Annotated in this window: 52 protein-coding genes and 2 pseudogenes; 35 read left to right on the forward strand and 19 right to left on the reverse strand. The window is 34.1% G+C overall.

Annotated elements, in window-relative coordinates:
- The first annotated feature begins 91 nt into the window (after positions 1–91).
- The 4 genes from ACW8TM_RS10895 (at position 92) to ACW8TM_RS10910 (ending at position 2,348) form a co-directional block, all read left to right on the forward strand.
- Positions 92–319 carry a hypothetical protein gene (locus ACW8TM_RS10895; RefSeq protein WP_491533323.1) on the forward strand — a complete coding sequence of 76 codons (228 nt, stop codon included), beginning with the start codon at positions 92–94 and terminating at the stop codon, positions 317–319.
- A gap of 158 nt (positions 320–477) precedes the next feature.
- Complete coding sequence (locus tag ACW8TM_RS10900; protein ID WP_491533324.1) at positions 478–708, forward strand: cupin domain-containing protein; 231 nt, start codon at positions 478–480, stop codon at positions 706–708.
- A 169-nt stretch (positions 709–877) separates the two neighbouring features.
- A complete protein-coding gene (locus ACW8TM_RS10905; protein ID WP_491533325.1) occupies positions 878–1,930 on the forward strand; it encodes an FtsZ/tubulin family protein in 1,053 nt (350 codons plus the stop codon).
- A gap of 94 nt (positions 1,931–2,024) precedes the next feature.
- A complete protein-coding gene (locus ACW8TM_RS10910; protein WP_491533326.1) occupies positions 2,025–2,348 on the forward strand; it encodes a hypothetical protein in 324 nt (107 codons plus the stop codon).
- A 9-nt stretch (positions 2,349–2,357) separates the two neighbouring features.
- Here ACW8TM_RS10910 and ACW8TM_RS10915 read toward each other — a convergent pair whose 3' ends face one another.
- Positions 2,358–3,023 (reverse strand): PolB1-binding protein PBP2 family protein, encoded by a 666-nt coding sequence (locus ACW8TM_RS10915; protein ID WP_491533328.1) that lies wholly within the window; start codon positions 3,021–3,023, stop codon positions 2,358–2,360.
- A 100-nt stretch (positions 3,024–3,123) separates the two neighbouring features.
- On the opposite strand from ACW8TM_RS10915, the gene ACW8TM_RS10920 reads away from it, so the two are divergent.
- The 3 genes from ACW8TM_RS10920 to ACW8TM_RS10930 are packed head-to-tail and all read left to right on the forward strand — an operon-like array spanning position 3,124 to position 4,768.
- Positions 3,124–3,528, forward strand: coding sequence for a hypothetical protein (locus tag ACW8TM_RS10920; protein ID WP_491533329.1), 405 nt, complete (start codon positions 3,124–3,126; stop codon positions 3,526–3,528).
- Complete coding sequence (locus ACW8TM_RS10925) at positions 3,525–4,595, forward strand: carbohydrate kinase family protein (RefSeq protein WP_491533330.1); 1,071 nt, start codon at positions 3,525–3,527, stop codon at positions 4,593–4,595. The genes ACW8TM_RS10920 and ACW8TM_RS10925 overlap by 4 nt, the downstream gene beginning before the upstream one ends.
- An 11-nt stretch (positions 4,596–4,606) precedes the next feature.
- Entirely contained in the window at positions 4,607–4,768 is a 162-nt protein-coding gene (locus tag ACW8TM_RS10930; RefSeq protein WP_491533331.1) for an antitoxin VapB family protein, read from the forward strand.
- 405 nt (positions 4,769–5,173) lie between these two features.
- Here ACW8TM_RS10930 and map read toward each other — a convergent pair whose 3' ends face one another.
- The 3 genes from map to ACW8TM_RS10945 form a co-directional block, all read right to left on the reverse strand.
- Positions 5,174–6,076 (reverse strand): type II methionyl aminopeptidase, encoded by a 903-nt coding sequence (gene map, locus ACW8TM_RS10935; protein WP_491533332.1) that lies wholly within the window; start codon positions 6,074–6,076, stop codon positions 5,174–5,176.
- A 93-nt stretch (positions 6,077–6,169) separates the two neighbouring features.
- Positions 6,170–7,072: a DUF4438 domain-containing protein gene (locus ACW8TM_RS10940; RefSeq protein ID WP_491533333.1), complete on the reverse strand. Its 903-nt coding sequence runs from the start codon at positions 7,070–7,072 to the stop codon at positions 6,170–6,172.
- Positions 7,073–7,126: 54 nt separating this feature from the next.
- Positions 7,127–8,200 (reverse strand): DUF711 family protein, encoded by a 1,074-nt coding sequence (locus tag ACW8TM_RS10945; RefSeq protein ID WP_491533334.1) that lies wholly within the window; start codon positions 8,198–8,200, stop codon positions 7,127–7,129.
- 65 nt (positions 8,201–8,265) lie between these two features.
- Here ACW8TM_RS10945 and ACW8TM_RS10950 point away from each other — a divergent pair, with 65 nt between their 5' ends.
- Positions 8,266–9,471 carry a dipeptidase gene (locus tag ACW8TM_RS10950; protein ID WP_491533335.1) on the forward strand — a complete coding sequence of 402 codons (1,206 nt, stop codon included), beginning with the start codon at positions 8,266–8,268 and terminating at the stop codon, positions 9,469–9,471.
- 4 nt (positions 9,472–9,475) lie between these two features.
- On the opposite strand, the gene ACW8TM_RS10955 is transcribed toward ACW8TM_RS10950, so the two are convergent.
- Positions 9,476–10,624, reverse strand: a complete 1,149-nt coding sequence (locus ACW8TM_RS10955; protein WP_491533336.1) for an NAD(P)/FAD-dependent oxidoreductase — start codon at positions 10,622–10,624, stop codon at positions 9,476–9,478.
- A 107-nt stretch (positions 10,625–10,731) separates the two neighbouring features.
- On the opposite strand from ACW8TM_RS10955, the gene ACW8TM_RS10960 reads away from it, so the two are divergent.
- A complete protein-coding gene (locus tag ACW8TM_RS10960; protein ID WP_491533337.1) occupies positions 10,732–11,496 on the forward strand; it encodes an HpcH/HpaI aldolase family protein in 765 nt (254 codons plus the stop codon).
- Here ACW8TM_RS10960 and ACW8TM_RS10965 read toward each other — a convergent pair.
- From ACW8TM_RS10965 to ACW8TM_RS10975, 3 genes are all read right to left on the reverse strand, one after another.
- Positions 11,493–11,939 (reverse strand): type II toxin-antitoxin system VapC family toxin, encoded by a 447-nt coding sequence (locus tag ACW8TM_RS10965; protein WP_491533338.1) that lies wholly within the window; start codon positions 11,937–11,939, stop codon positions 11,493–11,495. The two genes, ACW8TM_RS10960 and ACW8TM_RS10965, sit on opposite strands and share 4 nt — an antisense overlap.
- Positions 11,920–12,138, reverse strand: coding sequence for an AbrB/MazE/SpoVT family DNA-binding domain-containing protein (locus tag ACW8TM_RS10970; RefSeq protein WP_491533339.1), 219 nt, complete (start codon positions 12,136–12,138; stop codon positions 11,920–11,922). The genes ACW8TM_RS10965 and ACW8TM_RS10970 overlap by 20 nt, the downstream gene beginning before the upstream one ends.
- A gap of 172 nt (positions 12,139–12,310) precedes the next feature.
- Complete coding sequence (locus ACW8TM_RS10975; RefSeq protein ID WP_491533340.1) at positions 12,311–12,751, reverse strand: hypothetical protein; 441 nt, start codon at positions 12,749–12,751, stop codon at positions 12,311–12,313.
- 77 nt (positions 12,752–12,828) lie between these two features.
- Between ACW8TM_RS10975 and ACW8TM_RS10980 the strand changes: the two genes are divergently transcribed.
- The 3 genes from ACW8TM_RS10980 (at position 12,829) to ACW8TM_RS10990 (ending at position 13,997) form a co-directional block, all read left to right on the forward strand.
- Positions 12,829–13,443 carry a hypothetical protein gene (locus tag ACW8TM_RS10980; protein ID WP_491533341.1) on the forward strand — a complete coding sequence of 205 codons (615 nt, stop codon included), beginning with the start codon at positions 12,829–12,831 and terminating at the stop codon, positions 13,441–13,443.
- 138 nt (positions 13,444–13,581) lie between these two features.
- A complete protein-coding gene (locus tag ACW8TM_RS10985) occupies positions 13,582–13,815 on the forward strand; it encodes a hypothetical protein (protein ID WP_491533342.1) in 234 nt (77 codons plus the stop codon).
- A 47-nt stretch (positions 13,816–13,862) separates the two neighbouring features.
- The gene (locus ACW8TM_RS10990) at positions 13,863–13,997 is read left to right on the forward strand and encodes a hypothetical protein (RefSeq protein ID WP_491533343.1); all 135 of its coding nucleotides are present in this window, start codon (positions 13,863–13,865) and stop codon (positions 13,995–13,997) included.
- A 5-nt stretch (positions 13,998–14,002) separates the two neighbouring features.
- On the opposite strand, the gene ACW8TM_RS10995 is transcribed toward ACW8TM_RS10990, so the two are convergent.
- The 3 genes from ACW8TM_RS10995 to ACW8TM_RS11005 are packed head-to-tail and all read right to left on the reverse strand — an operon-like array spanning position 14,003 to position 16,552.
- Positions 14,003–15,460 carry a tRNA uridine(34) 5-carboxymethylaminomethyl modification radical SAM/GNAT enzyme Elp3 gene (locus ACW8TM_RS10995; protein WP_491533344.1) on the reverse strand — a complete coding sequence of 486 codons (1,458 nt, stop codon included), beginning with the start codon at positions 15,458–15,460 and terminating at the stop codon, positions 14,003–14,005.
- Between the two features lie 52 nt (positions 15,461–15,512).
- Positions 15,513–15,791 carry a PIN domain-containing protein gene (locus ACW8TM_RS11000; RefSeq protein WP_491533345.1) on the reverse strand — a complete coding sequence of 93 codons (279 nt, stop codon included), beginning with the start codon at positions 15,789–15,791 and terminating at the stop codon, positions 15,513–15,515.
- Between the two features lie 50 nt (positions 15,792–15,841).
- Positions 15,842–16,552 carry a class I SAM-dependent methyltransferase gene (locus tag ACW8TM_RS11005; protein WP_491533346.1) on the reverse strand — a complete coding sequence of 237 codons (711 nt, stop codon included), beginning with the start codon at positions 16,550–16,552 and terminating at the stop codon, positions 15,842–15,844.
- A gap of 136 nt (positions 16,553–16,688) precedes the next feature.
- On the opposite strand from ACW8TM_RS11005, the gene ACW8TM_RS11010 reads away from it, so the two are divergent.
- Positions 16,689–17,210 carry a PrsW family glutamic-type intramembrane protease gene (locus ACW8TM_RS11010; protein WP_491533347.1) on the forward strand — a complete coding sequence of 174 codons (522 nt, stop codon included), beginning with the start codon at positions 16,689–16,691 and terminating at the stop codon, positions 17,208–17,210.
- Here the strand turns inward: ACW8TM_RS11010 and ACW8TM_RS11015 are convergent.
- Positions 17,163–17,396, reverse strand: coding sequence for a DUF5817 domain-containing protein (locus ACW8TM_RS11015; RefSeq protein WP_491533348.1), 234 nt, complete (start codon positions 17,394–17,396; stop codon positions 17,163–17,165). The genes ACW8TM_RS11010 and ACW8TM_RS11015 overlap by 48 nt on opposite strands.
- A gap of 253 nt (positions 17,397–17,649) precedes the next feature.
- On the opposite strand from ACW8TM_RS11015, the gene ACW8TM_RS11020 reads away from it, so the two are divergent.
- The 8 genes and pseudogenes from ACW8TM_RS11020 to ACW8TM_RS11055 all read left to right on the forward strand — a co-directional run bounded on the left by ACW8TM_RS11020 (position 17,650) and on the right by ACW8TM_RS11055 (position 24,049).
- Positions 17,650–18,444, forward strand: coding sequence for a V4R domain-containing protein (locus ACW8TM_RS11020; RefSeq protein ID WP_491533349.1), 795 nt, complete (start codon positions 17,650–17,652; stop codon positions 18,442–18,444).
- Positions 18,445–18,469: 25 nt separating this feature from the next.
- The gene (locus ACW8TM_RS11025) at positions 18,470–19,339 is read left to right on the forward strand and encodes a class I SAM-dependent methyltransferase (protein ID WP_491533350.1); all 870 of its coding nucleotides are present in this window, start codon (positions 18,470–18,472) and stop codon (positions 19,337–19,339) included.
- Between the two features lie 107 nt (positions 19,340–19,446).
- Complete coding sequence (locus ACW8TM_RS11030; protein ID WP_491533351.1) at positions 19,447–20,628, forward strand: glycosyltransferase; 1,182 nt, start codon at positions 19,447–19,449, stop codon at positions 20,626–20,628.
- The gene (locus ACW8TM_RS11035) at positions 20,561–21,724 is read left to right on the forward strand and encodes a glycosyltransferase family 4 protein (RefSeq protein ID WP_491533352.1); all 1,164 of its coding nucleotides are present in this window, start codon (positions 20,561–20,563) and stop codon (positions 21,722–21,724) included. Before ACW8TM_RS11030 ends, ACW8TM_RS11035 begins: the two co-directional genes overlap by 68 nt.
- Positions 21,725–21,826: 102 nt before the next feature.
- Entirely contained in the window at positions 21,827–22,444 is a 618-nt protein-coding gene (locus tag ACW8TM_RS11040) for a DUF429 domain-containing protein (RefSeq protein WP_491533353.1), read from the forward strand.
- A 30-nt stretch (positions 22,445–22,474) separates the two neighbouring features.
- A pseudogene (locus tag ACW8TM_RS11045) lies at positions 22,475–23,279 on the forward strand (MFS transporter).
- Between the two features lie 125 nt (positions 23,280–23,404).
- Entirely contained in the window at positions 23,405–23,602 is a 198-nt protein-coding gene (locus ACW8TM_RS11050; RefSeq protein ID WP_491533354.1) for a hypothetical protein, read from the forward strand.
- A gap of 111 nt (positions 23,603–23,713) precedes the next feature.
- Positions 23,714–24,049, forward strand: a complete 336-nt coding sequence (locus tag ACW8TM_RS11055; RefSeq protein WP_491533355.1) for a hypothetical protein — start codon at positions 23,714–23,716, stop codon at positions 24,047–24,049.
- An 18-nt stretch (positions 24,050–24,067) separates the two neighbouring features.
- Here the strand turns inward: ACW8TM_RS11055 and ACW8TM_RS11060 are convergent, their stop codons facing one another.
- On the reverse strand, positions 24,068–24,406 hold the full coding sequence (locus ACW8TM_RS11060; protein ID WP_491533356.1) for a hypothetical protein: 339 nt from the start codon (positions 24,404–24,406) through the stop codon (positions 24,068–24,070).
- A gap of 20 nt (positions 24,407–24,426) precedes the next feature.
- Here ACW8TM_RS11060 and ACW8TM_RS11065 point away from each other — a divergent pair.
- A pseudogene (locus ACW8TM_RS11065) lies at positions 24,427–24,774 on the forward strand (MFS transporter); the annotation flags it as partial.
- Positions 24,743–25,435, forward strand: coding sequence for an MFS transporter (locus tag ACW8TM_RS11070; protein ID WP_491533357.1), 693 nt, complete (start codon positions 24,743–24,745; stop codon positions 25,433–25,435). The pseudogene ACW8TM_RS11065 and the gene ACW8TM_RS11070, both read left to right, overlap by 32 nt.
- A gap of 19 nt (positions 25,436–25,454) precedes the next feature.
- Here the strand turns inward: ACW8TM_RS11070 and sfsA are convergent, their stop codons facing one another.
- Positions 25,455–26,168, reverse strand: a complete 714-nt coding sequence (gene sfsA / locus ACW8TM_RS11075; RefSeq protein WP_491533358.1) for a DNA/RNA nuclease SfsA — start codon at positions 26,166–26,168, stop codon at positions 25,455–25,457.
- A 262-nt stretch (positions 26,169–26,430) separates the two neighbouring features.
- Positions 26,431–27,828, reverse strand: a complete 1,398-nt coding sequence (locus ACW8TM_RS11080) for a threonine--tRNA ligase (protein WP_491533359.1) — start codon at positions 27,826–27,828, stop codon at positions 26,431–26,433.
- Between the two features lie 92 nt (positions 27,829–27,920).
- Between ACW8TM_RS11080 and ACW8TM_RS11085 the strand changes: the two genes are divergently transcribed.
- Positions 27,921–28,679: a class I SAM-dependent methyltransferase gene (locus ACW8TM_RS11085; RefSeq protein WP_491533360.1), complete on the forward strand. Its 759-nt coding sequence runs from the start codon at positions 27,921–27,923 to the stop codon at positions 28,677–28,679.
- 67 nt (positions 28,680–28,746) lie between these two features.
- Positions 28,747–29,472, forward strand: a complete 726-nt coding sequence (locus ACW8TM_RS11090) for a gamma-glutamyl-gamma-aminobutyrate hydrolase family protein (RefSeq protein WP_491533361.1) — start codon at positions 28,747–28,749, stop codon at positions 29,470–29,472.
- Positions 29,473–29,508: 36 nt separating this feature from the next.
- Here ACW8TM_RS11090 and ACW8TM_RS11095 read toward each other — a convergent pair whose 3' ends face one another.
- Entirely contained in the window at positions 29,509–29,700 is a 192-nt protein-coding gene (locus tag ACW8TM_RS11095; protein ID WP_491533362.1) for a hypothetical protein, read from the reverse strand.
- Between the two features lie 275 nt (positions 29,701–29,975).
- On the opposite strand from ACW8TM_RS11095, the gene ACW8TM_RS11100 reads away from it, so the two are divergent.
- Both ACW8TM_RS11100 and ACW8TM_RS11105 read left to right on the forward strand, forming a co-directional pair.
- A complete protein-coding gene (locus ACW8TM_RS11100; protein WP_491533363.1) occupies positions 29,976–30,605 on the forward strand; it encodes a DUF1028 domain-containing protein in 630 nt (209 codons plus the stop codon).
- A 93-nt stretch (positions 30,606–30,698) separates the two neighbouring features.
- Positions 30,699–31,544, forward strand: a complete 846-nt coding sequence (locus ACW8TM_RS11105; protein ID WP_491533364.1) for a M55 family metallopeptidase — start codon at positions 30,699–30,701, stop codon at positions 31,542–31,544.
- A gap of 122 nt (positions 31,545–31,666) precedes the next feature.
- Here ACW8TM_RS11105 and ACW8TM_RS11110 read toward each other — a convergent pair whose 3' ends face one another.
- Positions 31,667–32,650 (reverse strand): ornithine cyclodeaminase family protein, encoded by a 984-nt coding sequence (locus ACW8TM_RS11110; RefSeq protein WP_491533365.1) that lies wholly within the window; start codon positions 32,648–32,650, stop codon positions 31,667–31,669.
- A 519-nt stretch (positions 32,651–33,169) separates the two neighbouring features.
- Positions 33,170–33,871 (reverse strand): 4Fe-4S double cluster binding domain-containing protein, encoded by a 702-nt coding sequence (locus ACW8TM_RS11115; RefSeq protein ID WP_491533366.1) that lies wholly within the window; start codon positions 33,869–33,871, stop codon positions 33,170–33,172.
- Positions 33,872–34,276: 405 nt separating this feature from the next.
- Between ACW8TM_RS11115 and ACW8TM_RS11120 the strand changes: the two genes are divergently transcribed.
- Genes ACW8TM_RS11120 through ACW8TM_RS11135 form a run of 4 tightly spaced genes read left to right on the forward strand, consistent with a single transcriptional unit; the run spans position 34,277 to position 37,261 of the window.
- Positions 34,277–35,077, forward strand: a complete 801-nt coding sequence (locus ACW8TM_RS11120) for a DUF6754 domain-containing protein (protein WP_491533367.1) — start codon at positions 34,277–34,279, stop codon at positions 35,075–35,077.
- Between the two features lie 10 nt (positions 35,078–35,087).
- The gene (locus ACW8TM_RS11125) at positions 35,088–35,738 is read left to right on the forward strand and encodes a hypothetical protein (RefSeq protein ID WP_491533368.1); all 651 of its coding nucleotides are present in this window, start codon (positions 35,088–35,090) and stop codon (positions 35,736–35,738) included.
- A complete protein-coding gene (locus tag ACW8TM_RS11130; protein WP_491533369.1) occupies positions 35,728–36,579 on the forward strand; it encodes a hypothetical protein in 852 nt (283 codons plus the stop codon). The genes ACW8TM_RS11125 and ACW8TM_RS11130 overlap by 11 nt, the downstream gene beginning before the upstream one ends.
- A 1-nt stretch (position 36,580) precedes the next feature.
- Positions 36,581–37,261, forward strand: coding sequence for a hypothetical protein (locus tag ACW8TM_RS11135; protein ID WP_491533370.1), 681 nt, complete (start codon positions 36,581–36,583; stop codon positions 37,259–37,261).
- Positions 37,262–37,294: 33 nt separating this feature from the next.
- On the opposite strand, the gene ACW8TM_RS11140 is transcribed toward ACW8TM_RS11135, so the two are convergent.
- On the reverse strand, positions 37,295–38,242 hold the full coding sequence (locus tag ACW8TM_RS11140) for a fumarylacetoacetate hydrolase family protein (protein ID WP_491533371.1): 948 nt from the start codon (positions 38,240–38,242) through the stop codon (positions 37,295–37,297).
- A gap of 108 nt (positions 38,243–38,350) precedes the next feature.
- On the opposite strand from ACW8TM_RS11140, the gene ACW8TM_RS11145 reads away from it, so the two are divergent.
- From ACW8TM_RS11145 to ACW8TM_RS11160, 4 genes are all read left to right on the forward strand, one after another.
- Complete coding sequence (locus tag ACW8TM_RS11145; RefSeq protein ID WP_491533372.1) at positions 38,351–39,784, forward strand: amidohydrolase family protein; 1,434 nt, start codon at positions 38,351–38,353, stop codon at positions 39,782–39,784.
- 88 nt (positions 39,785–39,872) lie between these two features.
- Entirely contained in the window at positions 39,873–40,823 is a 951-nt protein-coding gene (locus tag ACW8TM_RS11150) for an ABC transporter ATP-binding protein (protein WP_491533373.1), read from the forward strand.
- A 10-nt stretch (positions 40,824–40,833) separates the two neighbouring features.
- The gene (locus ACW8TM_RS11155; protein WP_491533374.1) at positions 40,834–41,586 is read left to right on the forward strand and encodes an ABC transporter permease; all 753 of its coding nucleotides are present in this window, start codon (positions 40,834–40,836) and stop codon (positions 41,584–41,586) included.
- The coding region (locus tag ACW8TM_RS11160) for an ABC transporter permease (protein WP_491533375.1) at positions 41,583–42,293 on the forward strand (711 nt) is incomplete at its 3' end. The genes ACW8TM_RS11155 and ACW8TM_RS11160, both read left to right, overlap by 4 nt.

Genomic DNA, 42,293 nt, shown 5'->3' on the forward strand with positions numbered 1-42,293 from the left:
TCTATTTATCATCTATGATTTATCTATAAGCTATCTATTTCCCAGAATAAATAAATATTTGTTTAATATTATGTTTATATGGTGTTGCCTTATGAGTGAAATGATAGAGGTATTAGTTGAGGTCCCTAGAGCAATCGTTGATTTCCTAGAGGAATACCATAGATTTTTCAGGAAAGATTTCGATCTAAAAAACATAATACAAAAGGCTTTAGTGGACCTAGTTAATGCTCTAATAAATGAAATATCACGTGTCGAAGATAGAAGACGCTTCATTAAAGCCTATTATCTCGACGAATACGTTAAACCTAGATATGTATAATTTACGTTATATTGCATTTTTCATTACCGATAAAATTCTATTAAGGATTTATGTCGGTTGTTTCATTTGTTTTTGAGCTGTTTCTCTTTTTTAACCTCAACTTAAAAGACTAGATAAGATGGTTAATATCAAAGCAAGATGGTGCACCTAATTTTGCAATGAGACTTTTCAAAGTTGATATAAATGGCAACACACCATTACATTCACATCCTTGGGAGCATGAAGTATTTTTCCTTGAAGGTGAAGCGAAAGTTATAGTTGGTGACAAAGAGTATCACGCGAGTGAGGGGTATATTGCATATATACCACCAAATATTAAACATTCACTCATAAATATAGGTAAAAAACCGTTAAAGTTCATATGCATAATCCCAATAGCTCGAAGTTAAGTTAATCTAAAACAATTATTCATTTAATACTATAAATTTTTATTTAAACAAAAAATAAACGAAGCTTATAGATTTTGTTCAATATACATGATTTACTTAAAGCAATAGGCTTAATAATTTAAATTAGCAATATGTTTTAAGTAGAGATTTTTAGTGGAAAGTGGTTATTATGGGTGGAATATTATTTGTTGGTTGTGGAAGTGGTGGAGAAAGAATTCTATCAATAGCATATGCAACCTTCAAGAATCTTAGAAGCCCTGAAAACTTTTTCTTTGCAATGAACACGAGTAAGAAGGATCATGAAAGAGTGAAAACATACTTTGAAGAGAGAAAAATTACTTCATATAGTAACTTTATATTTTCAACTATTGGAGAAGAAGTTTTAAGTGGTTATGGAGCTGGAAAAGATCCGAAATTAGGATTGAAAGCTTATGAAACGGATAAAGGAAAAGTACTAAATAAGTTGAAGAGACTCCATAGAAAACATAAGTTCAAAATTGCTATGCCAATTGCCAGTCTGGGCGGTGGCTGTGGCACAATGACCATTGGAGAAATCGCCAATGATATAAGAGAGGAGTTAAATTTAAGGGTGATTCCACTTTGTACTATTCCCTTTAGACGTGAAGGTGAACTCTTAATTGGAAATGCAATTCTTGGATTAAAAAATCTACTTGCTAAGGGGTTAAGCCCATTAATATTTGATAATGAATTAATGATGAAATTTAGCCAAACAGTTGGAGAAGGAGTAGACAGAGCAAACATTATTATAACATCACTAATTTCAAGTCTAGTAGATTTAGTTGAATATGGTGGATTTGCAAATCCACCAATAGACATAGTAGACCTAACAAGACTAATACTTCCACAATGCGGCTTCTTTACAGTGGCATACCTAGATAATTACAAGGATTTCAAGAAGAAATGGAAAGACTTCTTTGAATTCAATAAATCGTTAGTTTCAAAACCTATACAGGGAACTAATGTATTCGTTATGTTTAAAGCTAGAAGTTTTCCACATGAAATGGCTGAAAAAGTTTTATCCTACCTAAGAGTAAAGTATAGGGCAAAGGAAATAATTCCATCAACACTGGAAGACAGGTCCTTCGGTGGATACATGGTTATGGCAATGGTTTGGGGTATGTCCATTAATGATATAAGGCCGCCCCTAAAGACAAAAAGACCATTAAGCGAGGAGATCTTAAAAGCCTTTAAGTTAACCTAATCAAATCATTAACAAAACTAGAAAAATTTAATTTGGTAATATTTCAATCATTTAATTAGCCCTACCTACAGCTCACCTTAAGAGGTGATTTGCTGTGGGTGGGAAACACAAGAAAAGTATAACTCAAATGGAAAAGCAACAGATGTTGGCAAAGCTAAAAACACTACGTGGAAAGAGGAAATATGAGGTAATGGAGAAAAACATTAGGAGTATTCTCGTCTCAGATGAATTAGTTAAACAAATTAAAAATGAAGTTCATAGTATGCGTTATATAACTCCTTCATCTATTGCATTGAAATATAATTTAAGATTAAGTGTTGCTAAGAATCTTCTTGAAAAGCTGGAAAACGAAGGAAAAATAATGAAAGTAACAAAGAATAGAAGGGTAATTATCTACAAACCAATTGCTGCCTCATGAAAAGTTGTCCTAAATAAATTCCGACAATTTTTTAGGCTTCTTTACCTTTGGAAGCTTAGAAGTAGCATTAATTACACCTATTGGCAAATATGTAACATACTCCATGTTAATTAGCTTCTTTAATATCAAGTCGGGGTTGGGAATACCCATAGCCTTTAAGTCTTGAAGAAATCTAATTACACCTACACTCCAATAATCATTTAAATATTCAATTGCATGTCGAAGATCTTCATCATCAATACTCTCTAATTCCTCTCGACTGGGAATTTCCTCTTCTTTAACTTCAACAGTGACTACAGCTTGACTTTGACCCCGCTTTTCTTCCTTTCTCTCTAAACTAGCTTTAAGCATCTCCTCTTCCCTTACTTTTTTAGGCTTCTCCCCTTCTTCAACCTTCCTTTCAACCTTTTCCTCTTCTCTATTTTCAATAATTTTTACTGAACGTGGTACTGGAAGGGCAACAACATAATTTTCAGGTTCAAAAAAGCCTTCAGGAGCTAGAATTTTACCCCAATTCACTAAGTCATTTAAAGCAATGCTTAAAGTTATGCTTCCAACATTATTTGTCTCAGCCCATTTAACTAGCTCATCAAAATTAACTTTACCCTTTTTTCTCGCAATAAAATTGTAGAGTTTATCTAGAATTTGCCGATAGTAAACATTTTCTTCAGTCAATAATTTTTACACCCCTAATCCAAATATTAATATGTATAGCTTCTATTTATCTTATTCAACAAGTATTTCAATGTCATGTAGACTACAATTATATGAGAACATGCCACGCAAACTAGAACAAAGGAGAAGAAGAACCGGATATATGTACTTTGTTGCTTCAGAAGTTAGAAGCAATATGATGTTGGATGACATACTTAACATTGTATTCACTAGAGCTGTTGAATATAAGAAGGCGGCAAAAATCATTCTAGAGGGAATAAAAGAAATAGCTAAAATTCATGGAAGAAAACCATTTTGGATCAATGACAGTGAAATGTCAGCATTAATTAATGAAAGGATAGGTAAAAATAAGAAAAGCTTAGCATATCGAGTCATATCTGAATTTTTAGTACCATTAGGATTCATAACTTATAGACCTGATGAAGGAAGATATTTCATAAGTAAGAGTTTTCACTTAGCACTCACAAGACTAGCAACGGCATACAATAAGTGGATGAGAACATGAATAAAAACCAAATAGCAAAACTAGTCAATAAATTGAAGGATTCTAAACCAAAATTCAAAGTAACAGCATTACCAGACTTCTTCATAGATCACTTCATAATATTCCCAAATTCTATCAATCAAATAATAGAAGACTTAAAATCAGTAGCTAGACGGAAAGGAGGAAACATCTTCAAAGGAAAACAATTTCTATTGAGAGGAGGATGTGCAGCAAATTTTGCTGCAGCACTTGGAAGATTAGGAGTAGATATAAACTTAATAACAGAAACAGATCAACTAGGATACTTAATTCTAAAATTTTTCTGTGAAGACGTGAATTTAAGTAGAGTTAAAGTTGGAGAGAACCAAGCCTTAACAACAGCACTTGAAGTAAAAGTCGAAGATGAAAGAGTTAATATAATGATTAGTTATCCAGGTCCAGGACAAAACTTCGGTCCAGAAAAATTGACAAATGAGGACTATGAAATCATTTTAAACTCTGATTTCATAGCAATTTTCAGCTGGAACATGAATAATAGGGGCACACAATTAATAGAAGAAGTATTTAGCAGAGTTAAAGAATCAGGAAAAGGGAAAACATATCTAGACATTGGAGATCCAACGTCAAAGAAACAAGAATTAAAAGTACTTCTAAAGAAAATATTGGAAAAAGACTTAATTGATGCATTTGGCGTTAATGAAAATGAGCTAAAACAAATACTTGAAGCATTAAACATAAAACAAAGTAATCAAAATTTACAACCACTTTTAAAGAAATTATCGTCAGAAGTCAATTTTAGAATAGATCTACACACCACCTCCTTTTCAGCAACTGCAGTCAATGGGAAAATAACAATTGCACCAGCATTCAAAGTTAAAGTGCTAAGAACTACAGGTGCAGGAGATTCATGGAATGCAGGCAACATTTATGGATGGGGAATAAAACTCAAGGATAAAGAACGATTAATAGTCGCAAATGCACTGGCAGCCTACTACATATCACACAAAGAACCAATTCACCCAAACATAAACCAACTAACTTCATTTCTAGAGTCGATAATTAGACCTAATGAGAACAATTCAAAATAACGTATTAATATATGAAAACAATAACAGTTAGAGAAGAAATCTATGAGAAACTCGTTAAATTAAAAGGAGAAGGCGAAAGCTTCTCAGATGTAATTGAAAGACTATTAAACAAACCTAAAATCAGCATAGGATTCTTCGCTGGAAAACTCAAAGATAGTGAAGCTTTAAAATAAGAATTCCATAGTTACTCCTTCTTTCAAGAATTAGGATAGTTAAGGCTTTTCTTGAAGTTCAAGGTAAAGTTATAGTGGTTGTTTCAAGTGTTCATGCATTATGCATGATGCTTCAAAGACTCTGCCTAGCAAGTTGGCATATAGGATTTACCATAAAATTAGCTTATTCCACGTATTCTTTTTCTATTGAAATATGTTAAGTTTTATCATAATTCATTGTTGATTGTGAGGAAGATTAGATGTAGTAATGGTAGAATATTTAGACATCATTAAATGACATCATTGAGAGTAGTAGTATTTGTATAGAAAGTCCTAGGTGGGCGAAGACAAAAATGTGCGATGTGAAATTAAAAGCATTATAAAAGCTGGACAATGTGCTTCTGAAATTTATTTACTATTAGTAGATTATGTGATAACTATTACTTCCCTCTCGGTAACTATCATCGTATGTTCTGCTTGTGCGACTGGTTCACCGCTGGCTTCGACCATTACCGGATATTCTTTTATGTATTTTTTGTCTTTTAAGTATTTGAAAGATCTTTCAAATTTCGGGTTACCAATTTTGTCTTTGAACCATCTTTTAGTGAAGGGTAGTGTTTGAAATTTCCTTTTAATTTCTAGGAATAGGTTTCTGGACATAGTTTCTTTTGGTGGTCTGTTTTGAGCTAAACGAAAGATGTGCCCTCCTCGCCTTCCAATAACTTCTCCTGCTCCATTTTTTGTTGTCGCGAAGGGTTCAATTGCATATGCATATCCTGGTTCAAGTTTATTGAACATGTCTCTGAAGGATTTAATGTTTGGTATTATTTTTCCTGTGTGAATTTTGTATCTTTCTAGCTGATGTCCTGCGAGATTTATTATTGGCTTGAAGCCATAATATTTAATTGTTTTCTCTATTGTTCCACTAATTTTTGAAATTCTAATGTTGGGTTCTAGTATTTTAATTACATTTTCTAAGGCTTCCTCAACTGCTATTATGAGTTCTTCATATTCAGAATTGATGTTAATGGTTATAGCTGAGTCTGCTATGAAACCATTATAATGTGCGCCAATATCTACTTTCACTAGTGATCCTACTGGAATTCTTTTAATACTTTTTGCTGGTGAGGTATAATGAGCTGCAATTTCATTTATGCATATGTTGCATGGGAATGCTGGTTTGCATCCTAGACTTCTAATTGTTTGCTCAACTGTTTCACATATGTCTATTAGTCTGGCGTTAGCTTTAATCGTGCCTTTAATTTTTACCTTGGCATATTTTACGGCTTTACCTGCCTTCAAGTAGTATTCAACTATTTCTTCAATCAATTTTAATCACATATTAACCTCATACAATTTAATCTTAAAAGTAGTACTCCGCGTAATTATTGTCCTGTGTAAAATAGAAAGAAGAGAATGAATTTATTTATAAATGTCTGGTCTAAGTTTCAAGTAGTATGCTATGTTTGCTTTCGAGTCTATTCTTGGAATTATTTTTCCAGTACTTGAAGTCATTATTGTTGTTACTCCTGGTCCATGGCCTGCAACTACACAGTCTGTATGTACTACTACGCCTATTGATATTGCACCCTTCTTATAGATTCTTCCATAGCTATGATCTGCATCTAGGATTGCAACGAAATCTCCTAGCCTTAGCGTGTCTAAATTATATTTCTTCCTTGTCTCTTCATCAAATAATTGTATATCATAGTCGCCTCGATAGACATTATTCGCTCCTAAACCTGAACCCATAACTGCAGCTGGAACTAAGTGTGTTACTGGGAACTCTATTTTGTCATCTTTAACTTCAATATCTATTTTCTCAAGTAAGGTTGGATCAATATTCATTACTTTTATTTCAGGGAAATCAAGTAACTTTAAGCCTAATCCAAATGCCTTCACTTGAACTTTATCGCCTATAACAAGTTTCTCCATTACCTCCTCTGGGAAGTCAATCATGACATGCTCAATTCCACCGTGTTTCCCTACCACGTAGCCCTTTTCACCCTTTGCATCTCCACTTACTACTTTTGCTTCATTTCCAATGCATGAAAGTACGTTTAATGCATAGTTTGGGGCATCTGATTGTGGCCCTGGATATTGGGATAAATTTTTAATGCTTACTCCAGGTTCAACATGGTCTGCCATCCATCCAACTGCTGGATCTCCAACTCTAACATTATATCTTATTCCACCTACACCTGGCAATACCAATGGTTCACCCTTAATCGATATCTTATATGGTGTTGGTCTAAATACTGGACTTGAAACCTCTCCGATAACTGAAACTTTCACTAATTTATCAACATTCATTCTTAACTTCATGGCTTGTCACCTACTAACTTCTTTATTTGAAGTATTTTTAAGTCTTAGTTTTAATTACTTTAGCTTCATAACTGGCGCTTTTCCGAGAAAACCTAAAGTTGCAATTTCACCCCATTTATTGTGTGTTAGAATCATCCTTATCCCAGACGGCTTATTCTTAGATGCTAAAACTGAGTATATGTCAAGTAGGAATGACTTTAGAGTCTTATCGTCCATTCTAGGTAAAACTGCTACATCAAATCCTGCCACGCATACTGATGTATATGAAAGTAGTTCATATGCGGTTAACATTCCACTCTCTCCAAGCTCCATTAACCTTGAATCTTCAGCATAGGGAAGCATAACCTCATTGAAGCCAATAATCTTAGGACTATTATTCACAGCTTCACTTATAATCTCATTGACTTTGAAAACACCATAATATGTACTTGGACTATTAAACTTGTTATTAGTAATTTTCTCAATCAACATTGCAACACTCTCCTCCATCCATGGAGAAAGTGACAGGTCAACTCCAAAATTCTCAATATTCATCTCTTTCGAAATAAAATTTAATGCTTCTATAGCCTTTTTATAGCAAATTCTAACTTTATTTTTTAAGTTATTATTATCTCCAACTGACTTAATAAGATCGTTTATATAGAGTAGTGCTGCTGTCACTCCAACCTTCCCTTTAATTGCAGTCGCTGAAGGAAAATATGGAGTCACAATATGCCCCCCTACTGTGAATGAAAATTTAATAAAGATTTCATAGTTAGAGCTATTAAGTGTTGTTTTCAATAGCTTTCTAAATAGATTCAATTCACTTAGGCCTCCAGCTAAACTTGTAAAAATCCGATTATAATCACTTAAAGCCTTAAGTATAATGTTAGGTTCACTATTAGACTTTGCATTCAAAGGAATTGCAATATAGTTAATTTTTTCATTTATATTTTTATCTAGGAAAACGCAAAGTTCATTTAATTTGCTAATTGATTGAGGTGTTACTGCCAACCTAATGGTCCAAATCTCAATTTTAAACCTTTTACTGGCTTCTTCGATTTTCTCAACAATTTTCGATGTGAATGAGGATAAATCCTCCTTTAATGCGTCAATGTCTATGAGAATTGTTAATGCACGAATCTTCATTCACTTTCACCTTGCTGATGTTAATGTTATATGAAAGTACTTCTTATAGTTTGCATTGGTGATTTATGTTGAAGGCTAAAAAATATGATGGATACACTTCATATCAATATTTAGAAGCTGGTGTAGACTATAAAGAATACAAGCTTACTAGGCAGGTGGATAGGGTTAAACCATATGAGATACCATTATCTAAAAGTGAGGAGGAAAGAGTTCAAGAAATACTTGAAAAATATGTTATAATTTCACTGCACGACCATCTGGAGATTTATCCTGAAGATCCATCTCAAATTTTGGATTATATTAGAAGGGGGAGAATGTGGATTGCCTATGAAGGATTGGCTTCATCAGGACTCGATGGAGTTTTTGCTGGGCTTTATGATGGAGTTGGATCAATTGAGTCTAGGGATCCATGGGCTTGGGGGAACATCATATATCAAATTGGAATGTTTCTCTCAGATTTAAAGCATCAGGAATTCTTGATTCTAGCTGAGAGAGTTGACGATATAATTTATGCATATGATAATGGAAGGGTTGCTGTAGTAATTCATCTTGAGGGAACTCCGAATATCGGGTCAAACATTGATAAAGTTGACATTCTATATGGTTTTGGTGTAAGATGCATGGGGATAACTTATAGTCAGGGTAACCAGTTTGGATCAGGATTGGCGGATAAGAGGGATAATGGTCTAACCGATTTAGGATATAGGCTTGTTGATAGGATGAATAAGCTTGGAATAACCATTGACTTAGCCCATGTAGGAGATAAAACATCCTTAGACGTCATTGAAGCCAGTAGATGCCCAGTATTCATTACACATGCAGGTGCAAGGGCTCTATGGTCTTCAAGGAGGATGAAGCCTGATGAAGTTATTCAGGCAATGGCTGAGAAGGGAGGAGTCATTGGAATTGAAGCTGCTCCACATACAACACTAACCATGAAGAATAGGGTTCATACAATAGAAGCGGTAATGGAGCACTTTGAATATATAGTCAAACTAGTTGGAATAGATCATGTAGCCTTCGGCCCTGATACAATATATGGAGATCACGTTGCAATCCATCACATATTCAGGGAGGAGCTAGCTATAAGCACAACTAAAAACAAGCTACCAGAATATAAAGAAGTTGAATATGTTGCAGGTCTTGAAAGTCCATCAGACTTCATTAACATTATAAAGTGGCTTGTAAAGCATGGATACTCGGATCAAGAAATAGAGAAAGTGGTTGGGAGGAACATTTTAAGAGTATTAAGGCAAACATGGAAGAAATAAATGGTCATAGGAGCCCTAAAATGTAGGATGCAACTATCTCTCCAATCTTTCTTGGCTTAATAAGGGATTTTATTAAACTTGTAAAATGCTCATCATAGTCCATCTCGGAAAGTATTTTGTCATTAAATCTCAACTTCCAACCGCCATGCATAATTGGTCTTATTAATCGATAATTCCTATTGCGAATAAGCTTACTTAACCTATAGGTTAATTTTAACCTTCTAATGAAGGGCTTCATTGCATCTAAATATTCCTTTATGAAGATTTTCCATTCGACTTCTCCATTAAGAAATCTTCTTAAATTTTTAGCTAAAATTTTTGAGGTCAACGTTATGGGATGGAGGCCTCCACCACTAATTGGCTTATTCATCTGAACTGCATCGCCAAGACCAATCACTCTACCAGCTACAAGTCTCCCTATTGGGCCGCAAATTATAGTTCCACCAAAATACTTGACAACACTTGGATTAGCAATCTTCCCATTCCTCACCAGTATCCTTTGAAGAGTTTTAAGCCTATCAATCAAATTTCGAGTGTTTTTTGAAGCTAAACCAATTATCACTCGATTCTCATCTTTAAAGGGAATAAGCCAAGAAAAAAGATCAGAGGAGAGGGGGGTTAAGTAAACCTCAATATTATCCGTGTACACTCTTGCCTTTAATTCTACCTGCAAACCTAAATAGTCATCGCTCACACTTATAAATCCTATTTTTCGTGAAAAAAATCTTCTAGAGCCTTCAGCTAAAATTAATAATTCACTTTTCAACAGCTTATTTTCCAGAAAGATTTTTCCATCACAAGTCATATTGTGAACCTTTGTATTTAGCTGGACTTTGACACCTCTATTTATACATTTCTGGTAGAGCCATTCTTCAAGTTCAATTCTATTTACCCTAACAGCTAAGGGTTTGCCTCTCCAAATTAGAATACCATCCCTGCTATAAATCCACATTTCATCATAGGTTGCTTCAATTAAGCCTCGGGGGAGATTTAGAGCATATGCCGTTTTAATGCTGATTAAACCTGCACAGTGCTCTGGATATCCAATACGCTTATGTTCCTCAAGGATGATTACGCCCTCACCCAGCATACTTGAAATTAAGAGACCTGCAAATCCACCTCCAATCACTGTAACTCTTGAAGCCTCAGACATCTCAATCAGTATGAATTTATTTTAAATCAGATATTATCCTTATTTATTTCCTATTCTAATCGAAGTCTATAATAGTAAAGTTGAATCTAGTTTTGATGGTGATTTAATTGAAAAACCATTTTAAACACTTGCTCGAGGAAGGTGGAATTGGTTTAGGAATATGGTTAACAATTAGGTGTACTGATGTAGCTGAACTAATTTCACAGCTAGGCTTCAATTGGGTTGTATTGGATATGGAACACTCACCACTATGTATAAGTGATGTACAAAATTTAATTCAAGTCATAGATGAAACAAAGACAACACCCATAGTAAGAGTAGCTTGGAATGATCCAGTTCTAGTTAAACTCGCTTTAGATGTAGGTGCACATGGAGTCTTAGTGCCATGGGTTAACACTAAGGAGGAAGCTGAACTCGCAGTTAAATCAGTTAGATATCCACCCAGGGGTATCCGAGGCTATGGGCCGAGAAGAGCAGCTGTGTACGGGCTGAAAATAAGAGAATACCTCGAAACAGCAGATAAGGAAGTAATGCTAATAATACAAGTTGAAACAGTTAAGGCGGTAGAAAACTTAGAAGAAATATTAACTGTTGAAGGAATAGATGCAGTCTTCATAGGTCCATACGACCTAGCAACATCATATGGATTCCTAGGAAACCCAGACCACTCAACAGTTCAAAAAGTAATAAATAAAATACTAGAAACATGCAGGAAGCATGGAAAGCCAGTAGGAATATTTGCATCACCTGCCACAGCCATCGACTACATTAAGAAAGGCTTCCAATTTGTAGCAATTGGAAGCGACATCGCTATACTAATGCAAGCATGCACGAACATACTAAACAGGATAAAAGTAGAGGCTACACTTTAAACAGTTCTTAGATCCAAGGCTTTTACTCCCAATTCTCTTTGTCTATCAATTATATATTTATCACTTGTAATTATTGGCAGTTTAAAGTAAGCTGCTGTCGCCACATGATAGGCATCAAAGTAGTGAAGTCTCCTTGACCCTCCATGCTGTTTGTATAATGTTAAAGCACTTATTGCAATTGAAGAATTTATGGGAAGAGCTTCATGGGGTATTGAAGCTACAGCTATAATAAAGTCTATTACCTTACTGATTTCCATACCCTTGGCTCTAAGTCCTGATATAATGTCGTCATAAAGTATTGAAGAAACAAATGCTTCCAATTGTCCCTTCAATATTTTATTAACAACTCTCTGAGACTTTTCAGCTAAACTACCCCCACCAATATAATATATGAAAACATCAGAGTCAAGAAGAAAATTTCCCTCAATCTCTTTTAAGAGCAAGTCTCTCACCAGCTTCCTCTAGTTCCTCTATACTCCACGGAATTTTAATGGAACCTCTCACATCTCTTGGATCCATTAAGGGAATTAGCTTAATACATTTTTCTTCAAGTAAGACTAGAAATCTTTTTGCTTTAACACGCTTTCTAACCTCAGATGGAAGAGTTAATCTTCCTCTATCATCCAAAGATACAACCATCATATTTATTCCCACAAAAGACTTTTATCACCCATAATAAATAAAGATTTCCCACTATCCATTAACAACACATTAAGACGATAGAAATCTAATATGAAATTTACTATAAATTTGAAAGCTCTGACCACATTAAAGGTTCTATAAAAATAAGAAAAGAAATAGAAATAAGAGAAAATTAACCTGGCGGGTATACTATGTACCAGCCAGAGTAACTAACAGTGTCGTAATGGTTATCTCGACTATTATCAATTATAATCCAATAATATCCACTTTCTGGTGCTTGAACTATAACTTCTCCACCATATACAGGGAAAACGATCACATACTTGTTCTCGTCGAATGCATTTTCTATACCAACATAAAAGACAACACTACCGTAAGGTGAATACCATATTGTTATTCCTACTTTTTGCCCTTTCTCGAGATAGTAAGGATACATGAAGTATCCTTCTTGCCATCCATATTGATCCTTATCTCCATGTAGTAAAACTCCTTGAATTTCCTCCATTTGTAATGGTTTAACTTTCTCTTTATCGCTCTGTTGTGTTTGACATAATGCTAAGAGTGGTGATATAAAGAAACTAAGTATCACTAGCATCATTAAAATCTTTTTCATTTTTAACATCATGGTTTAAAACCTCATCAAAGATTTAGGAATATATAAGTTTTTCTTTTCAATAGAAACAGATAAAAATGAGGAAAAGTAAGGAATACGCTTTCCTATTAATTTTGAGTATATTATTCATTGTTGTGTTACATAGTCACTTTTCGCCTGAAACAATAGGAGAAGAGCTTATAGTATATGTTGACAGAGATGTTTACATTGATTCATCTTTCGATGAAAGCTTTAACTATTCCTCATTGATGTGGAAGAAAGTAACATTCTGGGAGAAAGTGGGTTCAAGATTCTATTATGTCCCCCAATTCACCTATCCAGGTAGGATCATCTACAATTTCAGTAACCCTGATGGCGTATGGGTTTTCCTACTTAATAATGTGAGTCTACCTCGAGTGGTTGTTTATTTTGCAAGGTGGTTGAATAAGACTTCCTATGATTTTCTACTGGAGCAATTAAAGTTAAAACATTATTATATTGGACCTGATAGTCGGCCAGATATATCAGTAGTTTTTGGTGCTCCTCCAAGAACGTTTGGATATGTAAGATATGAGATAGCTAAACAGTCCAATGGATTGATTCGCATTGTAAGATATGCATATGATGGGAAAGGAGAGGTATCCACTTTGACAATTATAATTGATCCTTACCCTATTGGAGTATATAGAGTATATACAAGTAGACCAATATAAATCCAAAATCAATAAACTTTAATAATCGCCAGTATTGGTGAAGAATTTAATTGCTACTTCAGGTACATTTAGTGGTGTTATTCTGATCGTTAGAAAAGTAAAATAAATTGATTTTAATAGTTATTTTCGGTGGTTTTTATGTCGCTGTATGATTTGACCAGGCATCCTAGATTTCCGGAGTTTCTTACAAATATGCTATTGACTTTGAATCAGTTTTATACCCTGGATGATGAAATGAAGACTATTATTTTGAGAAGTTTTGAGAGCTGGCTTAAAAGAGTTGGCGAATCTGCTCCCACAACGGCTATATTTAAGTGTCCCCACTGCGGCAAACCTATAGAAGTAAGGATAACTGTTAGAAGTGCCATTTAAATATCTAAGTGGCTAATTGAATTGCTATGAATAAGGGGGCTTAGGTTATGGAGTTTATAAAATTATTCAGAGGAAGAGGAGGAGTTAATCCTAAAAACCTTCTTACCATTGTTGGAATAGTGAAAATGAAGAAAATTGTTAGATGGAGTGAAGAAATTGACAGGATACTTTACGATAAATAATGATTTTATTTTAAACGTTTATGCATATATGGGCTGTTCTTTAGTCTTTTGTAGCTATATTTTCTATAGTAGTCTCTTACTCCTATTCCTGATAGTATTAGCATTCGATTGCAGTCAAATTCTTCTTTAGCTATTTTTTCTGCTTCTCTCAGTAGTTTAGCACCCCATCCTCTGTGTTGCCATTCTATTTTTGGTGTCCATCCTACTGGTAGTTGTGGTCCATATACGTGGAGCTCACGTATTATGGCGGTTTTACTGGTTACTTCTGGTCTGTGGGCTTTTTCTGATGGTATTCTTAATCTTAGGAAGCCGATTAAGATGTCTTGGCTTGTGTCTTCGTATGATAGGAAAATTTCTGTTCCTCCACTTGCTTTATAAATTGTTTTTAATAGTTTAATTTCCTCTTTTTTAGGAATAATGTTCTTTTTTAGCATTAAATGACCAACCTCTCTGCAACGGATACAGTTACACTTTAACCCTCTCTTTTCAAGCGCCCAGTGCGCTAATTGTCTTAGATGTCCTTTGTCAACTCCGGCTTCAACAACATTTATTGGAATATCTCTTTGGATGCGTTGTATTCTGACCCATCTTGGTATTTTAGGGAGAACTTTGACCAGTAGTTCTATTGCCTCTTGAGTTGTTAATGGCTTATATTCTCCCCTTCGCCACATTTCATATAGCTTTGTTCCCTTCACAACTATTGTTGGGTATATTTTCAGCATGTCTGGCATGAAGTCTGAGTCACTAAATATGATCTCGAATACTTCTTCATCCATTTCTAAGTCGCTTCCAGGTAGGCCGGGCATGATGTGATAGCAAACTTTGAAACCACAATCCTTCAATATTCTAGTTGCCTCAATTGTGTCCTTAACAGTGTGGCCGCGCTCTAGATGTGATAGGATTTCTTCAAAGACCGTTTGAACTCCAATTTCAACTCTAGTTCCACCGAAATATAGCATTCTATCTGCTTGAACTTCCTTAGCCCAGTCAGGTCTAGTTTCAAAAGTCATTCCAACACATCTAATTTTAGCTTTCTCATTTCTTAGCTGAGCTTTTTCTAAGCTAATCCATTTGTCTGGCTTTTTCCTTGGATAACGGTTCATGGCTTCTAGGCACATGGTGACAAACCATTCTTGATAATCTAGAGGCATTGCTGGGAAGGTTCCACCCATAATTATCAATTCAACCTTTGAAGGTGTATAGCCGAGTATCTCATAATGTCTAAGTCTAAGTCTCACTTGTTCGTAGGGATCATAATTGCATTGTTGAGCTCTCATTAAGGCTGGCTCCTTTCCATAATAGCTTTGAGGAGTGTTAAAGTCTGGGCCTCCTGGACAATATATGCACTTTCCATGTGGACATGGATATGGCATTGACATAACTGCAACTACAGTTACCCCTGAAATAATTCGGACAGGCTTACGCTTAGACTTAAGTACTCGCTGTATATCTAGTTTAACCACTCAATCACACCACTCAAATATATTTAACACGTAGATTTGAAGATATTGGAAATCAATCCTCAATGAAAAATATATTACTGTTCGTCCATTTCTTAATCCTATCTATAAGTGGCTTAAATTCCTTCTCAACTTTGTAGAATAATGCGGGTATGTTAAATTTTTTGGATGAAGCTAAGGTGTAACAACCAGCAAGACTTACGGGGAAAGCACATTTACATTCGGCAACAAGCATTCTAAGATGATCTAAGCTTATAATTTCAAGATATCCTGATTCGATTAAAAGATTCGTTCGTTTTCTTGCTTCATTCATTCCAAGTAGGCGACATAACATATAAGGTTTCTGTAATAAAATTCAAAAATAATATTAATTAACTTTAAGGATCATATATGCTTAATGGCGATTACAATGTGATTTTCATCAAAAAATTTGGATTTAAAGCTTTTTCCATATACCTTAATGATTTTTAGGCCAGAGGCTTTGACCATTTTAATCGTTTCTCTCCTTGAAAATAGATGGTAAAATCTCTGGAAAGTGCCTCTTTTAGTTTTCCATGAAACATAGATGTCTCCAAATTCTTGGACTTGTCGAGTTATGTATTTCCATACCATTTTTGGAATTTTTTTGAAAAATCGCGGCTGATATTTTGCCCATACACTTAGAATAAGTTTTCCCTTGGGCTTTAGAATTCTTCGAACTTCCATTAAAGCCTTTACTCTCTCTTTTGAGTTTGGTATGTGGTGGATTGTTGCTAGGCATATAGCCGAGTCTATGGAGTTAGATTTTATTGCTATATAGTTTAGGTCGCAATTTAACGTATGTAGCAAATATTTTTTATTGATCTTCTTGGCTTTATCAAGTGTTATTTTAAGCATTTTTCTTGATAGGTCTATTGATATTACTTCACACCCTTCTTGGATTGCTGCAATTGAGTTTCTTCCAGGACCACATCCTAAATCTACTATTAGATTTCCCTTTTTTGATATTAGATAAACTTCATCCCATGGCTTCCTTCTGGTAGCATTGAATTCTCTTGATATTTCATCGAAAACCTTCATTAACTCTAGTTTTATTTTCGTTATCCTGTTAGTCATTGATAATCACTTGGCATTTAATATCTTTAGACTAGTTAGACTTATAGTTAACTTTAATCATACTATGTCTCAATCGATTAATTTTAATATTTGATTTTTATGGGAAATAATAGTGGCATTGTGATAGGATGATAAAATGAATGTAAAAACATTGAAATATGAATGTTTTAAAATTGCATTGAGTTCGGGCGTTTTGACAAGCATATTGTCTATAATAGCAAGTTCTTTAACTATGAATTTAATTAGATTTCTGGGTTTATCGTCGAATGGGAAGGAACTTTTCATATTAGCTTGTATTGTTGCACCAATAATTGAGGAAATTCTTAAACCTATAGGATTAATTTTTTGTAATGATTTAGTTGGATGTTTTGAAATGCGTGATTGGTTTTCACTTGGTGGGGTAGCTGGACTTGGTTTTGCCGTTTTAGAGAATTCATTTTACTTTACTTCAACATTATTTTCTAAAGGTAGAAGGTTAGCTATTGCAATTTTTATATTTAGAACTTTTACTACAACTCCGATGCATATAATTGCATCTGCATTAACTGGAGCAGGTATTGGACTTTGGAGAAAGGGTAGGAAGATTTTTACTCCATTAACATTTACTTGTTCAATTCTCATCCATAGTGTGTTTAACTTTATAATTGTTAGTCGCTAAAAATTTCATTTTAAATTTCTTAGTAAGCATTGAGACTTTATTGTGATTATTTGTTTCAGTCAATATTTTAGATTTTGAGAGTTTAACTCTTCTTCCACATCTGAAGCACGTATATGTTTTTACTCTTCCTTTGATTGCTCTCACTTCGTTGCAATAGGGACATTTTACTATTAGGTATCTGCTCATAACTATCACTTTAGTAGACTTTCTATTTCTATTATTTTGAAAATATAGATTAAACTTGCGAGATTATATTAATAATTCACTGTTGAAAACCATATAAAATTTAGATGTATTCATCATATTTTAGATTGAAAATTTAAATGTAAAAACATAATATTAGAGTGTAGATTAATTGAAATATTTGCGAAAAGCTAATTAAGAATAAAATTTACATTAGTGCGGGTACAGTATGTCATAGTATACGATGGTGATTAAGGTGGGGAATTATAATCCGAAAGACATCATGCTTTTCATCAGTCTTCCAAAAAGAAAGTTAGCTGAAATTTTCATTAAACTAAAAAATGTTCCGGGAGCGCTTGCAGAGACATCGGATTTACTTTTCAGATATAGAGTCAATATTTTAACTGGAATGCATATTGCAGGTGCACATGATGTCGGCTACTGGATTTTCTTTGCTGACTTTACTGAGGCAGTTGAACCGCCAAAAGTGATAATAGAAAAACTTAGATCTCTAGAAAAAGTTATGGATGCAAAATATGTTGAATCAAAAAACTTCATAATGGAAAGCTTTCTATATCCTGTGGTTTCGTGGGACAGACGGTGTGTAATAATGGATGCTGAGCAACTAGGATTAAGCTTAACAAAGATGAAAGAAATGTTGGGGTCTGGAGGTGCAATGCTACTTTTTTATCAGGGATTTGAGTATGGTTTACAACTGATGAGATGGATTAAGGAAGTCATAAAATACAACGTGTCTTTAGAAAATTTTCTTAAAATACTGTTTAAGGTTTATAGGACTAGTGGATGGGGACTTGCTGAGTTGATTGAAGGTGATGAGGAGAAAAAACTATTTATAATTAGAGTTCGTGAATGCTTTGAAGCTTTGTCTAGGTCTAATGCTAAAATTGAAGATAAATCATGTGATTTTAATAGGGGATTTTGGAGTGGTGTTTTAAGTGAAATTTTAGGGGTTAAAATGAGGGCTAAAGAAGAAAGATGTATTAGAAAAGGCGATTCATATTGTGAGTTTATAGTAGAATTATGGGATTAACATATTCTTGTTATAGGTCTAAGCTATGAAGAAGAGATCAATACTTATTAGAGCAGCAAGAAAAGTATTGAGTGAAAGTGAGCTTAAATATGTAGTGAAGAGCTTTGACCTTATAGGTGACATAGCGATAATAAAAGTTCCAGTGGAATTACTTGAAAAGCGCTTTGAAATTGCTAATGCACTTTTAGAGGAAGCTCCCTTCATTAATGTTGTTCTTAGAAAAGTGACATCAATAAGAGGAGAACATAGGTTAATGGGACTAGAGTGGCTTGCAGGAGAAAAGAGGTTTGAAACTTTACATAGGGAGCATGGATGTATTTTTAAAATAGATTTAAAGAAAGTCTTTTTTAGCCCAAGATTATCGGGTGAACGCATAAGAATCGCAAAACTAGTAAAGGAAGGAGAAATTATAGTTAACATGTTTGCAGGTATAGGTACATTCTCAATTATAATTGCAAGAAGGGCAAAGCCAAGGAAAGTATATTCTATAGATATTAACCCGTATGCCGTTGAGCTAATGAAAGAGAATATCAAAATAAATAAAGTTGAGGGAATAGTCATTCCTATTCAGGGAGATGCTGCTAAAATCATTAAAAGTCAACTCACGAATATTGCTGACAGAATTCTAATGCCACTTCCAGAGTTATCTCTTAAATATTTGAAATATGCATTAATGGCTTTAAAAGAAGAAGGAGGATGGATTCATCCATACGAATTTGTAAGAGTTAAGAAGAATGAAAGACCTGTAGACAAGGTAATTAGCATTTATGAGAAAACTTTAAATGAATATGGAATTGAGCATAAGATTATTGGTGGAAGAATAGTTGGAGAAGTAGCACCAAGAAAATATAGAGTTGTCCTTGACTTAATGGTTTTTAAGACAAAAAACTTATAATTTAAACTCCCTAATTCTAAGTGAACAATTTAACCACAAATTTGTGGCTTAAATTTCCATTCCATAGGATATCATATTTTAAATTCAAAGGTTTTCGAGGTGAGAAGATGTTTCACATAGTATTTATGCAACCAACTCCATGTGTTAGAGCATTAAAATATGCTGAAGGATTAAGAGAATATTTAGGAGACAAGCTAAAATTTACTTTGATTTATTCAAGAACTCCACCAAGCAAGTTATATGGACATGGTGAAGAATACTTTGACGAAGTAATAAGAGTACCTGAAAACAGAGTACGCAGCGTATTAAAGAAGTTGCTAAAAAGTTTAGATGCAGATATTATACATAGTCACAATGCACCAGACTTTCTAACTGTAGCAGCAATAGAGTCGGGGATAAAAACACCAATAATCCATGATGTACATGAATTATTATCACTACACAAAACTGGCTATCATACATTTGACAATGAAAAATTAATTAAAAAATATACTTTCGAGGAAAAAGTTGCAATTGAGTGTAGTGATGCAAGAATATATGTAAGTGATGGAGTAAAAGACTATGTACATCGAAGATATGATGTTGATGATGAATATGAACTAGTTTTTTACAATTACATTTCAAGGAAAGTTTTACCTCCAAGGTTTAGACCAATGCTCTCAACAAACGAAATACACATAGTATATGTTGGAACAATTACCAGTAAAGTTTATGGTAGCCACTACGATTTAAGAGAAATATTCCTTGAAATAGCCAAAAATAAAATGCACATTCACATATATCCAGTTAGAGATGATGAAGCATACATAAAACTAAGCAAAGAGAATCCATACATCCATTATCACAAGCGACTTCCAAGAACAGTATTATTGAAGGAAATAAGTAAATACCATTTTGGCTGGGCAGCCTTCTATGATGGATTAAACAAAGAACACTTAAAAATGGCATTTCCAAATAAAATTATAGACTATATTGGAGCAGGACTACCTGTAATAACATTCAGCCAACATGAAACTATAGCTAGATTTCTAAAGCAACACAAACTGGGCATTATACTATCAGACTTAAGTGAATTACACATACTAAAAGAAGCTGTAAAGAATGGAATGTTAAATAGGGTTAGGAGAAGAGCAAAGAAGTTAAGATACGAGTTTACAGTTGAGAGAAAAATACCAGCACTACTAGAATTCTACTTAAAGGTTATAGAGAAGGTGAAAAAATATGAACCTATTACTGATCTCCGACGTATACCCATTAAAGAAGGATATAAGAGCTGGCATCTTCGTTGAAAAGCTAGTTAAAGGACTAATAAGGAAGGGCGTAAATGTAAAGGTCCAAGCAGTAAATAAAGTTAAAATCAGAAAGAAGTCTTCAAAAAAAGTAAGAAAATTAACTGCTGAAATAATGCAGGAATGGAGACTAGATCAAAATACTTCAGTTAAAATAGCACAAACAATTGAAGATACACTGAAGCTCATTAATGGGAAAGTAGATTTAATACATGCACACTTCGCATATGTAGCAGGCTTTGCCGCGACATATGTATCATACAGCGTTAATACACCATTCCTAGTAACATTACATGGATATGATGCAGCTACCATACCTGAAATAAATTATGGGATACTTCTCGATCCAAAATTAAAGAGAATAGTGAAATATGTATTAGACCAAGCGGAAATGATTATTACTGTCAGTGAAGATTTGAAAAGAAAAGCGTTAGCCCTTGGAAACTATGAAGATAAAATGAAAGTGATATATCATGGAATAGATCCAGAAAGATTCAAGTACACCCAAAAGGGTCGACAAAAAGTAAGGAAAAAACATTGTATAAATGATGATGATATAGTTATTTTTACATTATCCTATCATGTACCAAGAAAAAATATTCCTATGCTCATTGAAGCATTCAAGGAAATAACCCGACAAAGAAACAATGTCAAGTTAATGATAGGCGGTGAAGGACCAGAAACAATTAAGCTGAAAAAACTAACTAGAAAGCTAAATCTTGAAAAATCCATAATATTTACTGGAATAATAAGTGAGAGAGATAAAGTAAGATATTATTCCGCAGCAGATATCTTTACATTAACCAGCCTATACGAAGGATTTGGAATAGTCTTAATTGAGGCAATGTCCACTAAACTGCCGATAGTAGCTACATCTGCTGGAGGAATACCAGAAGTAGTAGCAAACAAAGAGACAGGTCTACTAGTTCCAGTAAAATCAAAAGAAAAACTAGTTGATGCATTACTAGAATTAATAGACGATAAAGAGTTAAGGGAAACTTTTGGAGAAAATGGAAGAAAAAGAGTTTTAAGACACTTTACAATTGAAAAAATGATTTCAAATCATTTAGACATATACGCCAAACTGACAAGTTAAAACGTAATATATTTCAGCTGACATAATAGATAAGGATAATAGCTAAGTTCAAATGTGATCTTTAGTATCACTTGGGCTCAATTTAGCACTGAAGATGATAAGATGACTGAAAGAAATCTGAGGAAAAGTATGGGAATAGATTTAGCAGGCGTTGAAAATAGACCAAGTGGGATATGTATTTTAAAGGATAATTTTACTAAAGTTTCAATAGCATATAGTGACGATGAAATTGTTGATATTGCTTTAAATGAAAATCCAAGCATCATCGCTATTGATGCACCGTTAGCTTTACCTAAAGGCAAGAAAATAGACTCAAAAAACTGTATTAGAAAATGTGACAAAGCCTTACGTGAAATGGGAATTAAATTCTTTCCAATTAATTTTGGCGGTATGAGAAAACTTACATTAAGGGGAATAAAACTTAGGAAAAGGTTAGAGAAAGAAGGATTTAAGGTAATTGAAACGTATCCTGGAGCTGCTCAAGACATTTTAGGTCTACCAAGAGTTAAACGAAATGCCAGGAAACTTCAAGTAGAGTTAATAAGGATTTTCAATTTGAAAGGTGATATTGAAAAAAAGCTTAACTACCATCAGCTTGATGCAGTTACATGCGCTATAGTTGGTAAGCTTTATCTTGAAGGTAGATGTATAGCTCTAGGTGACCCAGAAGAAATATTAATGATTCTTCCAGCTCCTAAACAAGGTTTTATCAGGAGCTGAGTTAAATTGTAAAGAAATGTTGTAGTTTTAATGCTTGTAAGTTTAATTGCTGGCATCTATTGGAGTCTAATATATCCGATCTATCAGCCCTTCGCATTAAGCCTTGGAATTTCGATGACATTACTAGGCTTTCTAGAAGCCCTAAGAGGTAGAATGGGTTTACTTCCTACTTTAGCACAACTTCTTGGATGGTTCTTCGCTGATAAACATGGAAGAAAAATTATGATAACAACTTCAAGTTTGACAACTATAATTGGACTAATACTTCACATATTAGCTGCATATCTAAATAGCATTCCAGTATTCGTTATAGGTTCAATCATAATAGCTTTATCACAATTAGGTGCACCTGCATGGCGCACATTAACTATGGAATCAACAAGTAGGGAAAAAAGGTTTAGCTATAAGTTTAACCATATTTATGAATATATTTCCAGGAGTAGTCTTTTCACCTATAGGTGGATGGATATCTGAAAAAATTAGTTACTCGACAATTTTCACTATAAGCGTAATCATGGAAATAGCATGCTTCACCACAATACTATTCTTCCTAAGTGAAACTATTGAAAGAAGAAGTGTAGAAATGGAGTTCAGAGACTTGCTCTCAAATTTAATGCCTAAAAGTCAAGAATTGAGAAAACTCTACTTTGTAATGACTATCGATACGTTTGCATGGGGATTAGGGTCAACACTATTTTACGGAGCATTAGTGAAATACTATAAATTTTCCAATCTCGAACTAGGTATACTATCAAGCATCTTCTCTGCATCATGGGCATTAACACAGATACCTGCTGGAAAAATAGCTGACAAGTATGGTGCGAAAAGACTTTAATAATATCAGAGCTATTTGGAGCTATAGCATTAGCATTATGGCTCATAGCAAGAGATTTTACAACATTTGCAATTTCACACATAATCTTCAGAGCTTCACCTGCACTATGGATTCCAGCAATAAACATGCATACCGCTGAAAAGACACCAAAGGGAAGAACTGCAAGTACAATTGGCGGCTTAACAGCCTTTAGAGGACTAGTATCATTTCCAGCACCATATATTGGAGGATTACTATTCGACCTAACTGGCTATCACTTACCTATCACAATAAACTTTACCGGTGCATTAATTGCTCTAATATTAATGATACTCTTATTATGAGTCTTTAAAATTAAATTTATTATCACTGAACTATGAACCTAATGATGTTTAAAGATAATTAAAATAATGAATAAATAATATGACAACAATTATTATTTAATGTGAAATAGAATGAAGAAAGTAAAGATGGGTAGAATTTCAACTGCAATTAAAAGAAGAAAGAAAATTAGAAGCAACTTAAAATCATTCATGGATGCACTAATCTTTGCCATGATAAAGACCGCTGATGCAAACAGACTAAATTACTCAAAATCAATATTCAAAATCTATGAGAAAATAGGCAAAGAAGTAATGAAATTAGAAGAATGGCTAAAGAAAGTTGAACCAAGGATAAAGTATACTAGATATGTAGAGTTAATGAGAAAAGAAATAGAAATAGCAAAAAAGAAGAAGGAAATAAGTGAGAGTAGAGCTGAAAGACTACTCAAACTTTTATCCGACAAGTAATTTGGAATAAATTGAAGCTTAAGGAAGCATAATAGTCTTAATAGTATAAGCTCCCCTAAAGCTGAGAAAAGTAAATTCTATAGAGCGACCAGAGTGAAATTTTCCTCCAGGAATAATAAAGAACTCAATCCAAAAAGTATCTCCACTTAAAATTTTAAATCCATCACCATCGAATACATTTATATGAGAAACAGAGTCATACAGTGTTAATGTCTCTTGTGAGTTAATGTTAATTGCTGTGATATTGACAATTTGAGGGTATCTAGTGAACGGTTTTCCATCAATTAGAATATCCGTTAAAATAACATCTCTTTTCCCTTGATTTGACAATTTAAATCTAACTTTCCAACTCTTCACAACTTCCTCTTTTTGCAAAGCACTTAGGTGTAAGTGATAGTGAGCTTGGATTTATAGCCGCAGCCTCAACCATAACTGGAATAGTTGTGAATTTCACTGCAGGAACACTTTCAGACATTTATGGTAGAAGGAAGTTGTTGATAGCTTCAGGATTTTTCTTTGCTTCATCTCCCTTTCTCTATCTTTTAGTTAATGAGGCGTGGCAACTAGCTATTATAAGGGCTTTCCATGGAATTGCAACAGCAACATTCACTCCAGTGGCAGTTGCATCAATAGCTGATATGTATGAATCTAGAAGAGGAGAGATGATGGGTCTATTTTCATCTTCGACAATGATTGGCAGGTATAAGTCTTTATGGATTCTATGAGACATACCTTGTATGTGGAATTGCAGGCTTAATTGCCCTCATCATACTATTCAGTCTACCTAAAATTGAAGCTTCAGTAAGAATGGAAAGTAAAAAGAAGAACCTATCATCAGTTCTATTTAACTTAAATGTTATTACTGCTAGCATTATAATGGCAGTAACCTACTTTGCCATGCAGAGCTTAGAGACATTTCTACCAATCCACATGGAGAAATTGAATATTGGGCCATGGCTTATGGGGACAACATTTACAATACAACTGTTGACGATAACTCTACTAAAACCCTACGCAGGAAGAATATCAGACAGTATAGGTAGGTTAAAGACAATTCTGATTGGACTAACAATTGCTTCAATCGGAGTTGTAGGTGTGGCGTTTTCAGGCCACATTACATTTATAATACTCTCAATAATCCTATTCGCTATAGGTGTAACCTTCACAACAGCTTCAACCCCACCATTAATCTCAGAGATTGTTGGAGAAGAAGTTAGAGGCTCAGCTATTGGAGCAATGGAAACAATTAAGGATATTGGCCAAGCCTCAGGGCCAATGTTCACAGGAATACTCTTAGCATACACTACATATCAAACTGTGCTCATAATTATAGCTGTAATCTTAATTGTCATAATCCCTTTATTTTACATGAAACTTAAGAGTTAATTAAAATCAATTTTATTCTTTATTGTAAATGTTTAAATACTATTGGGATTGAAGTTTTCACTTCTATCTCCAGCTCATTAACATCTAATGGCGCTTTATATGCAATTATTCTTGCACCCTTCTCCTTAACTTTGAGTAGGGTTTCTGAAAATTTTGGATCCATATTCCAATTAGGTGAAAACTTAATGGCATCACTTCTAGTTACCAGAAAAAATACTATTGCTTCATAGCCGTGATTAATGGCTTTTATAAGTGTTTCTAGATGTCTTCGCCCTCTCTCAGTTGGGGCGTCTGGGAATAGAGCTAATCCATTTACTACTAGGGTGCATCCCTTCACCTCCATAAGCACCCTCCTCTTTAATGGCGATTTTAATAGGAAATCTATTCTACTCTTCTCAAACTTAACTTCTTTTCCAATGATTTCATAGCCCTCGAGCTCCTTGATCAAATTTAATTTTAATCCTTCCTCCACAATTGCATTATGCAGAGCTGAGTCAATTAGAACCCAAATTCCATAATGTTTAACTGCAAATAGATAAAAGTCAGTTTTATGATTTGACTTTCTATTATGCTCTCTAACCAGGACTTCAACGTTTGGAGTTAACAGCTCCTTTAATCTTCCAGGATCATGAATGTGTGCCTTAAATTTTCTGCCTTTAATTTCTATTATTGCAGTAAATCTATTTGGTCTGCTAATGAATTTTGCTTTTATTGGCTTCCAAGGTAACTTCATCATTTCACCATAATCAACCTAACTATATGAAGGTATTAGGTCCTATTAATAAGTATAATCTCTTTCAATTGTGTTATTTTCGTACGGCATGTATCACTACAAATCTAATTGTTTCCAGCTTCTTGGCTTTTCCAGTATCTTAATTAAATTCAATTGCATGATTTTAGAACTAACTTTGACTTGAAAGTCTTGGTAGTCTTTAATTTGGCGATCCACTCAAAACATTTTTAATCTTCAAAATAGTTCATCAGTAATATTTTGTCTAGTAATATATGAACTTGGGTCTCCTTGACAGTAGCATTGGAAAGTATCTTGATTTTTTAGGATATCCTTTGACTTCTTCTTCTAATTTTCTAATTAACTTATTTACTGTCATAGTTGTTTGCACGTTTTCTCTTCTTATCCGAACAGTTAGTGATTTATTTGTAATCTCTTTTTCACCTACAACTGCAATGTATGGTATCCATTCTCTTTCAGCATCTACAATTTTCCTTGACAGCGACCTTTTAGTGTCATCAATATCTACTCTAAAACCATAACTTTCAATGTCACTAGCAACTTTTAAGCAATATTCGAGATAATGTTCATTTATAGGTATTAATCTAACTTGAACTGGAGAAATCCATGTAGGTAAAGTTGGTTTTTCCAAGTGTATAGCAGTGTCAAATAGAGTATAAATATATCTTTCAAGTCCTCCGATAATTGCAGAGTGTAGGATTACTGGATAACGTTTTTCACCATTCACATCCACATAGGTAATCTCAAATCTTTTGGCATTTCCAGTATCTATTTGAACTGTTCCAATCTCCTTGGGTCGCTTCAATTTATCAATAATTACATACTCAATATTTATTGTCCAGTAATAATTTAGTTCCGATGAAGGATAAATTGAAACTAGAACGGGTTTTCCAATATTTCTTGCTATTTCAATTAGAAACTTTCTATATCTATTATATTCATTTGGGCTTACCACATTTATTAACAATTCATAGCTTCTTCCAAGCTTTTCTATTTCCTCCATGATTTTATAATGAATTTTAATTAGCCAGATCTTCGCTTCTTCTTCATTTTTAATGAATACATGTAAATCTGGCATAAAGAAGCGTCTTAATCTAAAACACAGCTCTACTTCTCCACTTTGTTCAAGTCTATATGAATCAGCTATTTCAAAGGCTGCAAATGGTAAATCTTTATATGAAATTATCCAGTCCTTTATCATGGCAAATTGCTGATGACATGCAGCATATCTTAACACAGATTTTCCTTTATCTGTCTCGATAATATAGAGCCTTTCACCAAATAATTCTGCATGTTCCTTAACTGGTTTTATATCTAAGTTGAAGAAGGCAGTACCTTTAACTTCAAATAGGGGTAAATCTAGAGATCTAACAACTTGCCTTGAATATTCAGCTACTAAATCAAAAATTAAAGCTGCATAAGGATTCATACGCATATGACCATAATCAGAATAAGATTCCCATTCAAAGCCAAATCTATTTAGATAATCTATAATTTCAGGATATCCTCCAGCTAATTCCTCCTTTAGGGCCTCCTTTCTAATCAGCACTTGAAAATCTTCACTAAAGAAATTTAAATTATCATAGCTTGGAATAATTTCTTCACCTCTAGGTGTTAATATCACGTATTTTCGTTCACTCATTCAATCTCCCTCGATTTCAAGTTAAATTTCTGCTAAATTTACATAAGAAACATATGCGCAATATAAACTTATATTAGTACTGGTGTTCCTATATGGAGTATAAGTGGAATAAAGAGAAACTTGAATACTTTTATAAGTATTTCCAGAATATTTATGACATTACTACACCCACTGGAGCTAGAAGAATCGATCAAGCCAAGAAACTTATTAACGAGACATTCAAATCATTAGATTTAAATTTGAACAAAGAAGATAAAGTTCTGGTTTTATGCGCTGGATCTGGACCTGAAGCAATAGCACTTGGTGAACTATATAACTGTAATATTACATGTGTTGAAATACAAGAATGGTTATTACAAAAATGTTTAAGTGAAGCTAAGAAAAGAAAATTAAAAATAAAGGGGTTAAGATTAAATGTTCATGAAATTGATAAGATATTCAAAAGAGAAGATTTTGATGCTATTTTTCTCTGGGGTTCAAGTTTAGGTCACTTTAACATATTTGACTTCGACGATATAGCATTGAAAGCATATAGAATACTACGGAAGAATGGATTCTTTATCATTGAACAAGCAGACCATGTATTCGGACTGTTAATGAAGTATAAAAACATAATACTTGAAGATGAAAACTCTTTTCTGATAAGTATTCATGCAGGATTTAATCCTGAGGAAGGATGTTGGAGGCGGGTAACATTTAATTTGAAAGATGGTAGTGTTAACAAGTACCTAGTATATGTTTGGAGTCCATGGATAATTAAATATGTTCTATATAAAAATAATTTCCAGAGAATTAAAATTATAAAATCAATGGAAACAAATGTACATATTGTAGTTGGTTTTAAACCATAGTTAATCGATAAAGCTAAAAGATTATCATAATATAGAAAGTGTGGCTGTAGGAAGAGGTGTGTATGAAATGAAACCCATTATTGGAATAACATGCTCATATGATTTAATGAAGGGATATTTCAGAATTAATAAGGCATATATTGATGCAATAGAAAGGGTAGGAGGACTCCCAATAATTTTGCCTTCAATTCCTCCAGCTCATGTAGATAGAATGTTGTCTATAGTGGATGGAATCTTACTTTCAGGTGGGGTAGATGTAGATCCCTATCTTTATGGTGAAAAACCAATCGTCAGTATAGGTAGAATAGACCCTACTAGAGATTTATTTGAAATTGCATTAGCTAATTTAGCTATAAGACGAGAAGTACCAATATTAGCTATTTGTAGAGGAATACAAGTTTTAAATGTAGCAGCTGGAGGAACATTATATCAAGATATAAACACTCAAATACCAAATTCAATTAAGCATAAATGGTTCACAGGTGAAAAATTAGACGTCCCTCCCAATTATCCTACACATATTGTAAAGATAAAGAGTGGATCTAAATTATACAAAATATTTGGTAGAGAAATTTTAAGGGTTAATAGCTTTCATCACCAATCAGTTAAAGATATAGGTAGACGTTTTGTAGCCACAGCTTGGGCTGAGGATGGCGTAATAGAAGCCATAGAATATGTTGGTGAGAGGTTTATACTTGGAGTTCAATGGCATCCTGAATGGATGATAAATAGCGAAATGATTAAATTATTCAAAGAATTTGTAAACGATGCAATGGAACATAGTAGAAAGTAAAGTCATCAGTCACTTCCTCTTTTAGATTAATATTAATTAACATTTCAATTTCAAAACCCATTCTACGATAGAAGTCATATGTAGCAACAATCCATCTACACCTCTACTAATGTACTCATCACTTATTGTCAGCCATTTAATTTCAGAATATTCACCTTTCATGATCAAGCATATAAATCCAATAACACCCCCAAGATTTTTAGCCATAAGTTGAAGATTTTTCATCATTAATCCTGCTTCTAATATCGTCTAAATCTTCATGTCCAAGTTTTATAGTGACAGTTAATGGTTCAAGTAGATTTTGCAATTAGAGTTATATTTGAAATTTGAGATGAAGTCAAACTTGAAAGTTGAGTTAAGTCATTATACTTTAATTTCTCAATGATAAACATCCATAAACACCAAACTAACAAATGAGAAGAAAAATAGAATTTAAAAATTTGGTGACCTAAAGAAAACTATTCATACATTAAAATAGCCTAATATAGCTATGGTGAAAAGTTATGACTTTTTCAATTGTAGCCATATCCCCTGACAATAAAATGCTAGGAGTTGCAGTTGCAACAGCTGTCCCCTGTGTAGGTGGCCTTGTACCATATGTTGAAATGAATGTTGGTGCAATAGCTACACAAGCGAGAACTAATGTTTGGATTGGAATTAAAGGACTAAAAATGTTGAAATTAGGATTAGCACCAAAAACAATCTTAAATGCATTATTAGAGGAAGATCCAATGAAAGAAAGGAGACAAGTTGCCATAATAGACATTCATGGTAGAAAGGCGATTTTCACAGGCTCTAAAACATTGGAATGGAAGGGACATATAGTGGGTGAAAACTATATTGCCGCTGGCAATTTACTTACTGGAAGTGAAGTTTTAAAGGAAATGTCTAAAGTCTTTGAAGAGAGTAGAGGAAACTTAGCGGATAGGCTTTTATCAGCTTTGAAAGCAGGAGATGAAGCTGGAGGAGATAAACGTGGGAAATGTTCAGCAGCATTACTTGTTAGCGGATGGAAATATGTAGAGAAATATAATTTTCCATTAATTAGCATAAGAGTAGATTATCATGAAGAACCAGTTAAAGAACTGATTGAAGTATATGATAAGTTTATAGAAATTAGATTAAGAGAGTAATATCAAAGTAAAATTATTCAACTAACCTAAATAATTTAAAATGAAAAAAGTTAAATTTGCATGATAAAGGCATTGTATATTTGAGGTGAGCTCATGAAGGCATTTATATCAGTCGATTTAGAGGGTATGCCGTATATTGTTAGTGTCAGTCACCTATCCCTAAAACAACCATTATATGAGGAAGCAAGAAAAATTGCAACAAAAATTACAAGAATAACTGCTGAGGCATTAAGGGAAAATGGATTTGATGAAGTTCTAATTGCAGATAGTCATGGTCCAATGGTAAATATACTTATTGATGACCTACCAGATTACGTTGAAATCATAAGAGGTTTTCCAAGACCCCTAAGCATGGTTTCTTGGGTGGATGAGTGTGATACAATACTTTTTCTAGGATATCATGCTAAGGCAGGTACAATTAGATCAACATTTGATCACACATATAGTGGAGCTACAATTTATAAGGTTGAAGTTAATGGAATTGAGGCAAGTGAATTTTTATTAAATACATGGGTTGCAGGTCACTTTAATATACCAGCAATATTAGTTGCAGGGGAAGAAAAACTTCTTGAAAGTGATGTCAGCAAGTACACTCCATGGGCGGAAAAGGTAGTCTTAAAACGTTCTGCCAGTAGGTATGCAGCAAGAAGTTCAAGTCTTCTTAAAATAGAAAGAGAATTGAGAAATGCTGTAAAAAATGCTGTGTCAAAGTTAAAAAGCGGAGTAGCTAAGCCATTAAAAATTAAAGAACCAGTTGAAATGAAAATAACCTTTATGAAAAGTGGATTTGCAGATGCAGCAGAAATAATACCCCACGTCGAGAGAATTTCAGGAACAACTGTTAAGTATACTGCCAAAAACATTGTTGAAGCATACAAGATATTCGAATTAATTGTGCTAACCGCTATTGCAATTAACGCGCTTACTCAGCCACGCTAAGTTCAATTACGATTTCAACTCTATCTGTAACTTCTAGCCTGCATTGAAAAAGGGCTATTTTACCATTATTGGAAAACCATTTAAGCAATAGATCGTTCCTTCATTCTCCGAACTTAATGAAGCTACAATGTTATTGTTTTCCCAACATTTCTTTCTAGAGCTAGTTGAAAAGCTTTTAATGCTGTGGATGCATCTTGAATTGCAAGTCCAACTGATTTAAACAAAGTTATTTCATCATCACTTATTCTACCAGGCTTCTTACCAGTAACTATTTCACCTAGTTCAGCATATATGTGCTCCTTAGTAATTGACCCCTCCTTAATGGGTATTATTATGTCCCCAGCCTCCTTGAGACACGCTTCATAAGAATCAACAACAACTCTAGACCTCTTAATTGTTGTTGAGTCAAGTTCTCTGGCATCAGGTGTATGTGAACCTATACCATTAATATGTGTTCCAGCCTCAAGCCATTCACCTCTGAAGACTGGGATCTTAGATGTAGTAGCAGTAACTATAATATCACATCCTTTCACCGCATCTATTGCTTCATCTACAACCTTGATATCTACATCAAGTTCTTTAGACATTTCATGAGCAAATTTTTCAGCTATATGTCTATTAACATCATAAACTCTTACTTCTTCTACTGGTCTAACTTCACATACAGCCATCAACTGCGTCCTAGCTTGAACTCCAGCTCCAAAAATTCCGACAACTCTGGAATCCTCTCTTGCAAGATACTTTGTTGCAACGCCACTTACAGCTCCAGTTCTCATCGCAGTTATAAAGCCACCCTCCATAATCGCAAGTAAATCTCCAGTTTTAGGATCATTTAACAAAACTGTTCCCAAAACTGTTGGCTTACCATATTTAACTGGATTATCAGGATACACAGATACAACTTTAACTGCAAGTGCATCCATACCCGCTATATATGCTGGCATATAAAGTATAATTCCATTATACTCCTCGATTCTAATTGTTGGTCTCAATGGCATCTTCACCCTACCCAAACCATACATTCTGAATGCCTCTTCAACAGCATTAATAGTATCCTTCATAGATAAAATGGACTTCAAAACTTCCCTATCAAGAACGAGAACCATATTAGATCACAAATAATAGTCTGTAAACTAATTCTTAATACAATTTCGGCTAAACCTTTTTCAAATTAGTAATTTTATTTGATTGATAACATGATTTTGAAGACTAATCATTCTAAAATGTCAAAATAATTTCAATTTCAATATTTCAACTCATAATGGATAGTGTCATTTCAAATATAATTGGATTACAATTAAGTCTAACTATAGGTTCGCAATTTTAGGACATTGTCATTGAAGCTATAATTAAATCCACATCTAGTATAGTTTTACTTTTCATTATATGATAGTGTTGTAAATCGCTTGGGTGGCCTTCAAGTCTATGGACATGAGAGCTACTTCTATTTAAAATCAAAGATTCTTATGATTACACTTGCACTTAGTGAGATGAACTCGATTTAATCATGTACAAAGTAGATTATGTTGACGAAGAAGTAGTTTTTGATAGAAGTTTTATAACTATTATAGCGTGAATAGAATTATCAGCATTTATGAGGAAATGAATAAAGTTTGACAAATATTTCAACGGCCTACTGGACATGATTTAATACACATACCACAAATAGAAGCATCGATCAATGGGTCTTCCCTAAATTTGGATAGTCTTTGACTACATGCATAAACGTCCAAAACACTATCTCTATCTCTTGGGTAAAACTTGAATTCACAGTACTTTAAAGCATTTGATGGACATGCATCAATACATGCCCTGCAGTTTCCACACCTATTTTCTAAAGGTTCTCCAGTCTGTTGAAGCTCTGCATTCGTGAGTATAGTTGTTAATCGTATCCTAGGTCCATAAGTGGGATTTACTAATAGAAGATTTCTTCCAATCCATCCTAAACCAGCTGCTAATGCAAAGGTTTTATGAGGAAAATGACCTCTAAGATTTTCATAATCAATTATTAATGAAGCGGGTATTGGCTGAGCTTTATATCCCTTACTAATCAAGAAGCTTGATATTTTAAAGGCAATATGGTCTAAAAGGTTATTTGCAGTTTTATATGCATGTGCATATAAGGGGCCGGGTGATTCCAGGTTAATCATTTCTATTGCTTTAAGTGGCAATACAACTGCTAATGAAATAGCAGAAATGAAATTAGATAAAAGTTCAGAGTAATAGACGCTGTGTTTTTCAAGGAATTTAAGGTTAATAAAGCCCACTAGAGGAGCACCACTACTAATTGCTAGAGATGAAATCTTTTGTAACAATTTACTTTTCATTGATTTCATCATAATAAATTAAAGTCAACTTTAGTAAATAAAAATATGGAGAAAGATTCTCTCGCTGTTAAGTCTTTGCTTCGTAATGATTACACTCGAAGTCCGGGTACTCCTTAGTCAATCTGTAGAATCGCCATCTACCTTCATTTTTGTAGGGACATCGAATAAACTTGTTATGTGGGCTTAATTCAGTGGAACTCACTTCAGCATGTTTACACGTTAGACAGGGGAGCTGTGGCATGATTTCACCCTACATATATCAATGTTAAATATTAGTTGTCTATCTTATGTTATTAAGCTTTTCTAAAAGTGTGTAAAAAGAAAATTAGACAAAGGAAAAGATATATAATAAAGTGATGTAAAAAATACTGAGGTCAAGTAATAAATTTAATTTTGGGTGTGAAGATGACAACATACCTACTTTTCTGGCAAATGACAATTAAGAAAGGATATACCATGCCATTCATACTATTTATTGCAAGTATTCTAATAATAGGTATCTCAATATACTTAACGAAGCAAGGAAAAATAAAACCAAAAATCCGCAGATTAGCCGGGATAGATGCTATTGATGAGGCAATAGGTAGAGCAACAGAACTTGGACGACCAGTACATTATACTGTAGGATTGGGAGGTATTTCAAATGTTCAGGTGATAGCTGGACTGAGTATATTGAGATATGTTGCTAAAAAATGTGCAGAATATGATGTAAGACTTATATTCACCTTCAGAAATCCACAAATTCAACCAGTAGCAATGGATTTAATTAAAGAAGCCTACATAGCAGCTGGGAAACCTGAAAAGTTTAGACCCGAGGATATCCTCTGGTTGTCTGGTAGACAGTTTTCATTTGCAACTGGAGTTATGGGGATAGTTTTAAGGGAGAAAGTTGCTGCAAATCTTCTATTGGGATACTTTGCTGCTGAATCACTAATATTTGCTGAAGCAGGTTATAGAGCAGGAGCAATTCAAATTGCAGGTACAACAAATTCATATCAAATTCCATTCTTCGTAACAACATGCGACTATACATTAATAAGTGAAGAATTAATTGTTGCAGGAGCGTATATATCACAAATTCCAGAGCAAGTCGGCACAATATTTGGACAAGACATTATAAGATTGATAGCGATATTACTCATGGTAATAGGATCACTACTTTATGCAATTGGAATAAAAGATCTATATCTCTGGCTTAAAATGTGAGGGGATATGTATGTCTGCATTAGCCAGAAGATACATCCCCATTTTAATATTAGCATTTCTAGCGTTTTTCATGGCTGGAGATACACTAATTAAAGAACCTACATTAAATGCTTATGCGCGCTCAGTTAGAAGTGCTGCATCAATAATTGGAGTCCATGCATTAATACTATCAGTTACAATGCTCACTAGAATTCATGTAAGGAGAATTCAAAGAAGAATATCAATTATTGAGAGTTCTGTTCTATTGATCTCTCTATGGGTTCCACTAATATGGGGCTTGTATAGATTTGCATTTGAAGGAGTAAGTCCAACAGCAGAACCATTTATTCAAGGAGTATTTCATGGTATAGTTTCACCTGGAGACTCTACAATTTATGCAATTCTGGCATTCTTCATAGCATCTGCGGCCTATAGAGCCTTTAGAGCTAGAACACTTGAAGCTACAGTGCTACTTACAGCTGGAATTATAGTCATGCTTGCGAAAGCACCAATTGGAGAAGCTATGTGGGGTGGATTCCCAATTTTATCAAACTGGATACTAAATGTTCCAAATAGAGCAGGTGTAACAGTGATAATTATGTCAGCTATCCTTGCATCAATAGCATTATACATCCGAGTCATTCTTGGATATGAAAGGGGGTGGATGGGCCGTGCAGACTGAAGCACCAAAAACAATATACGAAAAATTACAAGAAATCGACGTTAGATATGTCTATCTTTTAATATGGATAGTAGTAAGTCTACCACTCTTAAGACCATTAGGACTGCCCCTAGGGAAAACAAGTGAAGAAACCATGAGGTTATACGATTATATAGATAATCTACCTCCAGGAAGCTTAATTGTAATGATTGCAGATCAAAGTCCAGCTGCAGCAGCAGAATGTCAACCAGGAATGGTAGCAATATTTAAACATTGTATGGAAAAAAGATTAAGAGTATTATTCTTCGCGTCTCGAACAGAAGCTGTACCATTTATAGAGCAAGCCATGATGGATATTCTTGGAGCAACTAAGGATCATCCAGACTATGGTAAATTAGTTGTAAACCTGGGGTTCATACCTCAATATGAATTAGGATTAGCAGCATTAGCTGCAGACATTTTCTATACAACTAGAGATGCATATGGAAATGATTTGAGAGCTATGGAATTCTTCAAAGATCTTCCAACTGGGACAGCAAAAGATTGGAGCTTAGTAATTTATTATGGAAACTCTAGTGTTGACTGGGTAGTGAGACAAGTTACAGACCCCTATGGCTGTCCTGCCGCCGGCGGCGTAGGTGCAGTACTAGTTAGCAGATTATATCCATATTATCCAAAAGAAATAATTGGCTTCTTAACTGGGTTAAGAGGATCTGCAGAATATGAACTATTAGTAGGTAAACCTGGACCTGCAGTAGCAGGAATGGATGCACAGTCAATGGCACATTTAGCCATAATAATCATGATAATAATAGGGAATATTGGATACTTCGCCACTAGAAAAAAGGTTAGGGGGGTCTAAAATGGTTACTTCAGAAACCATAGTTGTATTAGCTGCAGCAGCTATGACACTTGGACTCTACAGCTATCTGTATAGAGAAAACATATTCTTCAGAATTGCTGAGAACGCCTTTGTGGGAGCAGCGGCAGCATATTCAGCATTAATCAGTATTGATGCAGCTTGGAGACTCTTAAAACCTTATATAGAAAAGGGAGAATATTATTGGTATCTAACTATACTTATAGGATTAATGTATGTCTTCTTCTTTTCAAGAAAATACTTCTGGATCTATAGATATCCCACTGCAATTGTACTTGGAGCAGGAATTGGTGTTTTCATTGCAAGAGCATTAAAAACACAATTAATAGGAAGAATAGCAGACACAATTGTAAATGTAACTTTAAGTTTACTAACACCAATAGATGGCTTAATTCGAGCTATAGGTGTAATTTCAGCATTATACTACTTCTATGCCACAATGGAGCCAAGAGGACCATTGACACATGTATCTAAATTGGGAAGATATTTCCTTATGGCCGCCTTCGGTTCATCCTTCGGAGTAACTATAATGACAAGAATTGCATTATTCATTGGAAGAGCACGATTCCTCTACTTCACAGATCCTGCATGGGTGGTAGTGGTTATAGCTACAATAATGCTGGTGATAGCAATAATTTTAGATCAAATGAAAAAGAAATCCTAAAACTCCCCTTATTTTTATTGAATGATATTGAAATTAGTTAAGTTTGATCACTTGATTTCTTATCAACCCGATCTTTTCAATGTAAACTTCAATTATGTCATTTGGTTTTAGAAATATTGGGGGATCCCTTGCAAAACCAACACCTCCAGGTGTACCAGTAAGGATTATATCTCCAGGCTCCAATGTCATATCTTGAGATAATAAATAGACTAGTTCCTTGACATTGAAGACCATATTCTTAGTATTCGATTTTTGCATAACTTCCCCATTTAATTTAGACATTATAGTTAAATTACTTGGATCAACATGTTCAGCTAACATAATTCCAGGACCAATTGGACAAAAAGTATCTAGAGATTTACTACTGAAAAATCGTATTGGCTCCTTAAATTCAATATCTCTAGCAGTAACATCATTAGCAGCCATATACCCTAGAATATATTTTTCAGCTTCATCTTTGTTCTCAATATTTTTACATTTAGCTCCAATAACAACTGCTAATTCCGCCTCATAGTCTACTTGCCTAGAAATTTTTGGTAAAATTATGGGATCATAAGGTCCAGTTATTGAGGTGGGAGCTTTACTAAATACTATAGGTTCAGTTGGAACATTCCTTCCAGCCTCTTCGATATGATCAATATAATTTAGACCTACACAAACAATTTTGCCTGGTCTTGGAATAGGAGCCTTCAACTCAACTGATTCAACATTGAAAGTTAGTTCATTCAAATTAGGTAAAGACTTATAATTTGAAATTAGCAATTCAATTAATGGTTTAATTTTAACACCTCTAGAAATAAGCTTGCCTACTTTTTTTGGAAGCTCTCTTCCAGCTTTAATCCTTGCTTCTAAATCGTTAAATCCCATCGACTTAAGAAGAGATTGGTAAGCAGCATTCAAATCTAGGATTATGTCTTCATCTATCATAAGTCCACTAATAATCTTTCTTGACCCCTTCAATTTGAAGGCAACAATCTTCAAATAAACCACCATAAACATAAAGGGTAAATTATCAATTTAAAAGTGATTGTCTCATGATTGTCAAAGACTTAAAATAATTTCCCCATAAAGTATTATTGATGTCTTATGGTGGATTTCCTTATTAGAAATGGATTTATCTTGACAATGAAGGGAAATGGAGTTGGATTTATTGAAAATGGTGCAGTAGCAATTGAAGATGGAGAAATTGTGGCAGTCGGTAAGTCTAGAGAAGTTTCAAAAAAGATTGGCAGTAGTGAAGAGCGATTTGACGCCTCCGGAATGGTGGTTATGCCTGGCTTAATAAACGGACATGTGCATACTACTGGTACAATTGCGAGAGGAGAATGTCAAGATGTTCCTGAAATTGAGTGGATGATTAAAACTGCTTCACCATTCTCTAGACATTTAACAAGTGAACTTGCAGTTAAATCTTCAGCACTCGGTGTATTAGAAGGAATGAAGAGTGGAACAACATTATTTGCTGAATATGGACCCTATTTAGATGATTTGATAAGTAAAGTTTACTTGAAATTTGGTGTTAGAGCATTTATTTGTAGTCCAATAAGTGAAGTTGTAGGATTGACAGGCCAGGATCCCTATCAACCATATTTACTAGATAGAAGTAAGGGGAGACGAATGATTAGTGAAGCTCTAGGAATAATTGATAAATGGCATGGAGCCCTAAATGATCGTATAAGAGGTTGTTTAGGTCCTGTTGCTGCAGACATGTTGACAAAAGAAACATTACTTGAAGTTAAAGAATTAGCTGAAGAAAAAGACCTTTTAATGCATATTCATCTAGCGCAAGGTGGGAGAGAAAGTATTCAGATAAAGTTAAGATATAATACAACTACTATCCGCTTTCTAGATAATATAGGCTTTTTAACGCCTAGACTAATCGGAGCTCACTGTCACGGCGCTAGTGAGGAAGAAATTAGAATAATAGCAAAAAGAGGAGTTAGAATGGCTAGTTGTCCAACATCAATAGCCTTAATTGATGGTATGGTTTCACCATTATATGAATATTTGAGGGCTGGAGGTAAAGCTGCAGTTTTAGGTACAGATCAAGCCAATGGAAATAATTGTCTAAACATGTTTAGAGAAATGAAGATGGCGGCCATACTTAACAAGGTTAAACATAGAGATCCAACAGTACTTCCAGCATGGAAAATATTGAGAATTGCAACCATTGAAGGAGCTAAGTGTTTAGGATTAGATGACATTGTCGGATCCCTTGAAGAAGGTAAAAGGGCAGATTTAATCGTAATAAATATGAAAAAGCCGAATTTAACACCAGTATTACTTAAACCAATTAGAAACATTGTATTTAACCTAGTATATAGTGCCAATGGAAGTGAAGTTGAAATGGTAATGGTTGATGGTGAAATTTTAGTTGAAGAAGGAAAATGTGTGATAGTAGATGAAGAAAAAGTTTTAGAGGAAGCTCAAAAGGCAGCAGAAGAATTAGCTGATAAAAGTGCGAGTGACTACGTTAAGGGTAAACCATTAATACTAAAGTACCAAGTGGAGGACTTAATATGAAACATAGTAGCATGAAAAGATAAAATTTATTTAACTTTCACTCATTTATATTAATAAAATTAAATTATTTAAACATGGAGGAATACTAGTGAGTAATGCCATTGAAATAAGAGAATTGACAAAATATTATGGTAAAATTAAAGCTGTAGACTCACTGAGTCTAACGATAAAAGATGGAGAAATCTTTGGACTTTTAGGGCCAAATGGTGCAGGGAAAACAACAACTATTTTAACTATTGCAACAGTTCTAAAGCCTACCAGTGGAACTATACATGTATTCGGATATGACGTAACTAGAGAGCCTGACAAGGTTAGAGAAATTATCGGAGTTTCATTCCAAGAGCCTAAGGCACTACATGTAGATAAAGTAATGGAAATATTAACTTGGCATGGTAAGGCATGTAGATTAAATGGACAGGAGCTAAAGGAGAGGGTAAAGGAAGTCATGGATAGACTTAGATTATGGGAGCATAAGGATAAGTTATTCATGCAATTAAGCGGTGGATTTAAAAAGAGAGTTGAAGTAGCCAAATTATTAATTCAAAAACCGAAAATAGCAATTTTTGATGAACCCACAGCACAAATAGATATTATAGGTAGACATGAAATTTGGAAAGCTATAAGGGAGTTAAGAGATGAGGGTTCAACTCTAGTAATAGCCACAAATAACATGAATGAAGCAGAAGTATTATGCGATAGAGTTGCAATAATACATAAGGGCAAACTAGTAACAGTAGGAGCTCCCAGTGAGTTAAAGGATAAGATTCCTGGAGGAGACGTAGTTGAAATAATTGTAGATAAACCATTAGTCAAAAGCATTATCGATAAAATTACATCCACAATTAAGGCTTCATCAGCTAGATTTATGGAAAACAAATTAACACTTTATCTTGATAGAGGAGAAGCTGCAATTCCAAGAATTATTGAAAAACTAAGTGAAAATGGATATTCTACTAGACAGGTTAGAATGAAGGAACCAACTCTAGATGACGTATTCTTCTACTTCACTGGAACAAGATTAATGGAAGGAGGAAGTTAGAGGGATGTAGATGCGTGGAATGCTTCTAATAATCGAGAGAGATTTAAGGAAGATTAGGCGATACAAATTCTTAATAACAATGAGATATACTTGGTTTGTAATTCAAGTCTTAATATTCGGACTTGCAATCTCTAAAATGGTGACGCTAAAAGATTTTTACAGATTCTATCTTGTAGGGGTCTATTCATCAATTTTATTCATAATGTCAATTTATACAGGATATGATATAATTTCTGAAGCTGAATATGGATTATTTGACTATTATTTATCACTTCCAATACCTAGAAGAGAATTTATACTAGGAAAAATTATTGGTAGTGGAATATCTTCACTAATTTACACTACACCTATGCTAATTACAATTCTAGCAATTATAGGTGTAAGCTCTATAGCGAGTATAGTATTAGCCTTAATTTCAGCACTACTTTTTTCCCTAGGGATTAGTGGATTAATAGTAACCATAACAATGACAGTAAAATCAGGTGACATTTCAGATATACTCTTCGGAGCAATTAGCACATTACTTGTAAGGTTAAGTGTAGCCTATTATCCCCTTTCAGTAATGCCTGACTACTATAAGATTTTAGCAACCATTAATCCATTAAGTCATATTGCCGAACTTCTAAGATTCCTGTTAATAGGAGAAGTTTACTCTTTTACACCTGAAATGACAGTAATATTATTAATTGGATTAGCAGTTGGAATGTCGTCGATTGCATCTATAATCATAGAGAGGGTCATTGAAGGTGGAGTTTGGCGTTGAGCATAAAAATACTGATTGAAAGAGATCTGAATAGATTCTGGAAATATAAATGGTGGGTGACAGGGATAATTGTTACAAATCTAAGCGACCTTCTAATTATGTCACTTATATTTAGTAATATAATTAGAAAAGAGATTATACCAGAATACCTAAAATTTACAGCTCCAGGTGTAACTATGATGGCCCTGTTTATTTCGGCATTCTCCATCGGTAGAGAAGCAGCCCATGAAATTAGGAGAAGATATCATCACTATCTCCTCACTCTTCCCTATAAAGACTGGGAAATAGCTGTAGGAAAAATACTTGCAGGAATGGTTAGAGGCATCATCTATGCAACACCATTTCTAATTTTAACCTTCATCATTATCGGTTTGCCATCCCCCTTAAATTTAATTTTAATTATAGCTACTGTAGCCTACACTTCACTTTCAATGTCAAGTTATGGTATCGCATTATCTGCACTTGTTGAGCGAATTGACCTTTATGTAACTATTAGAAGTCTATCTTACTACTTAATCTTCTTTTTCAGCACAATATTTTATCCAGAAGAAGCTTTAAAACGTCTCACTCAAATAAACATGGCATACAACATTGTATTGAAAATTTCACAAATAAATCCAGTATCAATTGCCGCTGAAATAATTAGAAACCTAGCAGGTATACCCCAGGCTTCTCAGCCAAATATACCTATCTTTATAATTTCAAAC

The sequence above is a fragment of the Candidatus Culexmicrobium sp. genome, from assembly GCF_058356305.1.

What these genes read in the sequence shown, in the direction of transcription:
- ACW8TM_RS10895 (WP_491533323.1), top strand. Translation starts at nt 92, where the DNA reads ATGAGTGAAATGATAGAGGTATTAGTTGAGGTCCCTAGAGCAATCGTT.
- ACW8TM_RS10900 (WP_491533324.1), top strand. Translation starts at nt 478, where the DNA reads ATGAGACTTTTCAAAGTTGATATAAATGGCAACACACCATTACATTCA.
- ACW8TM_RS10905 (WP_491533325.1), top strand. Translation starts at nt 878, where the DNA reads ATGGGTGGAATATTATTTGTTGGTTGTGGAAGTGGTGGAGAAAGAATT.
- ACW8TM_RS10920 (WP_491533329.1), top strand. Translation starts at nt 3,124, where the DNA reads ATGCCACGCAAACTAGAACAAAGGAGAAGAAGAACCGGATATATGTAC.
- ACW8TM_RS10925 (WP_491533330.1), top strand. Translation starts at nt 3,525, where the DNA reads ATGAATAAAAACCAAATAGCAAAACTAGTCAATAAATTGAAGGATTCT.
- ACW8TM_RS10930 (WP_491533331.1), top strand. Translation starts at nt 4,607, where the DNA reads ATGAAAACAATAACAGTTAGAGAAGAAATCTATGAGAAACTCGTTAAA.
- ACW8TM_RS10940 (WP_491533333.1), bottom strand. Translation starts at nt 7,072, where the DNA reads ATGAAGTTAAGAATGAATGTTGATAAATTAGTGAAAGTTTCAGTTATC.
- ACW8TM_RS10945 (WP_491533334.1), bottom strand. Translation starts at nt 8,200, where the DNA reads ATGAAGATTCGTGCATTAACAATTCTCATAGACATTGACGCATTAAAG.
- ACW8TM_RS10950 (WP_491533335.1), top strand. Translation starts at nt 8,266, where the DNA reads ATGTTGAAGGCTAAAAAATATGATGGATACACTTCATATCAATATTTA.
- ACW8TM_RS10955 (WP_491533336.1), bottom strand. Translation starts at nt 10,624, where the DNA reads ATGTCTGAGGCTTCAAGAGTTACAGTGATTGGAGGTGGATTTGCAGGT.
- ACW8TM_RS10970 (WP_491533339.1), bottom strand. Translation starts at nt 12,138, where the DNA reads ATGATGGTTGTATCTTTGGATGATAGAGGAAGATTAACTCTTCCATCT.
- ACW8TM_RS10975 (WP_491533340.1), bottom strand. Translation starts at nt 12,751, where the DNA reads ATGAAAAAGATTTTAATGATGCTAGTGATACTTAGTTTCTTTATATCA.
- ACW8TM_RS10980 (WP_491533341.1), top strand. Translation starts at nt 12,829, where the DNA reads ATGAGGAAAAGTAAGGAATACGCTTTCCTATTAATTTTGAGTATATTA.
- ACW8TM_RS10985 (WP_491533342.1), top strand. Translation starts at nt 13,582, where the DNA reads ATGTCGCTGTATGATTTGACCAGGCATCCTAGATTTCCGGAGTTTCTT.
- ACW8TM_RS10990 (WP_491533343.1), top strand. Translation starts at nt 13,863, where the DNA reads ATGGAGTTTATAAAATTATTCAGAGGAAGAGGAGGAGTTAATCCTAAA.
- ACW8TM_RS11000 (WP_491533345.1), bottom strand. Translation starts at nt 15,791, where the DNA reads ATGTTATGTCGCCTACTTGGAATGAATGAAGCAAGAAAACGAACGAAT.
- ACW8TM_RS11005 (WP_491533346.1), bottom strand. Translation starts at nt 16,552, where the DNA reads ATGACTAACAGGATAACGAAAATAAAACTAGAGTTAATGAAGGTTTTC.
- ACW8TM_RS11010 (WP_491533347.1), top strand. Translation starts at nt 16,689, where the DNA reads ATGAATGTAAAAACATTGAAATATGAATGTTTTAAAATTGCATTGAGT.
- ACW8TM_RS11015 (WP_491533348.1), bottom strand. Translation starts at nt 17,396, where the DNA reads ATGAGCAGATACCTAATAGTAAAATGTCCCTATTGCAACGAAGTGAGA.
- ACW8TM_RS11025 (WP_491533350.1), top strand. Translation starts at nt 18,470, where the DNA reads ATGAAGAAGAGATCAATACTTATTAGAGCAGCAAGAAAAGTATTGAGT.
- ACW8TM_RS11030 (WP_491533351.1), top strand. Translation starts at nt 19,447, where the DNA reads ATGTTTCACATAGTATTTATGCAACCAACTCCATGTGTTAGAGCATTA.
- ACW8TM_RS11035 (WP_491533352.1), top strand. Translation starts at nt 20,561, where the DNA reads ATGAACCTATTACTGATCTCCGACGTATACCCATTAAAGAAGGATATA.
- ACW8TM_RS11040 (WP_491533353.1), top strand. Translation starts at nt 21,827, where the DNA reads ATGACTGAAAGAAATCTGAGGAAAAGTATGGGAATAGATTTAGCAGGC.
- ACW8TM_RS11050 (WP_491533354.1), top strand. Translation starts at nt 23,405, where the DNA reads ATGCATACCGCTGAAAAGACACCAAAGGGAAGAACTGCAAGTACAATT.
- ACW8TM_RS11055 (WP_491533355.1), top strand. Translation starts at nt 23,714, where the DNA reads ATGAAGAAAGTAAAGATGGGTAGAATTTCAACTGCAATTAAAAGAAGA.
- sfsA (WP_491533358.1), bottom strand. Translation starts at nt 26,168, where the DNA reads ATGAAGTTACCTTGGAAGCCAATAAAAGCAAAATTCATTAGCAGACCA.
- ACW8TM_RS11080 (WP_491533359.1), bottom strand. Translation starts at nt 27,828, where the DNA reads ATGAGTGAACGAAAATACGTGATATTAACACCTAGAGGTGAAGAAATT.
- ACW8TM_RS11085 (WP_491533360.1), top strand. Translation starts at nt 27,921, where the DNA reads ATGGAGTATAAGTGGAATAAAGAGAAACTTGAATACTTTTATAAGTAT.
- ACW8TM_RS11090 (WP_491533361.1), top strand. Translation starts at nt 28,747, where the DNA reads ATGAAACCCATTATTGGAATAACATGCTCATATGATTTAATGAAGGGA.
- ACW8TM_RS11095 (WP_491533362.1), bottom strand. Translation starts at nt 29,700, where the DNA reads ATGATGAAAAATCTTCAACTTATGGCTAAAAATCTTGGGGGTGTTATT.
- ACW8TM_RS11100 (WP_491533363.1), top strand. Translation starts at nt 29,976, where the DNA reads ATGACTTTTTCAATTGTAGCCATATCCCCTGACAATAAAATGCTAGGA.
- ACW8TM_RS11105 (WP_491533364.1), top strand. Translation starts at nt 30,699, where the DNA reads ATGAAGGCATTTATATCAGTCGATTTAGAGGGTATGCCGTATATTGTT.
- ACW8TM_RS11110 (WP_491533365.1), bottom strand. Translation starts at nt 32,650, where the DNA reads ATGGTTCTCGTTCTTGATAGGGAAGTTTTGAAGTCCATTTTATCTATG.
- ACW8TM_RS11115 (WP_491533366.1), bottom strand. Translation starts at nt 33,871, where the DNA reads ATGAAAAGTAAATTGTTACAAAAGATTTCATCTCTAGCAATTAGTAGT.
- ACW8TM_RS11120 (WP_491533367.1), top strand. Translation starts at nt 34,277, where the DNA reads ATGACAACATACCTACTTTTCTGGCAAATGACAATTAAGAAAGGATAT.
- ACW8TM_RS11125 (WP_491533368.1), top strand. Translation starts at nt 35,088, where the DNA reads ATGTCTGCATTAGCCAGAAGATACATCCCCATTTTAATATTAGCATTT.
- ACW8TM_RS11135 (WP_491533370.1), top strand. Translation starts at nt 36,581, where the DNA reads ATGGTTACTTCAGAAACCATAGTTGTATTAGCTGCAGCAGCTATGACA.
- ACW8TM_RS11155 (WP_491533374.1), top strand. Translation starts at nt 40,834, where the DNA reads ATGCGTGGAATGCTTCTAATAATCGAGAGAGATTTAAGGAAGATTAGG.